General features: G+C 72.9%; 54 protein-coding genes and 1 tRNA gene (1 of these 55 cut by a window edge). 28 read left to right on the plus strand and 27 right to left on the minus strand.

Features of this window, described 5'->3' with window-relative positions:
• Window positions 1-42 precede the first annotated feature (42 nt).
• Window positions 43-693, minus strand: coding sequence for a hypothetical protein (locus DEJ51_RS06465; protein ID WP_150256721.1), 651 nt, complete (start codon window positions 691-693; stop codon window positions 43-45).
• Between the two features lie 47 nt (window positions 694-740).
• Between DEJ51_RS06465 and DEJ51_RS06470 the strand changes: the two genes are divergently transcribed.
• Entirely contained in the window at window positions 741-929 is a 189-nt protein-coding gene (locus DEJ51_RS06470; RefSeq protein WP_030009118.1) for a DUF5703 family protein, read from the plus strand.
• 39 nt (window positions 930-968) lie between these two features.
• Here the strand turns inward: DEJ51_RS06470 and DEJ51_RS35715 are convergent, their stop codons facing one another.
• From DEJ51_RS35715 to DEJ51_RS06485, 3 genes are all read right to left on the minus strand, one after another.
• Window positions 969-1,784, minus strand: a complete 816-nt coding sequence (locus DEJ51_RS35715) for a chaplin (RefSeq protein WP_223835689.1) — start codon at window positions 1,782-1,784, stop codon at window positions 969-971.
• A gap of 160 nt (window positions 1,785-1,944) precedes the next feature.
• On the minus strand, window positions 1,945-2,178 hold the full coding sequence (gene chpH / locus DEJ51_RS06480; RefSeq protein ID WP_150256723.1) for a chaplin ChpH: 234 nt from the start codon (window positions 2,176-2,178) through the stop codon (window positions 1,945-1,947).
• Between the two features lie 130 nt (window positions 2,179-2,308).
• Window positions 2,309-3,634 carry a M20/M25/M40 family metallo-hydrolase gene (locus DEJ51_RS06485; RefSeq protein WP_150256724.1) on the minus strand — a complete coding sequence of 442 codons (1,326 nt, stop codon included), beginning with the start codon at window positions 3,632-3,634 and terminating at the stop codon, window positions 2,309-2,311.
• Between the two features lie 165 nt (window positions 3,635-3,799).
• On the opposite strand from DEJ51_RS06485, the gene DEJ51_RS06490 reads away from it, so the two are divergent.
• Window positions 3,800-3,887 (plus strand) — tRNA-Leu (locus DEJ51_RS06490).
• Window positions 3,888-4,011: 124 nt separating this feature from the next.
• Here the strand turns inward: DEJ51_RS06490 and sigJ are convergent.
• Complete coding sequence (sigJ, locus tag DEJ51_RS06495) at window positions 4,012-4,959, minus strand: RNA polymerase sigma factor SigJ (protein WP_150256725.1); 948 nt, start codon at window positions 4,957-4,959, stop codon at window positions 4,012-4,014.
• A gap of 121 nt (window positions 4,960-5,080) precedes the next feature.
• Here sigJ and DEJ51_RS06500 point away from each other — a divergent pair, with 121 nt between their 5' ends.
• Window positions 5,081-5,464 carry a hypothetical protein gene (locus tag DEJ51_RS06500; protein ID WP_150256726.1) on the plus strand — a complete coding sequence of 128 codons (384 nt, stop codon included), beginning with the start codon at window positions 5,081-5,083 and terminating at the stop codon, window positions 5,462-5,464.
• Between the two features lie 83 nt (window positions 5,465-5,547).
• Here DEJ51_RS06500 and DEJ51_RS06505 read toward each other — a convergent pair whose 3' ends face one another.
• The 3 genes from DEJ51_RS06505 to DEJ51_RS06515 form a co-directional block, all read right to left on the minus strand.
• A complete protein-coding gene (locus DEJ51_RS06505; RefSeq protein WP_150261723.1) occupies window positions 5,548-6,987 on the minus strand; it encodes an amino acid permease in 1,440 nt (479 codons plus the stop codon).
• Window positions 6,988-7,196: 209 nt separating this feature from the next.
• Window positions 7,197-8,741, minus strand: a complete 1,545-nt coding sequence (locus DEJ51_RS06510) for an APC family permease (protein ID WP_150256727.1) — start codon at window positions 8,739-8,741, stop codon at window positions 7,197-7,199.
• A 106-nt stretch (window positions 8,742-8,847) separates the two neighbouring features.
• Window positions 8,848-9,795, minus strand: a complete 948-nt coding sequence (locus DEJ51_RS06515) for a hypothetical protein (protein ID WP_150256728.1) — start codon at window positions 9,793-9,795, stop codon at window positions 8,848-8,850.
• Window positions 9,796-10,170: 375 nt separating this feature from the next.
• Between DEJ51_RS06515 and DEJ51_RS06520 the strand changes: the two genes are divergently transcribed.
• On the plus strand, window positions 10,171-10,596 hold the full coding sequence (locus tag DEJ51_RS06520) for an ASCH domain-containing protein (RefSeq protein ID WP_150256729.1): 426 nt from the start codon (window positions 10,171-10,173) through the stop codon (window positions 10,594-10,596).
• A 137-nt stretch (window positions 10,597-10,733) separates the two neighbouring features.
• Here DEJ51_RS06520 and DEJ51_RS06525 read toward each other — a convergent pair whose 3' ends face one another.
• Complete coding sequence (locus DEJ51_RS06525; protein ID WP_150256730.1) at window positions 10,734-12,389, minus strand: FAD-binding dehydrogenase; 1,656 nt, start codon at window positions 12,387-12,389, stop codon at window positions 10,734-10,736.
• Window positions 12,390-12,474: 85 nt separating this feature from the next.
• On the opposite strand from DEJ51_RS06525, the gene DEJ51_RS06530 reads away from it, so the two are divergent.
• The 9 genes from DEJ51_RS06530 (at window position 12,475) to DEJ51_RS06570 (ending at window position 19,724) form a co-directional block, all read left to right on the plus strand.
• Window positions 12,475-12,996 carry an NUDIX domain-containing protein gene (locus DEJ51_RS06530; RefSeq protein WP_150256731.1) on the plus strand — a complete coding sequence of 174 codons (522 nt, stop codon included), beginning with the start codon at window positions 12,475-12,477 and terminating at the stop codon, window positions 12,994-12,996.
• Between the two features lie 9 nt (window positions 12,997-13,005).
• Window positions 13,006-13,404, plus strand: coding sequence for a YidH family protein (locus DEJ51_RS06535; RefSeq protein ID WP_150256732.1), 399 nt, complete (start codon window positions 13,006-13,008; stop codon window positions 13,402-13,404).
• Window positions 13,401-13,718, plus strand: coding sequence for a DUF202 domain-containing protein (locus DEJ51_RS06540; protein WP_150256733.1), 318 nt, complete (start codon window positions 13,401-13,403; stop codon window positions 13,716-13,718). The genes DEJ51_RS06535 and DEJ51_RS06540 overlap by 4 nt, the downstream gene beginning before the upstream one ends.
• Window positions 13,719-13,804: 86 nt before the next feature.
• Window positions 13,805-14,101 carry a hypothetical protein gene (locus DEJ51_RS06545; protein WP_150256734.1) on the plus strand — a complete coding sequence of 99 codons (297 nt, stop codon included), beginning with the start codon at window positions 13,805-13,807 and terminating at the stop codon, window positions 14,099-14,101.
• Window positions 14,102-14,249: 148 nt separating this feature from the next.
• Window positions 14,250-15,161, plus strand: coding sequence for an MBL fold metallo-hydrolase (locus tag DEJ51_RS06550; protein ID WP_150256735.1), 912 nt, complete (start codon window positions 14,250-14,252; stop codon window positions 15,159-15,161).
• Between the two features lie 193 nt (window positions 15,162-15,354).
• Window positions 15,355-16,422 (plus strand): phosphotransferase family protein, encoded by a 1,068-nt coding sequence (locus tag DEJ51_RS06555; protein WP_150256736.1) that lies wholly within the window; start codon window positions 15,355-15,357, stop codon window positions 16,420-16,422.
• Between the two features lie 11 nt (window positions 16,423-16,433).
• The gene (locus DEJ51_RS06560) at window positions 16,434-17,684 is read left to right on the plus strand and encodes an acyl-CoA dehydrogenase family protein (protein WP_150256737.1); all 1,251 of its coding nucleotides are present in this window, start codon (window positions 16,434-16,436) and stop codon (window positions 17,682-17,684) included.
• Between the two features lie 189 nt (window positions 17,685-17,873).
• Window positions 17,874-19,073 (plus strand): S8 family peptidase, encoded by a 1,200-nt coding sequence (locus tag DEJ51_RS06565; protein ID WP_150256738.1) that lies wholly within the window; start codon window positions 17,874-17,876, stop codon window positions 19,071-19,073.
• Window positions 19,074-19,190: 117 nt separating this feature from the next.
• Window positions 19,191-19,724: a hypothetical protein gene (locus DEJ51_RS06570; protein WP_150256739.1), complete on the plus strand. Its 534-nt coding sequence runs from the start codon at window positions 19,191-19,193 to the stop codon at window positions 19,722-19,724.
• Window positions 19,725-19,730: 6 nt separating this feature from the next.
• Here DEJ51_RS06570 and DEJ51_RS06575 read toward each other — a convergent pair whose 3' ends face one another.
• The 3 genes from DEJ51_RS06575 to DEJ51_RS06585 all read right to left on the minus strand — a co-directional run bounded on the left by DEJ51_RS06575 (window position 19,731) and on the right by DEJ51_RS06585 (window position 22,954).
• Window positions 19,731-20,336 carry a TetR/AcrR family transcriptional regulator gene (locus DEJ51_RS06575; RefSeq protein WP_150256740.1) on the minus strand — a complete coding sequence of 202 codons (606 nt, stop codon included), beginning with the start codon at window positions 20,334-20,336 and terminating at the stop codon, window positions 19,731-19,733.
• A gap of 69 nt (window positions 20,337-20,405) precedes the next feature.
• Window positions 20,406-22,205, minus strand: coding sequence for a class I adenylate-forming enzyme family protein (locus DEJ51_RS06580; protein WP_150256741.1), 1,800 nt, complete (start codon window positions 22,203-22,205; stop codon window positions 20,406-20,408).
• On the minus strand, window positions 22,190-22,954 hold the full coding sequence (locus DEJ51_RS06585; protein ID WP_150256742.1) for an SDR family oxidoreductase: 765 nt from the start codon (window positions 22,952-22,954) through the stop codon (window positions 22,190-22,192). Before DEJ51_RS06585 ends, DEJ51_RS06580 begins: the two co-directional genes overlap by 16 nt.
• A 95-nt stretch (window positions 22,955-23,049) precedes the next feature.
• On the opposite strand from DEJ51_RS06585, the gene DEJ51_RS06590 reads away from it, so the two are divergent.
• The 4 genes from DEJ51_RS06590 (at window position 23,050) to DEJ51_RS06610 (ending at window position 27,317) form a co-directional block, all read left to right on the plus strand.
• The gene (locus DEJ51_RS06590; RefSeq protein WP_150256743.1) at window positions 23,050-24,318 is read left to right on the plus strand and encodes an exo-beta-N-acetylmuramidase NamZ domain-containing protein; all 1,269 of its coding nucleotides are present in this window, start codon (window positions 23,050-23,052) and stop codon (window positions 24,316-24,318) included.
• Window positions 24,319-24,400: 82 nt separating this feature from the next.
• Window positions 24,401-25,855: a serine-threonine protein kinase gene (locus DEJ51_RS06600; protein WP_223835691.1), complete on the plus strand. Its 1,455-nt coding sequence runs from the start codon at window positions 24,401-24,403 to the stop codon at window positions 25,853-25,855.
• Between the two features lie 95 nt (window positions 25,856-25,950).
• On the plus strand, window positions 25,951-26,550 hold the full coding sequence (locus DEJ51_RS06605) for a hypothetical protein (RefSeq protein WP_150256744.1): 600 nt from the start codon (window positions 25,951-25,953) through the stop codon (window positions 26,548-26,550).
• Window positions 26,547-27,317, plus strand: a complete 771-nt coding sequence (locus tag DEJ51_RS06610) for a 3-keto-5-aminohexanoate cleavage protein (RefSeq protein ID WP_223835692.1) — start codon at window positions 26,547-26,549, stop codon at window positions 27,315-27,317. The genes DEJ51_RS06605 and DEJ51_RS06610 overlap by 4 nt, the downstream gene beginning before the upstream one ends.
• Here DEJ51_RS06610 and soxR read toward each other — a convergent pair.
• The gene (soxR, locus tag DEJ51_RS06615) at window positions 27,298-27,741 is read right to left on the minus strand and encodes a redox-sensitive transcriptional activator SoxR (protein ID WP_150256745.1); all 444 of its coding nucleotides are present in this window, start codon (window positions 27,739-27,741) and stop codon (window positions 27,298-27,300) included. The two genes, DEJ51_RS06610 and soxR, sit on opposite strands and share 20 nt — an antisense overlap.
• Window positions 27,742-27,855: 114 nt before the next feature.
• Between soxR and DEJ51_RS06620 the strand changes: the two genes are divergently transcribed.
• A complete protein-coding gene (locus DEJ51_RS06620; protein ID WP_150256746.1) occupies window positions 27,856-28,317 on the plus strand; it encodes a MaoC family dehydratase in 462 nt (153 codons plus the stop codon).
• A gap of 7 nt (window positions 28,318-28,324) precedes the next feature.
• On the opposite strand, the gene DEJ51_RS06625 is transcribed toward DEJ51_RS06620, so the two are convergent.
• Entirely contained in the window at window positions 28,325-28,960 is a 636-nt protein-coding gene (locus DEJ51_RS06625) for a TetR/AcrR family transcriptional regulator (protein WP_150256747.1), read from the minus strand.
• Window positions 28,961-29,006: 46 nt separating this feature from the next.
• Between DEJ51_RS06625 and DEJ51_RS35480 the strand changes: the two genes are divergently transcribed.
• Window positions 29,007-29,135, plus strand: coding sequence for a hypothetical protein (locus DEJ51_RS35480; protein WP_263411697.1), 129 nt, complete (start codon window positions 29,007-29,009; stop codon window positions 29,133-29,135).
• Here DEJ51_RS35480 and DEJ51_RS06630 read toward each other — a convergent pair.
• On the minus strand, window positions 29,111-29,398 hold the full coding sequence (locus tag DEJ51_RS06630) for a YiaA/YiaB family inner membrane protein (protein WP_150256748.1): 288 nt from the start codon (window positions 29,396-29,398) through the stop codon (window positions 29,111-29,113). The two genes, DEJ51_RS35480 and DEJ51_RS06630, sit on opposite strands and share 25 nt — an antisense overlap.
• Before the next feature lie 157 nt (window positions 29,399-29,555).
• On the minus strand, window positions 29,556-30,707 hold the full coding sequence (locus DEJ51_RS06635) for an acyl-CoA dehydrogenase family protein (RefSeq protein ID WP_150256749.1): 1,152 nt from the start codon (window positions 30,705-30,707) through the stop codon (window positions 29,556-29,558).
• A 77-nt stretch (window positions 30,708-30,784) separates the two neighbouring features.
• On the opposite strand from DEJ51_RS06635, the gene DEJ51_RS06640 reads away from it, so the two are divergent.
• Together DEJ51_RS06640 and DEJ51_RS06645 are read left to right on the plus strand one after the other, a co-directional pair.
• A complete protein-coding gene (locus tag DEJ51_RS06640; RefSeq protein ID WP_150256750.1) occupies window positions 30,785-31,426 on the plus strand; it encodes a TetR/AcrR family transcriptional regulator in 642 nt (213 codons plus the stop codon).
• 46 nt (window positions 31,427-31,472) lie between these two features.
• Window positions 31,473-32,801 (plus strand): HEAT repeat domain-containing protein, encoded by a 1,329-nt coding sequence (locus DEJ51_RS06645; protein ID WP_150256751.1) that lies wholly within the window; start codon window positions 31,473-31,475, stop codon window positions 32,799-32,801.
• 50 nt (window positions 32,802-32,851) lie between these two features.
• On the opposite strand, the gene DEJ51_RS06650 is transcribed toward DEJ51_RS06645, so the two are convergent.
• The 8 genes from DEJ51_RS06650 to DEJ51_RS06685 all read right to left on the minus strand — a co-directional run bounded on the left by DEJ51_RS06650 (window position 32,852) and on the right by DEJ51_RS06685 (window position 44,992).
• Window positions 32,852-33,931 (minus strand): Zn-dependent alcohol dehydrogenase, encoded by a 1,080-nt coding sequence (locus DEJ51_RS06650; protein WP_150261726.1) that lies wholly within the window; start codon window positions 33,929-33,931, stop codon window positions 32,852-32,854.
• A gap of 73 nt (window positions 33,932-34,004) precedes the next feature.
• The gene (locus tag DEJ51_RS06655; protein WP_150256752.1) at window positions 34,005-35,417 is read right to left on the minus strand and encodes an aldehyde dehydrogenase family protein; all 1,413 of its coding nucleotides are present in this window, start codon (window positions 35,415-35,417) and stop codon (window positions 34,005-34,007) included.
• A gap of 98 nt (window positions 35,418-35,515) precedes the next feature.
• Window positions 35,516-36,970 carry a CitMHS family transporter gene (locus DEJ51_RS06660; RefSeq protein ID WP_150256753.1) on the minus strand — a complete coding sequence of 485 codons (1,455 nt, stop codon included), beginning with the start codon at window positions 36,968-36,970 and terminating at the stop codon, window positions 35,516-35,518.
• A 73-nt stretch (window positions 36,971-37,043) separates the two neighbouring features.
• Entirely contained in the window at window positions 37,044-39,242 is a 2,199-nt protein-coding gene (locus tag DEJ51_RS06665) for a molybdopterin-dependent oxidoreductase (protein WP_150256754.1), read from the minus strand.
• A 274-nt stretch (window positions 39,243-39,516) separates the two neighbouring features.
• Complete coding sequence (locus DEJ51_RS06670; RefSeq protein ID WP_150261727.1) at window positions 39,517-40,137, minus strand: TetR/AcrR family transcriptional regulator; 621 nt, start codon at window positions 40,135-40,137, stop codon at window positions 39,517-39,519.
• A 35-nt stretch (window positions 40,138-40,172) separates the two neighbouring features.
• A complete protein-coding gene (locus tag DEJ51_RS06675; protein ID WP_150261728.1) occupies window positions 40,173-41,474 on the minus strand; it encodes a hypothetical protein in 1,302 nt (433 codons plus the stop codon).
• A gap of 427 nt (window positions 41,475-41,901) precedes the next feature.
• Window positions 41,902-42,717 carry a hypothetical protein gene (locus DEJ51_RS06680; protein WP_150261729.1) on the minus strand — a complete coding sequence of 272 codons (816 nt, stop codon included), beginning with the start codon at window positions 42,715-42,717 and terminating at the stop codon, window positions 41,902-41,904.
• 136 nt (window positions 42,718-42,853) lie between these two features.
• A complete protein-coding gene (locus DEJ51_RS06685) occupies window positions 42,854-44,992 on the minus strand; it encodes a right-handed parallel beta-helix repeat-containing protein (RefSeq protein ID WP_150256755.1) in 2,139 nt (712 codons plus the stop codon).
• A 218-nt stretch (window positions 44,993-45,210) separates the two neighbouring features.
• Between DEJ51_RS06685 and hmgA the strand changes: the two genes are divergently transcribed.
• Window positions 45,211-46,524 carry a homogentisate 1,2-dioxygenase gene (gene hmgA, locus DEJ51_RS06690; RefSeq protein WP_150256756.1) on the plus strand — a complete coding sequence of 438 codons (1,314 nt, stop codon included), beginning with the start codon at window positions 45,211-45,213 and terminating at the stop codon, window positions 46,522-46,524.
• 78 nt (window positions 46,525-46,602) lie between these two features.
• Window positions 46,603-47,352, plus strand: a complete 750-nt coding sequence (locus tag DEJ51_RS06695) for a GntR family transcriptional regulator (RefSeq protein WP_150256757.1) — start codon at window positions 46,603-46,605, stop codon at window positions 47,350-47,352.
• Between the two features lie 76 nt (window positions 47,353-47,428).
• On the opposite strand, the gene DEJ51_RS34425 is transcribed toward DEJ51_RS06695, so the two are convergent.
• Window positions 47,429-47,593 carry a hypothetical protein gene (locus tag DEJ51_RS34425; RefSeq protein WP_190620231.1) on the minus strand — a complete coding sequence of 55 codons (165 nt, stop codon included), beginning with the start codon at window positions 47,591-47,593 and terminating at the stop codon, window positions 47,429-47,431.
• Window positions 47,594-47,738: 145 nt separating this feature from the next.
• On the opposite strand from DEJ51_RS34425, the gene DEJ51_RS06700 reads away from it, so the two are divergent.
• The gene (locus tag DEJ51_RS06700) at window positions 47,739-48,863 is read left to right on the plus strand and encodes a type ISP restriction/modification enzyme (RefSeq protein ID WP_190620883.1); all 1,125 of its coding nucleotides are present in this window, start codon (window positions 47,739-47,741) and stop codon (window positions 48,861-48,863) included.
• A 130-nt stretch (window positions 48,864-48,993) separates the two neighbouring features.
• On the opposite strand, the gene DEJ51_RS06705 is transcribed toward DEJ51_RS06700, so the two are convergent.
• Window positions 48,994-49,719 (minus strand): TetR/AcrR family transcriptional regulator, encoded by a 726-nt coding sequence (locus DEJ51_RS06705; RefSeq protein WP_150256759.1) that lies wholly within the window; start codon window positions 49,717-49,719, stop codon window positions 48,994-48,996.
• Between the two features lie 73 nt (window positions 49,720-49,792).
• On the opposite strand from DEJ51_RS06705, the gene DEJ51_RS06710 reads away from it, so the two are divergent.
• The 3 genes from DEJ51_RS06710 to DEJ51_RS06720 are packed head-to-tail and all read left to right on the plus strand — an operon-like array spanning window position 49,793 to window position 52,823.
• Window positions 49,793-50,809, plus strand: a complete 1,017-nt coding sequence (locus DEJ51_RS06710) for an ATP-binding cassette domain-containing protein (RefSeq protein WP_150256760.1) — start codon at window positions 49,793-49,795, stop codon at window positions 50,807-50,809.
• Window positions 50,806-51,591, plus strand: coding sequence for an ABC transporter permease (locus tag DEJ51_RS06715; protein ID WP_150256761.1), 786 nt, complete (start codon window positions 50,806-50,808; stop codon window positions 51,589-51,591). The genes DEJ51_RS06710 and DEJ51_RS06715 overlap by 4 nt, the downstream gene beginning before the upstream one ends.
• A 35-nt stretch (window positions 51,592-51,626) precedes the next feature.
• Entirely contained in the window at window positions 51,627-52,823 is a 1,197-nt protein-coding gene (locus DEJ51_RS06720; RefSeq protein ID WP_150256762.1) for a CaiB/BaiF CoA transferase family protein, read from the plus strand.
• A gap of 50 nt (window positions 52,824-52,873) precedes the next feature.
• Here the strand turns inward: DEJ51_RS06720 and DEJ51_RS06725 are convergent, their stop codons facing one another.
• The gene (locus tag DEJ51_RS06725; protein WP_076046471.1) at window positions 52,874-53,143 is read right to left on the minus strand and encodes a hypothetical protein; all 270 of its coding nucleotides are present in this window, start codon (window positions 53,141-53,143) and stop codon (window positions 52,874-52,876) included.
• A gap of 279 nt (window positions 53,144-53,422) precedes the next feature.
• Here DEJ51_RS06725 and DEJ51_RS06730 point away from each other — a divergent pair, with 279 nt between their 5' ends.
• Window positions 53,423-54,970, plus strand: partial view of a serine/threonine-protein kinase gene (locus tag DEJ51_RS06730; RefSeq protein WP_190620233.1) — the 5' portion only. It continues 255 nt past the right edge of the window; the window shows 1,548 of its 1,803 coding nt (coding positions 1-1,548); the start codon lies at window positions 53,423-53,425; the stop codon falls past the right edge of the window.

The raw sequence follows: 54,970 nt of genomic DNA on the forward strand, positions 1-54,970 counted from the left end.
TCCAGCACGTGCGGGGCCCCGGCCGGGCCCCGGTCGACGGGGTCAGGCGGGGGTCAGCCCCGGTTCCGCGGCTTCGTCCTCGTCGAAGTCGTCGGCCTCCTCGTCGAAGACGGAGCTGACGTCGAACCGGTGCAGCACGTCCTGCGGATCGATGTGCCCGAAGGGCGAGCCCAGCCACTCCCCCGGTTCCGACACCTCGTCCGAGGCCGCGATCCAGAGCGTGGAGTCGCCTTCCTCCAGTCCGAAGTCCTTGTAGCGGGAGGCGATCTCGTCGGGCTCGTACTCCCCGAAGAGGACGCCCAGCGCGTCGGCGCTGCCGCCGTCGCCCACGAAACCGGCGTCGCGGTCGTGCGCGGCGACCCGCTCGGCCTGGGCGATCAGCCGGGCCGGTTCGACCACGGCGTAGTCGCGGCGGATGAGCACGCTGAAGGCGGCGGGCTCGGCGGGGCCGGTGTACGGGACGCCGTCCTCGGGTGTGGGGATCTCGAAGGGGGTGACCTCGTCGTAGCGGTCGTAGAGGAGTTCGTCGTACACCTCGGCAGCGGCGGCGAGTTCGTTGAACGCGGCGTAGACGTCCGGATCCTCGTCCCCGGCCCTGCGCTCGACCGCGGCGAGGTGACGGTCGAGCGCGGCCTTGACCGCCTCGGCGGCGGCGCGTACCTCGGCAACAGTGGGCAGATCGGCATCAGACATAGAGCAGACGCTATCCGTAGCAGGGCTCTGCCCGCACAATAGATTCGATGCCGGAATACGAATTTGTCGACGTGTACGTGCCCCGCGGTGTTCCTCGCAAGGAGGCGACCCGCCTGTTGACCGACCATGCCGAGTACGGGAACTGGGAACTCGACCGGCTGAGCCTGTACCGGGACGGCAGTCGCCGTGTGCGACTGCGCCGCCGGATCATCCGTCAGGTCCGCGCGACCTGGTGACGCGGGCCCCGGAGGCGGGGCCCGCGCCGTGACCGCCCGTCAGGCGGCGTTGCGGGCCCGCCGGTAGAGAACGGTGCCGGCGAGCAGCAGGCCGCCTGCGAGCGGCAGCCCGGCGGTGAGGACGTCACCGGTCCCGGTGGCGGCGAGACCGCCGGCCTGGCCGGGGTTGTTGCCGGTCCCCGGACCGGGGTTCGTACCGGGGGTGACGGAACCGCTGCCGGGGGTGTTCGGCGTACCCGGGTTTCCGGGGGTACCGGGGCCACCGGGGTTGCCGGGCGTACCCGGACCACCAGGGTTACCGGGCGTACCCGGCCCGCCGGGGTTGCCCGGGTTACCCGGCCCGCCGGGGTTACCGGGACCACCAGGGTTACCGGGACCACCGGGGTTGCCCGGACCGCCCGGGTTACCGGGACCACCGGGGTTACCGGGACCGCCCGGGTTACCCGGACCACCGGGGTTACCGGGACCGCCCGGGTTGCCCGGACCGCCCGGGTTACCGGGACCACCGGGGTTGCCCGGACCGCCCGGGTTGCCCGGGTGGTCGTCGCACGGCTCGTCGTCGCCCGGGTGCTCCGGCTTCGGCGGCTTCGGCTTGGCCTGGCCGGATCCGTTCGCGCAGTGGTTCCCGAAGGCCGGGTTGAGGGCTCCCACCACGTTGATCGTGTTCCCGCAGACGTTCACCGGCGCGTCCACGGGCGCCTGCAGGTTGTTCCCGGACAGCAGGCCCGGAGAGTTCGCGGTGTGCCCCGAGGCCACGGAGTCCGCGTGTGCGTAGCCCCCGCCCATCGCGAGGACACCCCCCGCGGCCGCCATGGTGATCAGGGTCTTCCTGGTGACCTGTGCCGGTCGTCGCATCTGTACTCGTCCCCTGGTGTGTACGTTTCGGCCGTCGTCCGACGGCCCGGCCCACCCGGCTCCCCTGCCTGGTACGCCGGAAGTGAGAAGAATCCGGTCCGGAAAGCCCGGTGGCCCCGGAGCGCTGGGATGCGCTCCGGGGCCGAAGACTTCAGACGCGTCAGGCGTTGACGCAGGTGTTGCCGAAGGCCGGGTTCAGCAGGCCGATGACGGAGATCGTGTTGCCGCAGACGTTCACGGGAACGTGGACGGGAACCTGCACGACGTTGCCGGACAGGACACCGGGCGAACCGATGGCCGCACCCTGCGCACCCGCATCGGCGTGGGCCAGACCCGCACCCGCGAGAACCAGGCCACCGGTGGCAGCCACTGCGGCGACAACCTTCTTGATCATTGTTCCTCCTAGTAGGCAATTGCGGTCCCAGCCGCGGACCGCAACACCTGTAACGAGGAGGGATCACCGGGGCTACGAGCGTATGAGTGCATTCACTCTTCTCAGTGGAATGCGCACACCTTCTCGAATCTCAGGCGTTGTCGATGAACCGGTCGAGCACCCGCACGCCGAACTTCAGTCCGTCGACCGGCACCCGCTCGTCCACACCGTGGAACATCCCGGCGAAGTCCAGCTCCGGCGGCAGCTGCAGCGGCGCGAAGCCGAAGCAGCGGATGCCGAGGTCGTCGAAGGACTTGGCGTCCGTACCGCCCGAGAGCATGTACGGGACCGCCCGCGCGATCGGGTCCTCGGCCTTCAGGGCGCCCTGCATGGCGTCCACCAGCCTGCCGTCGAAGTCCGTCTCCAGCGCCTTGTCGCCGTGCACGTCCTCGCGCTTCACGCGCGGGCCGAGGATCCGGTCCAGGTCGGCGAAGAACTCGTCCTCGTAGCCCGGCAGGAAACGGCCGTCGACGTGGGCCGTCGCCTGCCCGGGGATGACGTTGACCTTGTAGCCGGCGCCGAGCATCGTCGGGGCGGCCGAGTTGCGCAGCGTCGCGCCGACCATCTTGGCGATGCCGCCGAGCTTGGCGAGCGTCGCGTCCATGTCGTCCGGGTCCAGCGGGGTCCCGAGCGCGTCCGAGAGCTCGTCGAGGAAACTGCGCACCGTCTTGGTCACGCGGACCGGCCACTGGTGGCGGCCGAGCCTGCCCACGGCCTCGCACAGCTCCGTGATGGCGTTGTCGCTGTTGGTCATGGAGCCGTGACCCGCGGTGCCGTCCACCGTGAGCCGCATCCAGTGCATGCCCTTCTGGGCGGTCTCCACGAGGTAGAGCCGCAGGTTCTCGTTGACCGTGAAGGAGAAGCCGCCGACCTCGCCGATCGCCTCGGTGACTCCCTCGAACAGGCCCGGGTGCTTGTCGACGAGGTGCCGGGCCCCGTAGATGCCGCCCGCCTCCTCGTCGGCGAGGAAGGCCAGCACGATGTCCCGCGGGGGCTTGCGCCCGCTGCGCATCCGGTCGCGTACGACGGCCAGCGTCATCGCGTCCATGTCCTTCATGTCGACGGCGCCCCGGCCCCACACGCAGCCGTCGGCGATCTCGCCCGCGAAGGGGTCGTACGTCCAGTCGGCGGCGTTCGCCGGAACCACGTCGGTGTGCCCGTGGATCAGCAGCGCCGGCCGTGAGGGGTCCTCCCCCTCGATCCGCGCCACGGTCGAGGCGCGCCCCTTGTGCGATTCGAAGATCTGCGGCTCCAGCCCGACCTCGGCGAGCTTCTCGGCGACCCATTCCGCCGCCTTGCGCTCACCGGGACCCGAGTGGTCTCCGTAGTTGCTGGTGTCGATCCGGATGAGGTCCCGGCAGAGGTCGACCACCTCGTCCTCGCCGGAGACGGTCCTGCCCGTGCTCGACTCGCTCACGCTGCTTCCTCCCACTGATCAGTACCGAAGCTCCATCCTCCCGCTCCGGGCCGTTCTCCCCAAGGGCGATCCCCGGCCGTCGGGGGGTGTGATCGAGGACCCCGGAATGTTTGGTAATGTTTTCCACGTCGGAACGGCCCGCGAGGGACGCGAGACAGACACCTTGTCCGGGTGGCGGAATGGCAGACGCGCTAGCTTGAGGTGCTAGTGCCCTTTATCGGGCGTGGGGGTTCAAGTCCCCCCTCGGACACCATGGTCACACGACCAGGAAGAGCCGGTCAGAGCGACGCGAGTCGCTCTGACCGGCTCTTTCGTCGTCCCGTGGCGCGGGACGCGGGTGGGGCCGGCGGTTCCGGCCCCACTCCGGGCGCACCCGGTCAGCCCCGCCGGGCCTCTCCGTCCTGCCCCTCCGCGAACCAGGGGCGGAGCTTCTCCGGATTGCGGACCGCCCAGATACGGGTGACACGGTCGCCGTCGAGTCCGAACGCGGCCACGGTCACGGTGACCCCGGCGAGCTGGGCGACCAGACCGGGCCGGCCGTTGACCGAGCGTTCCAGGAGCTTCAGTCCGGGAGCCCTGTCGGCGATCTGGATCAGGTAATCGGCGATCCGCGCGGCGCCCTCGACCGGACGCAGGGTCGCACCGACCAGTCCGCCGCCGTCGGCGGTCATCGTGGCGTCGGGGGCCAGCAGACCGACGAGGGCCTTGATGTCCCTGGCTTCCCACGCCTCCTTGAAGTTCCGTACCAGAGGGGCCTGTCCGGCCGTGGGGGCCGTCGGAACCTGCGCGGCGCCCACCCGCCGGCGGGCCGACGTCGCCAGCTGCCGGCAGGCCGCCGGGGTCCGGCCGACGATCTGGGCTATCTCGGCGAAGGGGTAGCGGAAGACGTCGTGGAGGACGAACGCGACGCGTTCGGCCGGGGTCATCGACTCCAGCACGACGAGGAAGGCCATGTTGACCGACTCGTCGAGGGTGACCCGGTCGGCGGGGTCGACCGGTCCGGACCCGCCGCCGGCCGGCCCGCTGATCCACTCCGCGCGGTCGGGCAGCGGCTCGGGGACCCATTCGCCGACGTAGCGCTCGCGCCGTGCCCGCGCCGAGCCGAGCAGGTCCAGGCAGATGCGGCCGGCGACCGTGGTCAGCCAGGCACCGGGCGACTCGACGGCTTCCTGCTTCTGCCTGGGCATCGCGTACCAGCGCGCGTAGGTCTCCTGTACCGCGTCCTCGGCCTCGGCCAGCGAACCGAGCAGCCGGTAGGCGAGGTTGGTGAGGTGTCCCCGCTCTCCGACGATCACGTCCAGGTGAGGATCGGACGACGTACTCATGCTCACGACTGCTCCCCCTGGCCCGCCTCCCGGTGCCCCGCCTCACATTTCGCGGGGCCACGTCGTCGGACTACCGAGACCATATCGATCTACGCCGTGAGGCAGAAGAGGGGCCGCCACCATGGCCACACTGACGACGGAGAAGCCGCGTACCTTCACCTTCCTGCAGGTCACCGTCGGCTTGCAGACCCTGGCCATCTTCTTCCAGGCGGCCACCGCCGGGGTGCTGCTGTCCTCGGCCCACGGTGAGCTGCTGCACGGCATCGGAGCGCGCGTGATGTACGGGGCGACGATGCTGTACGTGATCGCCGCGGTGCTCGCGTGGCGGCCGGGCGGCGGGTCGCCGCGGCCGATCCTGTACTCGTCCGGGTTCCTCGTCCTCGCCTCGGTGCAGGTGGTCCTGGGGATCGCGCGCGTGCCGTCGGTCCACGTCCCCCTGGGTGTCCTGATGTTCGCCCTGAGCCTGCTGGCGCTGAGCCGCGGACCGCTCGCCCGGCGGTCCTGATCGGCGCTGGCGGGGGCGGAACGGTCGAGGCCCCCCGCCCGGAACGGATTCCGGTGCGGGGGGCCTCGTGGGCGGTCGCGGGATCAGCGGCGGCCGGTGGCGAGTTCGGCCACGCGGCCACGGACCAGGTACCAGCCGCCGACCAGGGCGGCGCCGATGACCGGGACGAACAGGACCGTGGTCCGGCCGACGCCGCCGTCGCACCACATCAGCACCAGCACGGCGAGCAGGAAGGCCAGGGTGACGATCTGGGTGTACGGCGCCCAGGGCAGGCGGTACGAGGGGCGCTCCACGAGGTCCCGCTGGGCGCGGCGCCAGAAGAACAGCGAGCAGATCATGACCATCGCCCAGGTGCCGAGGATGCCCAGCGAGGCGAAGTTCAGGACGAGCTCGAAGGCGTCCTTCGGCATGAGGGCGTTCAGGCCGACGCCCGCGAGGCCGAACGCGGCGGTGAAGAGGACGCCGCCGTAGGGGACCTTGCCCTTGTTCATGACGCCGGTGAACTTCGGGGCGGAGCCGGACAGGGACATCGAGCGCAGGATGCGGCCGGTGGAGTAGAGGCCGGAGTTCAGGCTGGAGAGGGCGGCCGTCAGGACGACGAGGTTCATGATGCCCGCAGCGCCGGGGACGCCGAGCTTGTCGAAGACGGTGACGAAGGGGCTCTGGTCGGAGCTGTACGCGGTGTAGGGCAGGAGGAGGGCGAGGAGGACGACCGAGCCGACGTAGAAGAGGCCCACGCGCCACATGATCGAGTTGATCGCCTTCGGCATGATCTTCTCGGGGTTCTCGGTCTCGCCGGCGGCGACGCCGCAGAGTTCGACTGAGGCGTACGCGAAGACGACGCCCTGGATGACCAGGAGCATCGGGAGGACGCCGGAGGGGAAGAGGCCGCCGTTGTCCGTGATGTTGGCGAGGCCGGGGGTGCTGCCGCCGATGTCGTGGCTGGTGGCGACGAGCCAGATGCCGACGATCAGGAAGATCACGAGGGCGGCGACCTTGACGAGCGAGAACCAGAACTCCATCTCGCCGAAGTACTTCACCGAGATCAGGTTGGCGGTGAGCACGATGGCGAGGGCGATGAAGGCGAGGACCCACTGGGGGACGTCGGTGAACAGCGACCAGAAGTGGGCGTAGGTCGCGGCGGCCGTGATGTCGGCCACGGTGGTCGTGGACCAGTTCAGGAAGTACAGCCAGCCGGCCGTGTAGGCGCCCTTCTCGCCCATGAACTCTCGGGCGTAGGAGACGAAGGCACCGGAGGACGGGCGGTAGAGGACGAGCTCGCCGAGGGCCCGGACGACGAAGAAGGCGAAGACTCCGCACACCGCGTAGGCGATCGCGAGGGAGGGGCCGGCGCCGGCGAGGCGGCCGCCCGCGCCGAGGAAGAGGCCGGTGCCTATGGCTCCGCCGATCGCGATCATGTTGATGTGGCGGGACTTGAGGTCCTTGCTGTAGCCCTCGTCACCGGCGTCGACATGGCGGGTCGGCGCCGGGGCGGGTGCCTCGGTCAAGGTGCGGTCACTCAGGTCACTCATGTGGAACTTCGCCTTCGTGGGTGGGACAAGGCCGCCGCGCAGGGGGCCGGGTGGTGTCCCCTGTGGCGCGATCCGGGTGGTTTGGTCGCAACAGGAGACCATGAGGCTCCGCTCCCCTCCAAAAGCACCCCCTGCACGCAGAAGCCCCCGACGACCTTGGAAACGGGTGTCGGGGGCTTCGCAGGAGCTGGAAAACGAGGTCAGTCGCTCGGGGTTCCCTCCGCTGCCTGGTCGAGGCGGAAGGCCTCGTTCCCGAGGCCGATCCGGGCGTGCACCTCGGGGCGGCTGCGGCGCAGCAGGGCTCCGTAGACCAGGCCGGTCACGACGGCGGCGCCGATGATGCCGGGCAGCACCCAGGTGAGTGCGGAGCCCTTCTCGGCGCCGACCAGGACTCCGAAGTCCTTGACGGTGTAGACGGCGATGGCGAGCAGGGCGAGGCCGGAGGTGCCGGCCGCGACGAGGCGCCAGATCTGGGCGCCGGCGGTGCCGCGGCGGACGAAGAAGGCGATGACGGCGAAGGAGGCGGCGGCCATGAGAAGGGTCACGCCGAGGGCCCCGACGCTGCCCATCCAGGTGAACAGGTGCAGGACGGGGGTGGTGGGGTCGCCGGCGGGATTGTCGTCGGTGAGTGCGAAGGCGATCACGACGAGGGCGGCGACGCCGGTCTGCAGCAGGGAGCCGGTGGCGGGGGCGCCGGTGCCGGCGTTGGTGCGGCCGAAGGTGGCCGGGAGCAGGCCCTCGCGGCCCATCGCGAAGGCGTAGCGGGCGACCACGTTGTGGAAGCTGAGCATGGCCGCGAACATGCCGGTGACGAAGAGGACGTGCAGGACGTCGGTGAAGGTGGTGCCGAGGCGGCTCTCGGTGAGCTGGAAGAGCAGGGTGGGGCCCGCCTCGGCGGAGGTCCTGACGACCTCGGAGGGGCCGGCGGCGACGGTGAGGGCCCAGGCGCTGACGGCGAAGAAGAGGGCGGCGAAGCCGACGGCGAGGAACATCACGCGGGAGACGACGATGTGCGGCTTGCTGGTCTCCTCGGCGTAGACCGGGGACTGCTCGAAGCCGACGAAGGCGGCGATGCAGAAGCAGAGCGCGGTGCCGAAGCCGGCTCCGCCGAGGGTCTCGGGGTTGAAGGCGTGGAGCGAGAGGCCTTCGGCGGCGGGCTTGGCGATGGCGGCGATGTCGAAGACGACGACGAGGACGCACTCGACGAGGAGGAGGACCCCGAGGACCTTGGCATTGAGGTCGATCTTGAGCCAGCCGAGTGCGCCGGTGACGGCGACGGCGAGCAGGGCCGGTATCCACCAGGAGACTTCGGTGTCCAGGTAGGTGGCGAAGAGGCCGGATATCTCGAAGCCGAGGATGCCGAAGACGCCGACCTGCATGGCGCTGTACGCGACGAGGGCGACGAGGGAGGCGCCCGCGCCGGCGGTGGGGCCGAGGCCGCGGGCGATGTACGCGTAGAAGGCGCCGGCGTTGTGGACGTGGCGGCTCATCTCGGCGTATCCGACGCTGAAGAGCGCGAGGACGGCGCCGAGGATGACGAAGAGCAGGGGCTGGCCGACGATGCCCATGACTCCGAAGGTCGTGGGCATGACACCGGCGACGACCATCAGGGGCGCACTGGCGGCGAGCACGGACAGCAGCAGGCCCGCGGTGCCGAGGCGGTTGGCGCGCAGGGCCCGGTCCTGGCCCTTGTACGTACGGATCTCGGCCGGGTCTTGGAGCGTGGAGGGTCTGCCCGTCGGCATGGCGGCGTCCTTTCGGGGGCGTGGTGCTCGGGGGAGGGGCGCTGGGGGTCTGCGGGGCCTTCGGGGCCCGCCCGGACGCCGTCGTGGCGTCCGTGTGCGGGGCGCGTCAGGCGGTGCCGAGAGCGACGCCGCGAGCGGCGAGGAAGGCCTTGTGGGGGTCCCGGTCCGGATAGGACCAGGGGGCGCGGGTGGCATGGCTGCCGATGCGGTGGAAGAGGGCGGCGGCCTCGGCGGGACGGCCCTCGCAGAGTTTGGCGTGGGCGAGGAAGTTGAGGTCGACGCGGTTGCGGGGGTGGTCCTCGCGCTCCCACTCCAGCCACCAGTCGAAGGCGGAGCGCAGGACCTGGCGGGCACGGCGGCCCGCCCAGTGGGCGGCGGCCGACTCGGGCGAGTGCCCGTGCAGGGCGGCCAGCACCCGGTACCGCTCGGCGTGCGCGACGACGGGGAGCACGGCCAGCGGGGAGTCGGCCGGGGACTCCTCGGCGGCCCAGGACGCGAAGTCGTAGACCTCGTGGAGCGGGTCCTGGCCGGAGGTGAGGGCGCGTTCGGCGAGTCTGGCGACCATCAGGTGATGGGCGTGGTGGTGCTCGCGGTGGCGGGCCCGGACCTGGTCGAAGTGGCGGCTGAACTCCTCCTCGCCGCCGAAGGCGCGGGACAGGAGGAGCAGCCCGAGCCAGGGGGTCGGGTCGGCCGGGTGCAGGGCGGCGGCCCGGCGGCAGGCCTCCTCGGCCGCGGCCGGGCTGCCCTTCTGGCGCAGGGCGGTGAAGACGGCGGCGCAGGCGAGGAGGGTGGCGGCGTCGGCGCTCTCCGGTTCGGCGAGCAGCCACTCACGGGCCCAGGCGGTGGCCGCCGGGGTCTGCGCGAGGACGACGACGCGGTGGCCGCGGCGGTCCCAGTCGTCGCCGGTGCCGACGAGCAGGGCCCGGGCCCGGGCCCACCGGCCCTGGGTGAACTGGGACCGTACGTCGACGAGTTCGGCGTCGCACAAGGCCGGGTCGAAGAGCTGGGCGTCCCGCTTGCGGGCGCGGCCGAGGGGCGGCGGAGGCGGGGACATCCGCGGGTTTCCCTCCAGGACGCGGGCGGACGGGGATCGGGGCGGCTGCGGCCTCCCCCGCGCGTGGGGCGCACGCGCGCGGTCGGGCCGCGAGATCCGGGGATCGTGCCGGTGGAGCCCCCGTGGGGGCTCCCGAGGACTGCGGGGGAACTGCGAGGAACGGTGGTGGTGCTGGTTCGGATCTCCGACGTGCGTGCGGAATCCGGTCGGAACTCCGTTGAGCACTCTGGTGATCACGCACAGCAAAGCGGTACGCGCAGCTCCGAGTCAAGGTCCAGTCCACTGCGTGGCGCGTTTCAACTGCTCTGAAGGTCGTGCCAGTTGGTGGTCGATATTCGTTCCGGCAGGCCGCGGGCGGCGCCGTAGGGTGGCTCCATGACCGCCTATGACGATCTTCCGCCGTACCTGCTGGGGTTCCCCGGCCCCCTGCGCGACCAGCTGGTCGCGGCCGTGCTGAGCGGGGCGAAGACCACTACGACCGGCCTGCTCGCGGAGTACGAGGCCGAGCAGGAGCCGCTGCCGGAGCCCGGCGCGCGGTCCCTGCTCGTCGACTCCGCCGAGCACGGGGTGGCAGTGGTGGAGGTCACGGCCGTGGAGGTGCTCAGGCTCGCCGATGTGGGACTGGGGCACGCGCTCGACGAGGGCGAGGGGTACGCGTCGGTGGCCGAATGGCGTACGGCACACGAGGAGTTCTGGCACAGCGAACCGGTGCGTACGGTGATCGGCGACCCGGGGTTCACGGTCGATGACGACACCCTCGTCATCGCGGAACGGTTCCGGGTCACCGAGCGGCTCGGCTGAGGCCCCGGCTCGCGACGGGCCCCGTACGCGCCGGCCGGGCCCTACGCCGGGCCGCGCGCGCCGGGCCGGCCGCGCGCCGCACGCGTCGGCCCTGGCTTCGGCTGCGGCCGGAGCCAGGGCCGGAGCCGGAGCCGGACTCAGCCGACGGCCCGCGCCGCCGCGCGGCCCGCCGCCCGGCCCGAGAAGATGCACCCGCCGAGGAAGGTGCCCTCCAGGGCCCGGTACCCGTGGACCCCGCCACCGCCGAATCCGGCCGCCTCGCCCGCCGCGTAGACGCCCGGCAGCGGTTCGCCGGACGCGGTCAGGACGCGTGAGGAGAGGTCGGTCTCCAGGCCGCCCAGGGACTTGCGGGTCAGGATCGAGAGGCGTACGGCGATCAGCGGTCCGGCCCCGGGGTCCAGGATCCGGTGCGGCGCGGCCGTACGGATCAGCTTGTCGCCGAGGTACCGGCGTGCCCCGTGGATGGCGGTGACCTGGAGGTCCTTGGTGAACGGGTTGGCGATCTCCCGGTCGCGGGCCACGATCTCGCCGCGGACGGTGGCCTCGTCGAGGAGGTCCTCCTTCGTGACCGCGTTCATCCCGCGGACCAGGGCGGACAGGTCCCGCTCGACGACGAAGTCGGCCCCGTTGTCCATGAAGGCCCGGACCGGGGCCGGTACGGCCTGGCGCGCGCGGGTGAACACGTCGCGGACCGACTTCCCCGTGAGGTCCGGGTTCTGCTCGGAGCCGGAGAGCGCGAACTCCTTGCCGATGATGCGCTCGTTGAGCACGAACCACGTGTGGTCGTGGCCGGTCTTCATGATGTGGTCGAGGGTGCCGAGGGTGTCGAAGCCCGGGAAGAGCGGCACGGGCAGCCGCTTGCCCGTCGCGTCCAGCCAGAGCGGGGAGGGGCCGGGCAGGATGCGGATGCCGTGCCGGGCCCAGATCGGGTCCCAGTTCTGGATGCCCTCGGTGTAGTGCCACATCCGGTCCTTGTTGATGTGGCTGGCACCCGCCCGCTCCGCGATGCCGAGCATCAGACCGTCGACGTGCGCCGGGACCCCGGAGAGCATCCGCTGCGGCGGGGTGCCGAGCCGGGCCGGCCACTGCGCGCGGACCAGGTCGTGGTTGCCGCCGATGCCACCGCTCGTGACGATCACGGCCTGCGCCCGCAGGGTGAAGGTGCCGGTGGCCTCACGGCTGCTGGCGGTGCCGCGTACGGCGTCGGAGGGTTCCAGGATCTCGCCCGTCACGGTGTCCACGGCGCCGGCCGTGGCGGAGAGCCCGGTGACGCGGTGGCGGAAGGCGAGCCGGACCAGGCCGCGGGCCACGCCGGCCCGTACCCGCCGCTCGAAGGGCTCCACCAGGCCGGGCCCGGTGCCCCAGGTGATGTGGAAGCGGGGTACGGAGTTCCCGTGGCCGTTGGCGTCGTAGCCGCCGCGCTCCGCCCAGCCGACCACCGGGAAGAAGCGGACGCCCTGGGCGTGCAGCCAGGAGCGCTTCTCACCGGCCGCGAAGTCGACGTAGGCCTCGGCCCAGCGACGCGGCCAGGCGTCCTCCTCGCGGTCGAAACCGGCGGTGCCCAGCCAGTCCTGGAGGGCGAGCGCGTGACTGTCCTTGATCCGCATCCGGCGCTGTTCGGGCGAGTCCACGAAGAACAGCCCGCCGAAGGACCAGTGCGCCTGGCCGCCGATGGACCGCTCCGGCTCCTGGTCGAGCAGGATGACCTTGCGGCCCGCGTCGACGAGCTCGGCGGTGGCCACGAGCCCCGCGAGCCCGGCTCCGATCACGATCACGTCTGCGTCGTACGTCATGCGGTTACCCGTCCTCCGTCGATGGTGGGGCAGATCCTTGGCTACGGAGCGGTAACCAGTCAACAGCGGTGATTGGATGACCTGTATGAGTGCCGCAGACGAAGTACTGGACGTGGTGGACCGGGACGACCAGGTCGTCGGGCAGGCCCCGAGGGGCGAGGTGTACGCCCGGGGTCTGCTCCACCGTTGTGTGTTCGTGCAGGCCAGGGACGCGGAGGGGCGGATCTTCGTACACCGGCGGACCGCCTCGAAGCTGGTCTTCCCGGCGCACTACGACATGTTCGTGGGCGGGGTGCTGGGCGCCGGCGAGAGCTACGCCGGGGCCGCGCTGCGCGAGGCCGAGGAGGAGCTGGGGGTGCGGGGGCTGGCGCAGCCGACGCCGCTGTTCAAGTTCCTGTACGAGGGTCCGGGCGGGGCCTGGTGGTCGTACGTGCACGAGGTGCGGTGCGAGCTGCCCGTGGACCCGCAGGTCTCGGAGGTCGACTGGCACGCGTACCTCACGCAGGAGGAGCTGGACCGGCGGGTGGACGGCGGCGAGTGGGCCTGGGTGCCGGACGGGCTGGAGGCGTACCGGCGGCTGCGCGCGCGTCCGGAATCCCGCTTGTAGATTTGTCGGGTGATCGACTTCGTCAAGGACGTGCGCCTCTGGTTCGCACCCTCGCGGCTGAGGGACGAGGGCGAGACCCCGGACTACCGCTTCTCGCTGGCCAACGAACGGACCTTCCTCGCCTGGATCCGGACCTCGCTGGCCCTGGTGGGCGGCGGTTTCGCCGTCGACCAGTTCCTGCCGGACCTGCGCTGGGGGGTACGGGTCGGGATGGCCCTCATGCTGCTCGCGGTGGGCGCGGCCTGTGCGCTGCGTGCGGTGAACCACTGGGTGCGGTGCGAGCGGGCCATGCGGCGGGGCGAGGACCTGCCGCTGTCGCGCTTCCCGGTGCTGCTGAGCCTGGGCGTCGGCCTGGTGGCGGTGTCGATGGTGGTGGTCGTGCTGCTGGGCTGGACGTCGGGGCGGTGAGCACCCCGGGCACGGACCGCGACGCCGGGCTGCAGCCCGAGCGGACCCGGCTCGCGTGGCGGCGTACCACGCTGGCCTCCTCGGTGGTGGCGGTCCTGGCGCTGCGGCAGGCGCTGCGCGGGACGGGCGCGCCGGTGGAGCTCGCCGGGGCGGCGGCCATCGCACTGATCTGGCTGGCGTTCCTGTGGGTGGCCCACCGGCGGATCCGGGCCCTGGCGGCCGCCCGGCCCCGGGAACTCGCGCCGCGGGCGGCCCTGGCGGTGGTGGCGTGCACCGTGGCACTGGCGGTCTTCGCGGTGACGGTGATTCTCTGAGCGGCCGGCCGGTGTGATGATCGCGCTTCGCCGCGCCACTGCGACAGAACGGGCGATACCCGGCAATTCACACTAACCTCGGCGCCATGACGACCCTGCACCACGAACACCCCACGCACCAGCACACGCACGGCACGGACTGCGGGCACCGGGCGGTCGAGCACGGCGACCACGTCGACTACGCCCACGACGGCCATCTGCACCGGGAGCACTCGGGGCACTGGGACGAGTGCGAGCCCAGCGGTCACACCACGCACGACGGCCACGCGCACGCGCACGGAACGGACTGCGGGCACGAGTCGGTCCGGCACGGCGATCACGTGGACTACCTGCACGACGGGCACCGGCACGCGGAGCACGACGGACACTACGACGACCACTGACCCGATGACGGGCCGGACTGCCGGCCGGACCGCAGGCCGGACCACCGGCTGAAGGTCCGGTCGGGAGCAGCGGCACCCGCCCTCCCCCGGTGCGGCAGCGGCTGGCAGGATGCCGACCGTCCGTCAGAACGACCCGGGGAGAGCGCAGATGTCCGTCGAAGAGCCCTACCTCGTCCAGCCCGCGCCGGGGGTGTACGCCTACGTCCAGCCGGACGGCGGCTGGTGCCTCAACAACGCCGGATTCGTGACCGGCGGGGGCCGCACCCTGCTCGTGGACACGGCCGCGACCGAGCGGCGGGCGCTGGCCCTGCGCGACGCGGTCGTGGCGGCCGGGGCGCCGCTTCCCCGCACCGTGGTCAACACCCACCACCACGGCGACCACACGTACGGGAACGGCGTCTTCGCCCCCGGCGCCGTGATCCTCGGGCACGACAACGCGCGCTCCGAGCAGCTCGCGGCCGGGCACCAGCTGGAGCTGATCTGGCCCGGCACGGACTTCGGCGCGATCGACATCGTCCCGCCCGACCTCACCTACAGCGACCGGGCGACCCTGCACATCGGCGACACGGAGGTCCGGGTCGTCCACCCGGGTGTCGCGCACACCACCGGGGACTCGGTCGTGTGGCTGCCCGAGCGGCGGGTGGTGTTCACCGGCGACCTCGTCTTCGCCGGGGGGACGCCGTTCCTGGCGATGGGCTCCCTCGCCGGCTCGCTGCGGGCGCTGGAGCTGCTGCGTTCACTGGACGCGGAGACGGTCGTACCGGGCCACGGGCCCCTGACCGACCCCTCGGCCTACGACTCCACCGAGCGCTACCTGCGGTACGTGGCCGAGCTCGCCCGGGAGGGGCGTGCGAAGGGCCTGTCCCCGCTGGAGGTGGCCCGGCAGGCCGATCTCGGCGAGTTCGGCTCCTGGCGGGAGAGCGAGCGGCTCGTGGCGAACGTGCACCGGGCGTACGCGGAACTGGCCGGGCGGCCGGAGGGTGCGCCGCTGGACATCCTGGCGGTCCTGAGGGACATGACCGTCATGAACGGCGGAACACCGATCCTCTGCCACGCCTGAGGTCACCCGGGGTCACGTGACGCCGTCCGGAGCGGTCCGCCGCCGCCTGACGGCACCGGACGCCGCCGGGCGGGGAGTTTTCCTTCGCCCGCACTCTGGACGACATACCGACTGGTCGGCATGATGGCTGGCGGCGGTGCGCCGAAGCACCGCCGTTCTTCCCCTCGACGACTCTCGCACGGAGGTGCGCACCATGACCTCAGCCCCGGCCGACCCGCGCGGCCTGGATCTGGAGCGGCTGCGCGGTCATCTCGACCGGGCCCGGCCGGGACTCGTGGCCGGGGCGCTGCGCGGCCGGCTCATCGAGGGCGGCCGGTCGAATCTCACGTACGAGATCACCGACGGGACCGCCCGCTGGGTGGTCCGCCGGCCGCCGCTGGGCCACGTACTGGCCACCGCGCACGACATGCGGCGCGAGCACCGGGTGATCGAGGCGCTGCACGGCACGGCCGTGCCGGTGCCCGAGCCGGTGCTGCTGTGCGAGGACGAGGCCGTCCTCGGGGCGCCGTTCTACGTCATGGAGTTCGTGGACGGGGTGCCGTACAGGACGGCCGAGCAGCTCGCCGCGATCGGCCCGGAGCGCACCCGGCGGGCGGTGCTGGGACTGGTCGACACCCTGGTCGACCTCCACGCGGTGGACCCGCAGGCGGTGGGCCTGGGCGACTTCGGCCGGCCCGAGGGCTTCCTGGACCGGCAGCTGCGCCGCTGGGGCAAGCAGCTCGCGGCCTCCCGGGGCCGCGAGCTCGCCGGGATCGACGAGCTGCACGGCGCGCTCGGCCGGACGCTGCCCGACTCCCCCGCCCCGACCGTGGTGCACGGGGACTTCCGGCTCGACAACGTCCTGATCGGCGGATCCCCGTCCGGCACCGACACCATCCGGGCGGTGCTGGACTGGGAGATGTCCACGCTCGGGGATCCGCTGACCGACCTCGGGCTGCTGGTGATGTACAGCTCGGACCTGGGCCTGACCGGATCGCCGGTCAGTACGACGAGCGGGGCGCCGGGCCATCCGACGCCGGCCGAACTCGTCGAGCGGTACGCCGCCCGCTCGGGCCGGGACACCGGGGCCATCGCCTGGTACACGGCCTTCGCCTGGTTCAAGCTCGCCGTGATCCTCGAAGGCATCCACTACCGCTACACGCTGGGACAGACCGTCGGGGCGGGCTTCGACCGGATCGGCGAGCTGGTCCCGGTCTTCATCGAGCACGGACTGACCACTCTCCAGGACCGCCAGGACCGCCAGGACCGCCAGGAAGGCTGAGGCACTCACCGATGGATTTCGCATTCGACACCCGGACCGAGGAACTCCGCGAGCGGCTGCTCGCGTTCATGGAGGAGTACGTCTACCCGGCGGAGCCCGTCGCCGCCGAGCAGCGCGCACGGCTGGCCTCGCCCTGGGACACCCCGGCCGTCTTCGGTGAGCTGAAGGCCGAGGCGCGCCGCCAGGGACTGTGGAACCTCTTCTTCGTGGACCAGCACGGCCTGCCGGACGCAGGGCACGGCGCGGGGCTGACCAACCTCCAGTACGCGCCGCTCGCCGAGATCACCGGCCGCAGCCCGCACCTGGCGCCCATGGCGACGAACTGCGCGGCCCCGGACACCGGGAACATGGAGCTGCTCGCGCAGTTCGGGAGCGAGGAGCAGAAGAAGCGGTGGCTGGAGCCGCTGCTGGCCGGCGAGATCCGCTCCGCGTTCGCGATGACGGAGCCCGAGGTGGCCTCCTCGGACGCGACGAACGTCGAGACGCGGATCGAACGCTCGGCGGACGGCGGGGAGTACGTGGTCACGGGCCGCAAGTGGTTCATCTCCGGGGCGATGAACCCGGACTGCGCGGTCTTCATCGTGATGGGCAAGACCGACCCGGAGGGCGCCGATCCGCGCCGCCAGCAGTCGATGATCCTGGTCCCCCGGGACACCCCGGGCGTCGAGGTGCGCCGGGCCATGACGGTGTACGGGTACGAGGACCACGACCACGGCGGCCACGCCGAGGTCGTGTTCGACGGCGCGCGGGTCCCGGCGGCGAACCTGATCGGCGAGGAGGGCGGCGGTTTCGCCATCGCGCAGGCGCGGCTCGGCCCGGGCCGCATCCACCACTGCATGCGGCTGATCGGGATGGCGGAGCGGGCCATCGAGCTGATGTGCCGGCGCGCGGTGGAACGTACCGCCTTCGGCAAGCCGCTGGCCGCCCAGGGCGTCGTGCAGAACTGGATTGCCGACGCCCGGGTGACGGTGGAGCAGCTACGGCTGCTGGTGCTGAAGACGGCCTGGCTGATGGACACGGTCGGCAACCGCGGCGCGCACACCGAGATCCAGGCCATCAAGATCGCGACCCCGCGGGCGGTGGTGCGGATCCTGGACGACGCGGTGCAGCTGCACGGCGCCGGCGGGGTCAGCCAGGACTTCCCGCTGGCCGGACTGTGGGCGGCGGCGCGGACCCTGCGCCTGGCCGACGGACCGGACGAGGTGCACCAGCGGTCCCTGGCGCGGCGGGAGTTGAAGCGGTTCGCGGCCGGTCGCCCGTGAACGTGTGGGAATCGTGCGGGAGTTCAAGCGAACCTGTGTACGAGGTGAAGGCGGCGCGGGGAACCCTTTAAGAAACCTTGTTGAACAACCCCATATCCCCAAAGTGTCCTTGATTTGCGCCTGTCAATCGGAACAGGGTTCTCCAGAAGGTCTGACGCCCCCAACGTCAACACGAGGAGAACCCTCCAGATGGCAACTCACAAGCGCTCGCGCGGTTTCCGGTACGCGGCAGTCGGCACGGGAGCGGCCACGGCGGCTGCCGTGGCCCTGCTCGCCACCCCCCTCGCGGGAGCGGCGACACCGCCCGAAGGCACGGTGTACGGCCTCGGCGCACCCGGCGCGATCAGCGGGAGTTACGTCGTCATACTCGACGCATCCGCGAACAAGGAACAGCTCGCCCGCAAGTACGGCGGCGAGCTGAAGCGCTCCTACGGCTCCGGGGTCAACGGTTTTTCGGCCGCCGGACTGAGCGAGACGGAGGCCAAGCGGCTCGCCGCGGACCCGGCCGTCGGCAAGGTCGTGCAGAACAAGAAGTTCACCATCAACACCACCCAGCCCAACCCGCCCTCGTGGGGGCTGGACCGGATCGACCAGACCGCACAGGCGGGCGACAAGAAGTACACCTACCCCGACGGCGGCGGTGAGGGCGTGACGGCGTACGTCATCGACACCGGCGTACGCACCACGCACAAGGACTTCGGCGGCCGCGCCACGTCCGGGTTCGACGCGGTGGACAACGACGACAGCGCCGACGACGGCAACGGCCACGGCACGCACGTGGCCGGCACCATCGCGGGGACCTCGCACGGGGTCGCCAAGAAGGCGAAGGTGGTCGCGGTGCGGGTGCTGGACGACAACGGCTCCGGCAGCACCGAGCAGGTCGTGGCCGGGATCGACTGGGTCACGCAGAACCACAAGGGGCCCTCGGTGGCCAACATGAGCCTGGGCGGCGGCGCCGACGAGGCCCTCGACGAGGCGGTGCGCCGGGCCGTGGCCTCGGGCGTCACCTTCACCGTGGCGGCGGGCAACGAGTCGGCCGACGCTGGCCAGGGCTCGCCGTCCCGGGTCACGGAGGCCATCACGGTGGCGTCGAGCACGATCGACGACGAGCAGTCCTCGTTCTCGAACTTCGGCTCCGTGGTGGACCTGTACGCGCCGGGCTCGGACATCACGTCCGCCTGGAACGACAGCGACACCGGGACGAAGACCATCTCGGGCACGTCCATGGCGGCTCCGCACGCGGCCGGTGCCGCGGCGCTCTACCTGGCGGGACACCCGTCCGCGACTCCGGCGCAGGCAGCCGCGGCACTGACGGGCGCGGCCACCTCGGGGGCGGTCACCAACCCGTCGGCGGGCACGGCGAACAAGCTCCTGAAGATCGCCGAGTAGCCGTGGCAGCCGTGGCTCCCTAGCCCGGTGAGAGGCCTTCCCGTCGTGCGGACCAGGGGGATCCGTACGACGGGAGGGCCTTGTTCGCGCTGCCGGCGGTGCCCCTACTCTTCCGCCATGAACATGCTCGGTGCGCGGCTGCTGCCGCTGGTCCTGCTGGCCGTGACGGCCCTGAACGGCTGCTCCCTGATCCCGCCCTACGCAAGCTGCGAGGGCACCGGCGCGGCCCTGGCCGAGCTCGACGCGCTGCCGGTCCTCGCTCTGCGCCCGGCGCGGGCCGTGCCCGTCGAAGGCGGGACGGCGACCACGGCGCACTGCGTCGACGACACGGCCGGCGCCTGGCTGGACGCCCGGCGGCTGTACGCGTACGACGGGAGCCGGGAGGAGGTGCTGGAGTACTACGCCCGGGAAGCACCCGCGGCCGGATGGCGCCCGCCGGGCCGGTTCGCAGAGGCCCGGACCCTCGGTTTTTCCGTCTTCTGCTTCGAGTCCCGCGAGCAGCCGAGCCTCACGCTCGCCTTCGAACGACCGGAACAACTGCGCGAACTCGACGGCCTGCAGCTGGACCCGGGGCCCGGCGGACCGGGCTCCCGGATCTGGTTCTCGCTGTCCGTCGAGGCGGAGACCGACGGCTCCCGGATGGACTGCTGACGAGACCTACGGGCGCAGCGCGCGCAGCAGCAGGTCGGCGAGGTGGTCGGCGACCTGCTGCGGGGTGAGCGGGCCGTCCGCCCGGTACCACGTGGACAGGTGGTGGACGGACCCGAAGTGGTAGTCCACCACCAGGTCGGCGGGGGTGGCGCTGGAGAACACACCCGTACTCTGGCCCTCCTCGACCAGTGCCCGGAAGCGCTCGTGGTAGCGCCGGCGCTCCGCCCGCACCTGCCTGGACTTCTCCGGGCTGAGCTGGTGCATCGACCGGAAGAAGATCATCGCGTCGTCGAGGTTCTCGATGGTCGTGACGACCACGTCGGCGGCCGCGGTGCGCAGCCGCTCCTCGACGGGGGCGTCGGAATCGGCCACCGCGTCCAGGCGCTGCTGCTGGAGCCGCAGCATCCGCGCGTACACCTCGTGGAGCAGGTCGTCCTTCGATCCGAAGTAGTGGTAGAGCGCGCCCTTCGTGACACCGGCCGCCTCGACGATCTCCTGGACCGAGGTGCGGTCGTAGCCGCGCTCGGCGAAGAGCCGGGTGGCGACGGCCAGCAGCCGCTGCGGTACCGGTGCCTCGTGCGTGCCTGCGGGTTCCGTGGTGCGTGCCGCCATGGCGCTGGCCTTCCCTTCCTCGTGCCTGCCCTGGTCGCTGCGACCAGCTGTACGACCGTCCGACTGTTTTCAGCCGCGATCGCGCAGTTCCCGTCGCAGGATCTTGCCACTGGTCGTCTTCGGAAGGACAGGCAGGATCTCGACCTGGCGCGGGTACTTGTACGCGGCGATGCGCTCGGCACAGTGGGCGGCGAGCTCCGCGGGCTCCACCGAGGTGCCGGGACGCAGGCTCACGTACGCCTTCACGCTCTCCCCGCGGTACGGGTCGGGGACGCCGACGACGGCGGCCTCCCGGACGGCGGGGTGGGTGTAGAGCACGTCCTCGACCTCCCGCGGCCAGACCTTGAAGCCGGAGGCGTTGATCATGTCCTTCTTGCGGTCGACGACGTAGAGCCAGCCGTCGGGGTCCATGAATCCGACGTCGCCGGTCCGCAGTTCGCCGCCGGGGAAGGCCTCGGCGGACTCCGCGGGCAGACCCCAGTAGCCGGGTACCACCTGGGGGCCGCGCACGGCGATCTCGCCGGTCTCTCCGAAGGGGACCTCGGCGCCCTGCTCGTCGAGGATGCGGACGACGGTGTCGGCGCCGGGCAGACCCACGGAGAGGGTGCCGGAGGCCGGGTCGACGGGGGCCTCCAGGTGCACGGGCACGCTGGCGCACGGGGCGGTGCACTCGGTGAGGCCGTAGCCGTTGCGCAGGTAGAAGCCGAAGGAGGTGCGCAGGCGCTCGACGAGCGCGGGCGGCAGCGGGGCACCGCCGGAGGAGATCACCTGGAAGGACGCGAAATGGTCCGGGGTGACCCCGGGGTGGGCGGCCAGGGCCATGAAGGCGGTGGCCGGGCCGACCGTGTAGGCCGGGCGGTGTTCGAGGAAGGCGTCGAGGACGACGCCGGCGTCGAAGCGGTGCGCGAGGACCAGGGTGCCGGCGTTGACCAGGCAGGCGGCGAGCTCGCAGACCATGCCGGTGATGTGGAAGAGGGGCGCGAGGGCGAAGTAGCCGGCGCCCTCGGCGAGGGGGTGGGAGGTCACCTGCCGGACGGCGTTGTAGGTGAGCGCGCCGTGCGGGTTCATCGCGCCCTTGGGGGTGCCGGTGGTGCCGGAGGTGTAGCTGATGAGGGCGGTGTCGGCGGCGGTCAGGGACGGGTCGTCCGGCGCGGGCCACCCGCCGTGGGCGACGGTGAGGAGGTCGGCGGTGCGCGGGCCGTCGGCGGGGCCGTCGCCGGTGTCCGGCTCGCTCGGCCGCTCCCGGCCCGGGGCCGCGGCCGGGGCGTCCGCCTGGGCGGGCACGAGAGGCCGGGAGGGGGCGGGGGCCGGGGTCGGCCCGGCCGCCGGGCCGAAGACCCGGGGGTCGTCACGCGTCTGGAAGTCCGGGGCCGAGGCGGTCAGCACGGCTCGTACGGCGGAATCCCGCACGGCCTCGCCCAGGTAGGCCGCCCAGGATCCGCCGTCGCAGACCAGCGCGGCGGCGCCGGAGTCGCGGAGGATGTGCCCGACCTCACCGGCCTTGTACATGGGGTTGAGCGGGACGACGACGGCCCCGGCCTTCCATGCCGCGAGGACGGCGAGCACGAAGTGCGGGGTGTTCTGCAGCATCACGGCGACCCGGTCCCCCCTGCGGATACCGCGCGCCGCGAGGTGGCCGGCGACGGAGTCGGAGAGCGCGTCGGCCTCCGCGTAGCGGATCCGGCCGTCGAAGTAGGCGAGGGCGGTCCGTTCGGGGGCCCGGGCGACGGCGTCCCGGAAGGCGTGCAGCACGGTGGGCGGCGGCGCTACGGGCGCCCGCTGGGCCGGGGCCAGCAGCCCGAGCCAGGGCCTGGCCTCGTACCGGGAGGTGCCGCAGGCGTACCGGGGGGCGGTCACCGGGTCTCCCATTTCTGCTGAAGGTGGTTCATACCGCTCAGCCAGCGGTCCGGCTCGGTGGCGCGGGCGGCGTAGAAATCGGCCACCTCGGGGTGCGGGAGGATCAAGAACCGGCCCTTCTCCATGCCGTCGAACAACGCGTCCGCGACCGCTTCCGGCTCGATCGCGGTCGGCGCGAGGACGAGTTCGCCCGCCGAGCCCGCGGCGGTCAGCATGTCGGTGCGCACCCCTTGCGGGCAGATGGCGTGGACCTGGACCCCGCGGTGGCGGTAGGTCAGCGAGAGCCATTCTGCGAAGGCGAGCGCACCGTGCTTGGTGACACTGTACGGGGCCGCTCCGATCATGGTCAGGAGCCCGGCGGCCGAGACGGTGGACACGAAGCGGCCGGTCCCCCGCTCCAGCCAGTCGGGCAGCAGCAGTCGGGCGGCGCGTACGTGGGCCATGACGTTGGTGTCCCAGGCCGCTTCCCAGACGGCCTCGTCGGCGAAGGCGCCGCCGCCCGAGGCGAGCCCGGCGTTGGCGCAGTAGACGTCGACCGTGCCACCGAGGGCCTCGCGGGCCTCGGACACGATCGCCGAGGCGTCACCCGGAACCGGGATCGCCCGGGGGCCGACGGCGGCCGCGACCGCGGCGGCCTTGGCCGGGTCGAGGTCGTTGACCACCACCGTGGCGCCCTCGGCCGCGAAGCGGTGTGCGAGGGCGGCGCCGATGCCGCCGCCCGCGCCGGTGACGACGACTCGCTGGTCCTGGTACGCGTTCACGGGGTCCACCTCTCGTGCGGCCGGATGCCGGATCGCGGGCAGACTAACCGGTCGGTATGTCAGGAGGAAAGGGGCGCGACACCTAGCGTGGCCCGATGACGCTGTCGCGACGCGGGATGCTGGGGCTGGCGGGGGCCATCGGATCGGCGGCCGCCGTGGGAGCGGCGGGGCCACGCGGGTCCGCCGGGGCGGACGGGGCCGCCGCGGCGGCCGGGCGGGTGTGCAACGGCTTCGAGCGGCTCGCCGCGGACGGGTACGCCGCACTGGCCGGACAGAAGGTCGGCGTGGTCACCAACCCCACCGGGATCACTGCCGACGCCCGCCACCTGGTCGACGTACTGCACGCGGACGAACGGGTCGACCTGGTGGCGGTGTTCGGGCCCGAGCACGGCTTCCGCGGCACCGCGCAGGCGGGCGGCTCGGAGGGCGCCTCCCGGGATCCGGCGACCGGACTGCCGGTGTACGACACGTACGGCAAGAGCGAACAGAAGCTCGCGGACGTGTTCACGGCGGCCGGGATCGACACCGTCGTCTTCGACATCCAGGACGTGGGGGCGCGCTTCTACACCTACATCTGGACCCTCTACGACTGCATGCGGGCGGCCGCGCTCGCCGGCAAGGCGATGGTGGTGCTCGACCGGCCCAACCCGGTGGGCGGCCGGCGGGCCGCGGGGCCCGTGCTGGAGCGGCCGTACGCGAGCTTCGTCGGCCGGGAGCCGATCGCCCTCGCGCACGGGATGACGGCGGCCGAGCTGGCCCGGCTCTTCAACGGCGAGTTCCTGGCGGACCGCCCGGTCAGGCTGCGGACGGTGGCGATGTCCGGGTGGCGGCGGGAGTCGTTCTTCGGGGAGACCGGGCTGCCGTGGGTGCCGCCGAGTCCGAACATGCCGACCGCGGACACGGCCCTCGCGTACGCGGGCACCTGCCTGTTCGAGGGGACGAACCTCTCCGAGGGGCGCGGGACGACCACGCCCTTCGAGGTGGTCGGCGCGGAGGGGATCGACCGGCGGTGGGCGGAGGCGGCGAACGCGCTCGGGCTGCCCGGGGTGTGGTTCCGGGAGGCGTACTTCACGCCGACGTTCTCCAAGCACGTGGGGAAGGTGTGCGGCGGGGTCCGGCTGATCGTGCACGACCGGGAGGCTTTCGACCCGGTCCGGTCCGGGATCGGGCTGCTGATCACGGCGCGGCGGGTGTGGAGCGGCTTCGGCTGGCGCGCGGACCACTGGATCGACCGGCTGACCGGCTCGGACCGGGTGCGGACGCTGGTGGACGCCGGGGCGGACGTGGACGAGGTCGTGGGTGACTGGGCGGCGGGGCTGGCACGTTTCGCGGCGGTGCGCGGGGAGTACCTGCTGTACCCGTGATCGGACCCGCCGGGGGGCTGGCCGGGCGGGCGCAGCAGCAGGATGCTGACTGCACCGGAGGCACGGCGTGAAGGGGGACGTCATGGCGGACGTCGGTGGCGGATTCGGGATCGGGGTCGGAGTCGGGGCCAGGGCCAGGATCGGAGCCGGGAACGGGGCCGGGACGGGAGCCGGGGCGAGGGCCACGGTCGGGGTCGGCGTCGGCGTCGGCGTCGGCGTCGGCGTCGGCGTCGGCGTCGGGGTACGGCCGTACGCGGAGCTCACCTTCGATTCCGAAGGGGACGTGGACCGGGCCACGCAGGGGGCCGTGTCCCGGATGGAGGCGACGGACCTGCTGGTGTTCGCGCACGGCTGGAACAGCGACCGGTCCACGGCGACGCGCCTCTACAACCGGTTCTTCGCGCCCTTCGAGGGGTTGGTGGGGTCGGGGGTACGCCTGGGGTACGTGGGTGTCGTATGGCCCGCGATGCGCTTCTCCGACGAGCCGATACCGGACTTCGACGCGCCGGGTGTCCTCGCGCCACCGGGCTCCGGCAGCGCCCTGGACCCGCTCACCCGACGGGCGCTCGGGGAGTTCTGGCCGGAGCGGCGCACGGAGCTGGACCGGGTGGCGGAACTGCTGGAGGAGCGGCCGGATTCGGCGGCCGCGTTCATCGAGTTCGGCGCCCTGGTGCGCGAGCTGGCGGGGGTGGACACGGTGCCCGCCCTGGTCGCCCCGGCGGTGCCCGCGATCTTCACGGACGACGTGCTGGAGGTGTGCCGGGCCCTTACCGTCGCCCTGGCCAGGGCCGGGGAGCCGGGCGCGGCGGCCGCGGCCGGCCCCGGCCCCGGCCCCGGCCCCGGCGACGGTCCGGGTCTCACGGTCGGCGCCGGGCTGCGCGGCCTGTGGGGCGGCGCCAAGGAACTGCTGCGACAGGCGACGTACTACAAGATGAAGAAGCGGGCGGGGGTGGTCGGCGAACGTGGCCTCGGCCCCGTGCTGGCCCAGCTGGCGGCCGCCCGGCCCGCTCTGCGTTTCCATCTGATCGGGCACAGTTTCGGGGCGCGCGTCGTCTCCTTCTCCCTGCGCGCGGTGCCGGACCGGTCCCGGTACGTCAAGTCCGTGACCCTGCTCCAGGGAGCCTTCTCGCACTACGCGTTCGCCGACCGGCTGCCGCACGACAAGGGCAGCGGAGGGGCCCTGCGCGGGCTCCAGCAAAGGGTCGACGGGCCGGTGGTCGCCTGCCATTCCCCGCACGACTCGGCCCTCAAGGTCTTCTACCCGCTGGCCTCCCGGATGGCAGGGGATTCGGCCGGACTGCTGGGTTTCGACGAGCGGTGGGGCGCCATCGGGCACGACGGGGTCCAGGCGGTACCGGGTGCGCCCCGGCTGAGCCTGGAGACCGCCCTGCGCGAGGGGGTGCCCGCGGCCGGCTGTGTCAGTGTGGACGCGGGCTCCGTGGTGCGGCGCGGCGGTGCCCCGTCGGGGGCGCACAGTGACATCTGCCACGAGGAACTGGCCCGGGTGGTGGTGGCCGCGGGGCGCATGGGGCGCTGACTTCTGGCCATGTGCCACCCGCACGCCTCGACCGCCCCCGCATGCGCCCGCCTCCGGCCGGGCATGTTGGGCACATCGACGGAGGTGATGGTGTGATGGCGGGATTCCGGAGTCTGGCCTACCAGGTGCGCGACGCGCGTAATGACCGGGCCTTGCGGCGCCATTCACTGCGCCGCTGCCTGGAGCGGTTCGCGCCGTACGGGCACCGGGCCACGTGGTGGCACCTGTGCGACCGGCACGGGATCGCCCCCGAGGACCGGGGGGCGGATCCGCTGCGGCTGGTCGCCGCGCTGGAGGAGCTGGAGGACGCGCGGGCGGTCTGGCTGGAGTACGAGAGGCAGTTCGCGGAACGGCGCCGGCGGGAGAAGCACGACGGGCTGCGCCGTCCGGAGTGGGCGTGGGGCGGGAGCGGGGACGCGGTGGTGCGGTGCGCCGATCCGGGGGTGCGGCCGGAGGGGGCGCTGGGCGAGGTGCTGCGCAGGCTGGTGCGGGCGCTGGAGTCGGCGCCGGGGACGGCGTGCCCGGTGTGCGGTGACAGCGAACTGCACTGGCCTGAGGTGGCTCCGGTCGGCCCCTGGGCAGGGGCGCTGGCCTGGGACGGGCCGGTGTGCGTGGGGTGCGGGATCGTGGTGCCCAGACCGGCCCTGGTGGACACCCCGACGCTGCTGGACGTTCCTGCGGCGGGAGCCGCGTGACCGCACCCGCGCCGATGCACGTCCCGATGCCGGTCCCGATGGCGGTGTCGTTGAACGGCTCGCGGAGTGCCGCGGACGGACCGGCCGTCCCGATGTCGCCGGAGGCGCTGGCGGAGTCGGCGCTCGCCGCCGTCGCCGCAGGGGCCGGGGAGGTGCTGGTGCATCCACGGACGCCGTGCGGGCGGGAGAGCCTCTCGCCGCGGGTGGTCGGGCCGGTGCTGGAAGTGCTGCGGCGTACGGGGGTCGGCGTGGCGCTGTCCGTGCCGGTGTCGGTCGCGGCCGAGCCCGATCCCGTGGGGCGGCTGGAGCGGGTGGCCTCGTGGACGGTGCTGCCGGACCGGGCGGTGGTGCGTTTCGGGCAGCCGGGCGCGGTGGAGCTGGCGCAGGCCCTGCTGGCCCGTGGGGTCGCGGTGGACGCGGTGGTGCCGCTGGGCGGTGCGGCCGGGCCGGAGCCGCTGGCCGCGTTCCTGGCCTGGCCGGTGCGCGAGCCGGGGCGGGTGCGGCTCTCGGCCGAGCTGGCCGCGGCGGATCCGGCCCTGGTCGCGGGGCTGCGCGGGCTGCCGCCGGTACCGGTGCTGCTGTACGGGCAGGACGCGGCCGCCTGGCCGGTGCTGCGGCTGGCCGCGCGCTGCGGCACCGGCGTACGGACCGGCGCGGGCGACGTGACGCGGCTGCCGGACGGGCGGCCGGCCCGCTCGAACGCCGAACTGGTGGCGGCGGCCCGGGACATGGTGGCGCGGGTGGTGGCTACAGCCGCGAGCCGGTGAGCCGCTCGCCGAAGACGTCGTCCGGGTTGGACAGCGCACAGGTCTCCATCGACAGGCAGCCACAGCCGATGCAGTCGGTCAGGTGGTCGCGCAACCGGCCGAGCCGGGTGATGCGTTCGTCGAGTTCGGCGCGCCAGGCCTCGGAGAGACGGGCCCAGTCCGCGCGGTTGGGGGTGCGTTCCTCGGGGAGCTGGGCCAGTGCCTCACGGATGCTGGCCAGCGGGATGCCCACGCGCTGGGCGGCGCGTACGAAGGCCACGCGGCGCAGCGCGTCACGCGTGTAGCGGCGCTGGTTGCCGGAGGTGCGGCGGCTGCTGATCAGGCCCTTGGCCTCGTAGAAGTGGAGCGCCGATACGGCCGCGCCACTGCGGGCGGACAGCTGGCCGACGGTGAGCTCGTGGATTTTCTCGTGAATCTGCGGCACCTGGCCGAGCGTAGTCGGAGCTCCGTTGACATAGGCATACGGCCCCCAGCATGCTGAGCAAGCGCTTATTCGTTCGTTCGTCCGTCAGTCGTCCGCGAGAGACAGGAACAGGGCATGGCCGAGCCGAGGGTCTTCACGTCCGCCGAGGAGCTGCACGCCGGGATCGGCGAACCGCTCGGCCCCAGCGAGTGGCTGGAGGTGGACCAGAAGCGGATCGACCTCTTCGCGGACGCCACCGGCGATCACCAGTGGATCCACGTGGACCCGGAGCGGGCAGCCGGCGGACCCTTCGGTTCCACCATCGCGCACGGCTATCTGACGCTGTCCCTGCTGCCGAGCCTGGTACCGCAGATCATGCGGGTCGAGGGCATGCGGATGGGCCTCAACTACGGGACGAACAAGGTCCGCTTCCCGGCGCCGGTGCCGGTCGGTTCGCGGCTGCGCGCCATCGCAGTGATCACGGAGGTCGCGGAGGCGGGCGGCGGCGTACAGGTCACGGCCACGGTCACGGTCGAGCGCGAGGGCGGCGACAAGCCGGTGTGCGTGGCGGAGTCGGTGTCGCGCTACTTCTTCTGAGGGCGGGCTACTTCTTCGGGCCCGGCCGCGCGGCGACCATCCGGAGCACGAGGTCGGCGTAGAGTCCGCCGACCTCGTCGGGCGTGCGCTGCCCGGCTGCGCTGAACCAGCGGGCCACGTCGATGCACAGCGACAGCACGGCGAGGGTGGTGCCCGGCACGTCGGGGACGTCGAACTCCCCCGCGGCCACCCCGTCGGCGATGATGCGGCGCACGGCCGCGTCGCTCTGCCGGCGCAGCGCCACGATCTCGGAGCGGTGCTCCGGAGCGAGAGCGTCGAGCTCGTACTGGACCACGCGCGCGGTGGTGTGGTGCGCCGCGTGCCAGCGCACGAAGGACCGCACGGCGGCGTCGAGCCGGTCGGCGGCGCCGCCGGGGCCGTCGGCGGCGGTGGTGAGGATCTCCAGCGCCTTGTCGTGGCCGATCCGGCTGATCCGGTGGAGCAGCTCTTCCTTGGTCTTGTAGTGGATGTAGAGCGCGGCCGGGCTCATGCCGGCGCGGCCCGCGATGTCACGCGTGGTGGTGGCGTGGTACCCGCGCTCCGCGAAGGCGTCGACGGCGGCGACGAGCAGCCGCCGTGCCGCGTCGGGGGTGACCTCGGACCACGGCCGGTAGCCGTCGACCGTATCCTCCGCGCTGCCCATCGCTCACTCACCCTTCACCGTGTGGAAGTGAACACCCTACCGGAGGGTGAGCAAGCGCTTAGCGAAGTCGGGCCCGGCGGCCGGGCCCGATGCGACTACTTCGGCCACCTCGGCTACTTCCGGCTACCTCGGCTACCTCGGCCGCTCCGGCTACTTCGGCGTGAAGGGATCGTAGTCGGCCATGATCTTCTCCATCCTGGCCTGATCCACCCGGCTCACGATCTGCGTGACCTCCTGGCGGTCACGGATCACCTTGGCGAGGGTGAAGGCCGAGGTGGTGAGGTAGAGGACCGCGATACCGAGGAAGGCCCGGACCCAGCCGTTCGCGTCCAGGTTGTAGATCCCCACGGCCACGGCGCCGATGGCGATGCCGAAGGAGGCGACGGCCTGGCCGTAGTACGCCCCCGTGCTCTGCTGCTTGACCGGTGTCTCGTTCATGGTCCGAGCATCGGGCCGGCCGCGGGAGAGCACATCCGCGCACGTACTCATACGGCTACTCAGTCGGCCCGGGAAATCCGCGAGGCAGGAGAAGGCGTCGGGATCCGCCGGGAGCCGCATGGAGCCGTTGGGCCCCGGGGAGGCACGGCCGCCGACCTCAGAAGGCGGAAACCCCGGTGCGGGCGCGGCCGATGAGCAGCTTCTGGATCTGGCTGGTGCCCTCGTACAGGGTCATCACACGGGCGTCGCGCAGCAGTTTGCCCGCCGGGTACTCGTCGATGTAGCCGTACCCGCCGTGCACCTGGAGGGCGTTGCTCGCGGCACGCACGGCGGCCTCGGAGGCGAAGAGCTTGGCCGTGGAGGACTCGGTGGCGAAGGGCTGTCCGCGGTCGATGAGGTCCGCCACCCGCCAGGTCAGCAGGCGGGCGGCGTCCACGTCGACCGAGATGTCGGCGATGAGCTCCTGGACCAGCTGGTGGTGGGCTATCGGCCGGCCGAACTGCTCGCGCCCGGCCGCGTACGAGACGGCCGCGTCCAGGGCCGCCTGCGCGATGCCGACACAGCCCGCGGCGACCGACATCCGGCCCTTGGCGAGGGCGGACATCGCGACCGAGAAGCCCTTGCCCTCGGGGCCGAGCATGGAGGAGGCGGGCACGCCGACACCGTCGAGGACGAGTTCGGCGGTGGCCTGGCCGCGCAGGCCGAGCTTGCCGTGGATCTCGCGGCGGGTCAGACCCGGGGTGTCGGTGGGAACGAGGAAGGCGGAGACGCCGCGGTGGCCGGGCTCGCCGCCGGTGCGGGCGAAGAGCAGCACCACGTCGGCCCAGGTGCCGTTGGTGATGAACATCTTGCTGCCGTCGAGGACGTACGCGTCGCCCGTGCGCACGGCGCGGGTGGTGAGGTTTCCGGCGTCGGAACCGGTGCCGGGCTCGGTCAGGCCGAAGCAGCCGAGCGCGTCGCCGGAGCACAGGCGGGGCAGCCAGGCGCGCTTCTGCTCCTCGGTGCCCCAGGCGGCGACGGTCTTGGCGACCAGGCCGAGGGAGACGGAGACGATCCCGCGTACGGCTGAGTCGCCGCGTCCGAGCTCCTCGGTGACCAGCGCGTAGGCGAGGTGGTCCCCGCCGGAGCCGCCGTACTCCTCGGGGACGGTCAGGCCGAGGAAGCCGAGGTCGCCCAGCTTCTTCACGATGGCCCGGTCCACGCTCTCGGCGCGGTCCCACTCGGCGGCGTACGGAACCACTTCGCGCTCGGTGAACTCGCGGGCGAGCCTGCGGACGGCGGCCTGCTCCTCGCTCAGCTCCAGATTCACCGGGCACCTCCGGGGCGCTCGTCCGGCACTTTAACTAGCACCGGTAGTTTATGGCGGGCAGGCCTACTATGTGGCGCATGGCCAGACCGCGCAAGCCCCTCCTCAGCCGGGACCGCATCGTCGAGGCGGCCGGCGCCCTGGTGGACGCGGAGGGGCTGGAGGCGGTCTCGACGCGGCGGCTGGCGGCCGCGCTGGGGGTCAGCGGGCCCTCGCTCTACAACCATTTCCGCACCAAGGACGAGATCCTGGACGCGGTGGCGGACGCGGTGAGCGCGCGGGTGGACCTGTCGATGTTCGACGGCGGCCAGGACTGGCGGGCGGCCCTGCACGCGTGGGCGCACTCCTACCGGGACGCGCTGGCGGACCACCCGAACATCGTGCCGGTCCTGGCGCGCGGGCCCGGCCGCCGGCCGGCCGGGCTGCGGCTGGCGGACGCGGTCTTCGGGGCGATGACGGCGGCGGGCTGGCCGGCGGCACAGGCGACCCGGATCGGCGCGCTGATGCGGTACTTCATCCTGGGCTCGGCGGTGGCGTCCTTCGCCGGGGGTTTCGTGGACGACCGCACGGCGTACGACCCGGCGGACTACCCGCACCTGGGCCAGGCCCACCTGCTGGCGGAGCGCGGGCGCGAGGTGGACGAGGGCGCCTTCGAGACGGGCCTGGCGGCGCTGCTCGACGGTCTGGCCTTGCAGTACGAGGCGTTGAAGGAGGGGGCATGACGCAGGGGACACCGGCCTGATCACCGCGGTACGGGCCGACGACGCGGTGCGGGTCCGCGCACTGCTGCGGGCGGCCGACGAGGCCGCCCGGGGCACAGTCGGCGCAGCCGCCCTCGGCGTGGACGCGCCCGGGGCGAACGGCCTGTCGGCGCTGGACATCGCGGCGGCCCGAGGCTCGTACCCGGTGGTCGAGGTGCTGAGCGGCTACGGCGCACGGCTGGACCGCGTGGGCCCCGACGGCCGGACCCCGCTGCTGCGAGCGGTCGATGCCGGCGCCTACGCGGTCGCCGTTCTCCTGCAGTCCGCCTCGGTACCGCTGTGGCCCAAGGGCCCCGACGGGCGGACCGCCCTGGAGCTGGCCCGCCACTGGCACGAGACGGGCGCCGAGAACGAGTTGCGCCGCCGAACGGGAGCCACGGAGTCCGCTGAGTCCTCGGAACCCCCGGACCCCCCGGAACCCTCGGGTCCCGCAGAGATCAGCCGGGTCATGGACGACGAGTACTCCTTCACCCGTCTGCTGCGACTGCCGGGCACCGACGCCCACGTACGCACCGGGCACACGGCCATCCTGTGCCGGCTGGAGGCCGTCCACGGGATACGCACCCCCTTCGCCGAACTCCTCGCCCGCGCCGAAGCGGAGGGCGACCTACGCGGCGTGACGCGCGACGCGGCCGTATCGGTCCTGTACGGCCGGGCCGACCCCGAGACGTGGGAGGCCGCCGCGGCACTGCGCACCCATCCGCGCCCCTCCGTACGGCACTTCGGCGCCGAGGTCGTGCGCTGCATCAGCCTCTTCGACGAGTGCGAGGAGGGCGGTGGGTGTATCGACGGGGCCGGATGCGTGGCGGAACCGGCCGCAGGCCTCTTCCTCGCGTGGGCGGCCGACGAACCGGATCCGGACGTTCTCGCCGTCCTGCTCACCGCACTGGCGGACTGCCCGGCGCTGCCCCGTGCCACCCTCGCCGAGGCCCTGCTCCCCCACGCGCGGCATCCGTCCGCCGTGGTCCGCCGTTCGGTGGCGAACGCGTTCGTCGCCTGTGCGGACGAGGAGGGCGTGCTCCCCCAGATCCTCGGGTACCTCCAGGACGGTGACGCCGAGGTGCGCCGCAGCAGCTGCTTCGCCGTGGCGCGGCAGAGGGACCGTTCCCGCGAGGTGCGCGACTGCCTGATACCGCTCCTGGCCGATCCGTCGATCGAGCTCCAGATCCAGGCGGTACGGGCACTGGTCCTGCTCGACGATCCGCGCGGCGAGGAGGCCCTGGACTGGCTCGGCCTCGGGTACACCGAGGACGAGCCCGGCTACTGGTTCCTGTACGAGGCCCACCGCCACCTGCGGCTGCGCAAGGAGGCGGGCGCGCCCGGCGGGCGGTCCTAGCACGCGACGAGGCCTCAGCACACGACGAGGGGTCAACACACGACCAGGGCTCAGAACACGACCAGGGAGCGACCTCCCTTGCCCGCCAGCATGGCGTCGAAGGCCACGGGGATGTCGTCGAGGGTGATCCGGTCGGTGACCAGGGCGCCGAGGTCGAGACGTCCCGCACGGACGTGCTCGGCGATCACCGGGAGGTCGCGGGCCGGGTCGCTGTTGCCGTAGACGCAGCCGGTGAGGGTGCGGGCGAAGTGGAAGATCTCCATGGAGTGGAAGGTGACCTGCTGCTCCTTGCCACCGATGCCGACGACGGTGGTACGGCCGCCGCGCCGGGTCGACTCCCAGGCGCCGCGGATGGTCTCGGACCGGCCGACGCACTCGACGGCGACGTCGGCTCCCTGCCCGCCGGTCAGTGCGCGGATCTGCTTGGCGGTGGTGTCGGAGGCCAGTACGAACTCGGTGGCTCCGGCCGCGCGGGCCAGCTCCTCCTTCGCCGGGGACACGTCGACGGCGATGACCGGACCCGCCTGGGCGATCCGGGCGGCCTGGAGGGCCACCAGACCGACGCCGCCGGCTCCGAAGACGGCCACCGACTCGCCGGGGCGGAGCTGGGCGCTGTGGTGGACGGCTCCGTAGCCTGTGAGGACGGCGCAGCCGAGCAGGGCGGCTTCGGCGAGCGGGATCCCGGCGGGGGCGGGCAGCACGCAGTTGGCCGCGACGACGGTCTCCTCGGCGAAGGCGGCCACGTTCAGCCCGGGGTGCAGTGCGGTGCCCTGCGCGTCGTGCGCGTAGACGGCCCCGACCCCGGTGAGCGCGGTGGCGCAGAGCCAGACCTCACCGATCGTGCAGTGGTGACACTCTCCGCAGGACGGCGCCCAGTTGAGCACCACGCCGTCACCGGGGGCCACGTGGGTGACGCCCTCCCCCACCGCGAGGACCGTGCCCGCGCCCTCGTGGCCGAGGACGGCGGGCACGGGAACCCGCATGGTGCCGTTGGTGAGGGAGAGGTCGGAGTGGCACACTCCGGCTGCGGCGAGCCGCACCCGGACCTGCCCGGGGCCGGGATCCGGCAGCACGATGTCCCGTATCTCCAGCGGGGCTCCGACGGCGGGCAGGACAGCGGCGCGGACCATGGTCGTCATCTCGTCTTTCCGGTGCGGTGCGGATGCCGTGGATACGGCGCGTGCGGCTGAACGGTCGGTGGGATCAGAACTGCAGGGACTTGGTCTGGAGGTACTCCGCCAGACCGTGCGCGCCCAGCTCGCGGCCGACACCCGACTGCTTGTAGCCGCCGAAGGGCGCGAGCACGTTGAAGCGGCCGCCGTTGATGTCCACTTGCCCGGTGTCCATCCGGCGTGCGAAGGCCACGGCCGTTTCGTCGTCGGCGGCCCAGACGGCGCCGCCGAGGCCGTAGACGGTGCCGTTGGCGATGCGGAGGGCCTCCTCCTCGTCCTCGTAGCGGAGGATCGACAGCACCGGGCCGAAGATCTCCTCCTGGGCGATGGTCATGTCGGGCGTGACGTCGGCGAACACCGTCGGCGCCACGAAGTACCCCTGCTCCAGGGGTGCGTCGGGCCCGCCTGCGACGAGGCGCGCGCCTTCCTCCAGGCCCTTGGCGATGAAGCCGCGGACGCGCTCGTGCTGCTTGGCGTTGACGACCGGGCCGATGCGGACACCGGCCTCGCGGGGATCACCGGTGGGGTAGTCGGCGACGGCGGCGGCCGCGAGCGAGACGGCCTCCTCGTAGTGGTCCCGGTGGACGAGCATCCGGGTGAGCGCGTTGCAGCTCTGGCCGCTGTTGTTCATCACGTGCCCGACGCCGGCCGCGACGGCCTTGACCAGGTCGGCCCCGGGCAGGATGACGTTGGCGGACTTGCCGCCCAGTTCGAGCGCGACCCGCTTGACCGCGGCGCCGGCCGTGGCGCCGATCTGCCTGCCGACCGCGGTCGAGCCGGTGAAGGAGACGAGGTCGACTCCCTCGTGCGCGGCGAGGGCCTGACCGGCGACCGGACCGGTACCGGTCACCAGGTTGAAGACTCCGGCCGGGATGCCCACCTCGTGCACGGCTTCGGCGAAGAGCTGTGCGGTCAGCGGGGTGTCCTCGGCCGGCTTGAGGACGAGGGTGCAGCCGGCGGCGAGAGCGGGTGCCACCTTTGCAACGACCTGGTGCAGGGGATAGTTCCACGGCGTGATGGCCGCGACCACCCCGATCGGCTCCAGCAGCACGGTGGAGTTCCCGACCCGCTCCTCGAAGGCGTACGAGGAGGCGAGTTCGGCGTAGGAGGAGGCCACGGCGATCGGTGCGCCGACGTGGACCGCCTTCGAGAAGCCGAGCGGGGATCCGAGCTCGGCGGTGATGGTCTCGGTCAGCTCGCCCGTGCGGGCGACCAGTGCGTCGCGGAGCGCGCCGATCAGGGCGGCCCGCTCGGCCGGTGCCGTGGCCGCCCAGCCGGGGAGGGCCGCACGGGCCGCGCGTACGGCGGCGTCGACGTCCTCTTCGGTACCGGCCGGGACCTGCGCGATGACCTTGCCGACGGCCGGGTTGACGACCTCGATCAGATCGCTGCCGGCGGCGGGCCGCCACGCGCCGTCGATGTACATCCCGTCGTGGGCCTTCATGGCATTCCTCCCGAGCACGCACGAGCGCGTAGATCCGACCTCGCGAACACCCTACAAACTAGCGTCGGTAGTTTTTGTCGGCCAGGGGGCGCCGGATCTCAGATGATGCCGAAAAGCATCCCTGCCCCGAGGACGACGAGCGAGGTCAGGGCCGCCCATTTCACGGTGAACCGGGTGTGGTCGCCGAACTCGACCTTGGCCATGCCGACGAGGACGTAGACGGCCGGAACCAGTGGGCTCGACATGTGCAGGGCCTGGCCGACGAGGGAGGCCCGGGCGATCTCCAGCGGGGAGACCCCGTGGGCGGCGCCCGCCTCGGCCAGGACCGGCAGGACGCCGAAGTAGAAGCCGTCGTTGGACATGAAGTAGGTGAGCGGCAGGCTGAGCAGGCCGGTGACCAGGGCCATGTGCGGGCCCATGCCTTCGGGGATGGCCCCGACGAGCCAGTCGGCCATGTGCTTGACCATGCCGGTGCCGGTGAGCACCCCGGTGAAGACGGCGGCGGCGAAGACCATGCCGGCGACGTTCAGGACGTTGTCGGCGTGGGCGGCGATCCGGGCCTTCTGGTCGGGCATGTGCGGGAAGTTGACGGTGAGGGCGAGCGCGGCGCCGAGCAGGAACAGCACCGGGATGGGCAGCATTTCCGTGATCATCGCGGTGAGCAGGGCCACGGTGAGGCCCGCGTTGAACCAGTAGAGCCGGGGTCGCAGGGTGGAGCGGTCGGGGTCGAGTCCCTGGAAGGCGTCCTCGGGGGTGGCGGCGTCACCGCTGCCGTGCGTGCCGGCCGCTGAACCGGCGGCGCCGCCTTCACCGGAAGCAAGGGCGGGGGCAGGAGCGGAACCGGAGGCGGAGAGGGAGGCGGTGCCCGGCGCACCGGGCGCGGCCGGGACCAGCTCCGCCTCGGCGGCCGCCGGACCCGCCTGACCGGGCAGCACCAGCGTGCCCACGCGGCGGCGCTCCTTCACACCGAGGACGTACGCCAGGACGAGGACGAAGAGCAGGCCTGCCGCGAGCGCCGGAATCATCGGGACGAAGATGTCGGCGGCGTCGAGCTTGAGGGCGGTGGCGGCGCGCGCCGTCGGACCGCCCCAGGGCAGGGTGTTCATGACGCCGTTGGCCGTGGCCGCGACGCCCGTCATCACCACCAGGCTCAGACCGAGCCGCTTGTAAAGCGGGTACATGGCCGAGACAGTGATCATGAAGGTGGTCGATCCGTCTCCGTCGAGCGAGACGATCGCGGCGAGGACGGCGGTGCCGACCACCACCCGCATCGGATCCGCCTTGCAGAAGCGCAGGATGCCGCGGACGATCGGGTCGAAGAGGCCGACGTCGATCATCACGCCGAAGTAGACGATGGCGAACATCAGCATGGCGGCGGTCGGGGCGAGCTTGCCGACGCCTTCGATGACGTAGTCGCCGAAGTGCGCGCCCTTCCCTGCGAACACGCAGAAGAGTGCGGGGATGAGGACGAGCGCCGCGATGGGCGACATTCTCTTCATCATGATCAGGACCAGGAACGTCGCGATCATGGCGAAGCCGAGGAAGGTCAGCATGTGGGGAAGGTAGGTGCCCCCTCCCTGCGCCAACAAGACGTCCACGCGTGAGCAATACGAGCAAAACCCCAGCTCAGAGCAGTGGCATGAGCTCAACGGGGAAGCCGTTGAGCACCGCCGTGCCGGACAGCCGGTCGATGTGGCTGCCGTCGAGCAGCTGGTTGACGTTCGCTCCGGGAGACGCGGCCGCCACCGACAGCCGCGAGCCGGACCGGTCGTGGCCCCAGCCGTGCGGAAGGCTCACCACGCCGCTGCGGACGGCGTCGGTGACCTCGACCGGCACCTCCAGGCTCCCGCCGTCGGCGGTGATCCTGGCGTGCCCGCCGTCGACGAGGCCGAGCCGGTCCGCGTCCCGCGGATGGACGTGAAGGGTGCAGCGGTTGGAACCTCCGGTGAGGGCCGGGACGTTGTGCAACCAGCTGTTGTTGGACCGCAGATGGCGGCGGCCCACGAGCACCAGGGCGGCGGGGCGGGCGGCGAGCGCCGTGCGCAGCCTGGGGAGTTCGGCCGCGATCGGGTCCGGAAGCAGCTCGATCCTGCCGCTGCGGGTCTTCAGCACACCCGGGAGCCGGGGGCGCAGCGGGCCCAGGTCGATGCCGTGCGGTGCCTGCCGCAGGTCGTCGAGCGTCAGGTCGTAGGGGCCCGTGCGCAGCATCAGGTCGAGGCGCCGCTCGGGTCCTGTGCGGCCGGAGAGCTGACGTGCCAGCTCCTGCGGGTCCCCGCCGTGGAGCGGCGAGTGGGGATCGGTGACGGCCCGGGCCAGGCTGTCGGCGATGACGCGCTCGTCCACCGCCTCCGGCGGCGCTCCGTGCAGCCCGGACACGGCGAGGATCAGGCGCGCGTGGATCTCGCACTCGTCCATGCGCCCGTCCGCCAGCGGGAGGGCGGCGGGCGAGTAGCGGGCTTGGTTGCGCACGGCGAACCCGTTGAACGCGAAGTCGAAGTGTGCGCTCTGCGAGGGCGGCGGCGGTGGCAGGACGACGTGGGCGTGGCGCGAGGTCTCGTTCAGGTAGGGGTCGACCGAGACCATGAAATCCAGCCCGGACAGCGCCCGGTCCAGCCGGTCGCCGTCGGGTGCGGACAGGACCGGGTTGGCGGCGATGGCCAGCAGGACCCGGATCCGCCCGTCACCCGGGGTCTCGATCTCCTCGGCGAGAGCGGCCATGGGCAGCTCGCCCTTGACCTCGGGGTGGCCGGCGACCCGGCTCGACCAGCGGCCGAGCGCGAACCCCCTGCCCGGGCCCGCGGGGCGGCCGGCGGGTGCAGTCGCGGAAAGCGGGAAGAGGGCTCCGCCCGGCCGGTCGAGGTTGCCGGTGAGGATGTTCAGTACGTCGACCAGCCAGCTCGCGAGCGTGCCGAACTCGACGGTGCAGCTGCCGATCCGGGCGTAGACGGCGGCGGTGGGTGCGGCCGCGAGCTCGCGGGCGAGGGTGCGTATCTCGGCGGCGGTGAGGTCGCATGCGGGTGCGACGGCCTCAGGAGTGAAACTCCCGAGTGCGGCGCCGAGTTCCCCGATGCCGTCGCAGTGTTCCTCCAGCGCGCCCGGGTCGGCGAGCTCCTCCTCGATCAGGGTCTGCGCGAGGGCGGCGAGCAGCAGCGCGTCACTGCCGGGTCGCGGCGCGAGGTGACGGTCGGCGAGCGCGGCGGTGCGCGTACGGCGCGGGTCGACGACGACCAGGGTGCCGCCGCGGGCGCGCAGGGCCTTGAGCCGGCCCGGGAAGTCGGGGGCGGTGCACAGGGAGCCGTTGGACTCGACCGGGTTCGCGCCCAGGAGCAGCAGGAAGTCGGTCCGGTCGAGGTCGGGTACCGGGATGGCGAAGGGGTCGCCGAAGAGCAGCCCGCTGGACACGTGTTTCGGCATCTGGTCGAGGGTGCTGGCGGTGAAGAGGTTGCGGGTGGCGAGGCTTTTGAGGAGCAGCGGTGGGTAGAGCGCGCCGGCCATGGTGTGGACGTTCGGGTTGCCCAGGACGACGCCGACGGACTGGGCCCCGTACTCCCGGACCAGGGCGGGGACGGCGGTCGCGATGGCTTCGAAGGCCTCCTCCCAGGTGGCCTCGCGCAGTCGGCCGTCACGCCGGACGAGCGGGCCCCGCAACCGGTCGGGGTCGGAGTCGAGCGCTCCGAACGCGGCTCCCTTGGGGCAGATGAAACCGCGGCTGAAGACGTCCTCGCGGTCACCACGGGCTCCGGTGACCACGCCGTCCGAGAGCGTGAGGGTGAGTCCGCAGGTGGCTTCGCAGAGGGGGCAGATACGCAGGGCGGTGCGGGGCATGGGCCCTCCAGGGGCGGCGGTCTGCGGTACGGGCGAGGTCGCGCGGAGTGCGTAGAGCATACCGACCGGTACGCATGGAGGGGAGGGGTGTGCGGGACGGAGTGGTACGGGCGCCGTCCCGCACACCCCTCCCGAGCCGGGACCGAGCTCCGGGACCTGGAGCTGGACCTGCGCGTGGGGCTGGACCTGCGCGTGGGGCTGGACCTGCACCTGGAGCTGGGCCTGCGCGTGGGGCCCGGACCCGGACCTGGACCCGGCTCGGAGCCGGAAGGGGTCAGTCCAGCACGCGGGCCAGGTACGCGTGCATCATCGCGCGGGTCTCGGTGACGATGCCGGGGTCCCCGGCCGGGTCGGCCCGGAAGGCGAGTTGTATCAGCGCGTCGGTGGCCTCGACCGCGACGAGGACGGACCGCTCCAGGGCGGCGTCGGGGGTCAGGGCGAGATGCGCGGCGAGGAGTTCCGTCAGCCGGGCGGCGACCTGGTGGTTGGGATCCGCCTCCGGCTCCCCGGCCGGAGGCGCGGGCACGCCGAAGTCGACGAGCGCGAAGCCGGGCACGCTCCGCTTCATGGCCAGGTACTCGTCGAGTACCGCGTCCACGACGGGCCGCCAGTGGGTGGCCGGGAGGTCGGTGAGCCGGTCCGCGATGCCGTCGACGTACTGGTCCAGGTTGCGGTGGGCGAGCGCGATGGCCATGGCCCGCTTGTTGCCGAAGAAGCGGTAGACGGAACCGATCGGCACGCCGGCGCGCGCGGCGACGGCACGGGTGCTGAGGTTCTCGTACCCGGTCTCGTCCAGCAGTTCGGCGCAGGCGTCGAGGATCCGGGCGAGCCGGTCGGCGCTGCGCTGCTGGACGGGCGTGCGGCGCAGGGAGTGGACGGGAGGCACGGGGTCCATCATGCCGCTCCTCGCTTCTCGGTTCCGCGGGGGTCTCAGTTCAGCAGAAGACTGAGCCCTCCGACCGTGTAGGTGATCATCAGCGCCAGCAGCGGCAGTTGTCCGGCCACCGCCTTCGCCGGGGGGAAGAGTCGCACGGACCGGTCGTGGGCCGCGACGACACCGAGGACGTGACCGGTGACGACGGCGACGACCTGGAGGGCGGCGAGGCCGCCGGGACCCAGTGGTGGCACGGGTTCGGGGGCGTTGTCAGTGCCGAGTGCCATGCTTACTGTGCGTGGTCCTTCGACTACCAGGAGGGAGAAGTAGTGGGCGATGAGATAGCCGAGCGCGATCGGTACGAGTGAGTGCGCGAAGGCGGTCAGCGGGCCGGGGTGCGGGCCGCTGACGAGGCGGGTGGCAGCGGCACAGAGGCAGTAGAGGGTCGTGACGAGGGCGATGGAACCGAGCAGTCCGATTGTGGCCGTGGGGATGCGGCCGAGGGGGGAGGTCTGGAGCGCGTTGATCCACGAGGGGTTGTCGGAGAAGCCGTCGTAGGCGGTGGAACCGAGCAGGACGCAGACGGTGGCGACGAGTCCGGGCCGCTCGGGTGTCGCGTCGAGTCCGTGGAAGGGGTTACGGAGAACGAGGCGGCCGTCGCTGCGACGGCCGAGGGGGGAGAGCCGCGCGAAGAGGCCGGAGTACGCCTCGAAGGCGTCGCCGTCGTCGAACCAGCGCTCGCCGAAGCGGGCGGCGAGCAGGAGTTGGGCGGTGGCGTAGACGGTGATGGCGACGAGGAGGGTGGTGGTGGATGCGGGATCAGGAGCGACGAGTTCGAGCCAGGTGAAGGCGAACAGTCCTGCGGCGGCCGGCCATTGACCGAGCCGGGCGGGAAGGGGGTGGCCGGGGCCGCGTCCGGGCAGGACGCGGCGGAGCAGGCGGTGCAGGGTGCGGAGCGGATTGAGCAGGCGCCAGACGGGGCCGAGGAGGAGGGAGGCGGGCACGAGTCCGACCCACAGGAGGACGTAGACGGCGCCGGGAGCGGGGTTGTGCGCGGGGTCGTCGGGACCGAGGAGGAGGTGCAGCAGGACGGCCACCGCGGCGGTGAGTCCCAGGCCTTGCAGGGTGGTTCGGGTGGCGGCCGCGTCGGCCGCGCGCTGGAGGGCGGCGGGCAGGGCGAGGCCCGAGTGCGCTCCGCGGAAGCGGGAGGTGGACCAGAGCAGGCCGAGCGCGAGGAAGGAGACGAAGAGCGCGGCGAAGGCACCGGCGAAGGCATAGAAGGGAGAGATGGGCAGGTCGTGCTGGGACCCGATCCCGTGCGCGAGCGAGGTGAGCGGATCGGCCGGGTGAAGGACCACGCCCTGGCCGTGGCCCGCCTCGCCGGTGCCCGGGAGGAGGTCGGGCACGGGCGGGTTCACCGTCGGCCTGCCCGGGGCGACGTCCCGTCGGCGACACGGCCCGGCCGCCCGGACTCCGGCCCGGGCCCGGTCGGCCGGGGCCGGACGCCGCCAGGAAACGCAGGCCGAACACTGGGCCGCACGGACCGGCGCCGCGCAGGGCCCCGTACGGGTCCAGGCCCGGCCACAAGCCTGGGTACGGGCCGACGCGTGAGGCCCGGTACGAGTCCAGGCCCGGCCGCGGAGTCCCGTGCGGGCCGACGCATGAGGCCCGGTACGGGTCCGGGCCCGGCCGCGGAGTCCTGTGCGGGCGCAGGGGTCGGCGGCGGCTGAGCCGGGAGCCCTGGGGCCGGTCCGAGTTCAGGGCCGGGGGCGGGGCTGGGCGGGGTCATCGGACGAGGAGTTGGGTCAGGACGAGGCCGGACTCGTGGGTCTCGACCTCGAACAGGCCCGTGCGGTCGGCCGTCAGGACCAGGGTGGCTTCCTGGCCTGCCGGCAGGGCGAGCTCCTTGTCGTAGCCGTGGACGTGCAGGGTGTCCGCGCGGTCGCTCGTGACGCGCAGGGCCACGCGCTCTCCGCGCCGCAGCTCGGTGCGGGCGGGGGCCGGGCTGACCTTGCCGTCCCGGACCGTGATGGTGACCGTACGGTCGGCCTGCTCCGGCGCCGGAATCCCGACCGGTGGCGGGGTGGCTCCGTGGCCGTGTCCGCCCGGCTGGCCCGGGGCGGCGGCGGTGAGCTGGGCCGTGCCCTCGACCGGCTTGCCCGAGACCGCCCAGGCGGTGTGGTCGTCCGCGTAGAGGCGGACGGTCAGGGTGTGCGTGCCTTCGGGGACCTGCGCCACGGGCAGGTGGAACCAGGGCCCGTACAGCCGGGCCAGCTTGCGTCCGTCGAGCTCCAGGTGGGCGTGGCCCGCGCCCGGGAGGGCGGCACCGCCGGTGCTGTCCGGGGTGAAGCGGTAGTTCGTCACCGCCAGTTGGAGGTTCCAGCCGTCTTCCGAGTCGGGGCGGACGGTCAGCTGGACCTCCGGTGCGCCCTGGGCCGGCACCTCGCGGAGCCGGTGGCCGGCGGCGTCGGTGGCCGTGAGCAGGGTGCCCACGCCGCCGGAGGCCTGCTCGTGGCTGGTGCCGGGCTTGTGGTGGGTGGTGGCCCGCCCGCCGCAGCCCGTCGCCGCGCCGCCCGCGAGGAGCAGGGCGAGGGCGAGCAGGGCCGTGGCGCGGGCGGTTCGGCGGAGCCCGCGGGCCTCCGTGCGGGGCGGCGTACCGCAGCCGTCGCACCGGTCGTCGTCGTCGGGCCGGTCGGTCACGGCTGGCCTCCGTTCGTCGGGGCGGCGTGGGCGGGGGTCACGGTGCGGGGTCCGGGGTCGCCGGGGGCTCGGGGGCCGCCGCGCTCAGCGCCGGGGCGGGGTCGCCGGGTACCGGGGCGCGGTCGCCCGCGGGATCTCCGCCCGGGCCTGCCGGGCGGGCCGGGACGCCCGGGCGGGCCGAGGCCACCACCGCCCACAGGACCCAGACCACCGCGACCAGGGCCCGCACCCAGGCGGGGCTGAGGGGGGTCCAGGGGATCATCAGGACGGCCTTGTCGAAGGCGTCCAGCACGGTGAGCCCGGCCAGCAGCAGGGTCAGGCGGGCCAGCCAGGGGCGTGTGGGGCGCATGACCAGGCCTGCGCCCGCCCACCACAGGCCGAGCAGGAGGAGGGCGAGCGCCGGAACGATGGTGGCGGTCAGGGGCATGGTGGAGCCCGCCACGTCCAGGACCAGACCCGCCAGCCCGGCCAGCGTGGCGGCCGTGCCCAGCCGGGAGCCGCGCAGGCGGCGCCACCACAGGACACCGCCGACGAGCAGCAGCACCGCGGCCACGGCCAGCGCGAGCTGGGTCTCCACCCGCTCCAGTCCGCGTGCGCCGTACCAGTCGCAGCCGGACGGGAGTTTGCGCGCCTGGACGTTGTAGTCCGCGCAGACGAGGAGCTGGGCCAGCTTGACCGGTTCGCCGACCAGGCGGGCGGACGCCCCGGAGACCTCGCCCCGGCGGTCACCGCACTGCGGGACCGTGCCGGGGGTGGAGCCGTCGGGTCCGTCCTGCCAGCAGTTGGCGCGCCCCTGGCCGTCCCACCACACGTCCATGCCGTTGGGCCGGGCGGCGCCGGACTTGTCCTTGCCCATGACGTTCCCGGCGTACCGGTTGTGGTGGGAGGTGTCGGTCTGCTTCGACCACGCTTCCTCACCGCGGATGAAGGCGGGGACCGCGCTCAGGAAGAAGCCGGCACGCCGGTGCCCGTACACCCAGTTGTTCTCGTAGAGGTTCCAGTTGCCGCCCGCGGTGATGATGCCGGTGCCCGGCGGCATGGAGATCTGCGGGCAGACCACGCCCCGCTCGTAGCCGCGCTCGATCGGCGGCTTGGCGCAGGTGCCGTCGGCGACGTACCCGTAGTAGTCCTGGTTGTTGTCGTGGATCAGGTTCCGCTCGAACTTGGCGTGGTTCTGCGGGAGTCCGGGGTGGCCGGGGAAGGCGCTGTCCATCGAGGCGCCGCCCATGTTCTGGTCGAACTCGTTGTCGTGCACCCACACCGAGTCGCCCGCGGTGCCGGAGTAGCCGACCATGTTGTGGTGGCTGCGGCAGCCGGTGATCTCGATGGAGTACCGGGGGACCTCGTAGCCGCGGCCGTCGTTGATGTTCGAGGCGCTGCCCGGGTAGATGCCGGAGTCGCCGTTCCCGTACGACTCGCAGTTCTTGTAGAGCCCGTGGTCGCTGGCGAAGGTCAGGAAACCGTATTCGTCGTTCCAGCGGGTCAGCACGTCGTCGATGACGAAGCCGTCGCCCGCGAGCACGTACAGCGAGTTGAAGGTGGTGCGCTGGGCGGTGAAGTTGCGGAAGTAGATGCCGTTGGACTTGTCGGCGCGGATGGCGTTCAGCTTCTGGTACTTGGCGTCGACGACCACGTCGAGCCGTGATGCGCCCGTGCCCTCGATCTGCAGGTTCGTCTTGCCCAGGATGGCGACGAGGTTCTGGTTGTGGCGGCACTGCACCTGCTGCTCGTAGGACAGGATCTGGTAGCCGAGCGAGGACTGGGGGGCCTTGAGCGCGGCGCACTCCCCCGTGGGCGTGGGGAGGGAGGGCTCCTCCTCGTACAGCCCGGGGAGGATCGCGATGTTCATCCCGGGCCGGTCGACGGCGTCGACGGCCTCCTGCAGGTGCCGGTAGCCGCTCTTCTCGCACCGCTCGTACAGGGCGAGGTTGCGCTGCCTGAGGTCTTCGGGGAAGGCGGATATCCGGCGCTCGAATCCGGGCCGGTCGGTCTTGCAGACGATCAGGTCGGGCTCCGCCGTTCGGTACTCGGGTACCGATCCGGAGCCGTCCGGGAGGGTGATCGGGCGCTCCTCGTGCGCGCTGGCGGCGGGCGCCGCGACGAGGAGGGACAGGAGGGCGAGGAGGGCGGCGAGGAGCGCCGCCGGCACGGCAGGGAACCTGCGGGTCCACGACATGCGCGTGAGAGTAGAGCAATGTTCATCTTTTGGGACCCCCTACGACCGGATCCGCGCGCACGCCCCCGTTCACATCCCCGTTCACATCCCGTCGACCCCTCCCCCATTTCCGGCCTTTCCCGCCGATCTCCGCACCGGGCACGGGCCCGCCGTTGACGTGCGAGCCGCGGAATCCTACTGTCGACCATAGGATTCCTTCGACGGAGCGGGAGCAGCACATGAGCGAGCAGGCCAGGAAGACGGCGGAGGCCCTGGAGTACCTCACCGGCTTCGGCAACGAGCACAGCTCGGAGGCCGTCCCCGGCGCGCTGCCGATCGGCCGGAACTCGCCCCAGCGCGCACCTCTCGGCCTCTACGCCGAGCAGCTCAGCGGCAGTGCCTTCACCGAACCCCGCACCCACAACCGGCGCTCCTGGCTCTACCGCATCCGCCCTTCGGCCGCGCACCCGCCCTTCGCCCGGATCGACAACGGCGGCCTGCGTTCCGCGCCCTTCACCGAGTCCGTGGCGGACCCGAACCGGCTCCGCTGGAACCCGCTGCCCGACCCGGCCCCCGGCACCGACTTCCTCTCCGGCCTGTGGACCCTCGGCGGCAACGGCGACGCCGCCCAGCGCGCCGGCATGGCCATCCACCTCTACTCCGCCAACGCCGACATGACCGACCGGGTGTTCAGCGACTCCGACGGCGAGCTGCTCATCGTCCCCGAGCGCGGCGGACTGCTCCTGCGCACCGAACTGGGACTGCTCGCCGCCCGCCCCGGCGAGATGGCCCTCATCCCCCGCGGCGTCCGCTTCCGCGTCGAGCTCCTCGACGCCGACGCCCGCGGCTACGTCTGCGAGAACTACGGCCAGCCCTTCGAGCTGCCGAACCTGGGCCCGATCGGTGCCAACGGCCTCGCCGCCGCGCGGGACTTCCAGGCCCCCGTCGCCGCGTACGAGGACAGCGAGCGCCCGACCGAGGTGATCAACAAGTTCTGCGGCAACCTCTGGTCCGCCACCTACGACCACTCCCCGCTCGACGTGGTCGCCTGGCACGGCAGCCACGTCCCGTACGTGTACGACATGCGCCGCTTCAACGTCCTCGGCTCGATCAGCTACGACCACCCCGACCCGTCGATCTTCACGGTCCTGACCTCGCCCTCCGACACCCCGGGGCTCGCGGGCGTGGACTTCGTGGTCTTCGCGCCGCGCTGGCTGGTCGGCGAGGACACCTTCCGCCCGCCCTACTTCCACCGCAACGTGATGAGCGAATACATGGGCCTCATCGAGGGGGCCTACGACGCCAAGGCCGAGGGCTTCGTCCCCGGCGGCGGCTCGCTCCACAACATGATGTCCGCGCACGGACCCGACCACGAGACCTTCGAGCGGGCGAGCGCGGCCGAGCTGAAGCCGCAGAAGATCGACGACGGCCTGGCCTTCATGTTCGAGACCCGCTGGCCGATCACCGCCACCGCGCAGGCGGCAGGCGCCGATCACCTCCAGCGCGGCTACGACGACGTGTGGCAGGGTCTGCAGCGCCACTTCCGCGCCTGACCTGCACTGCATACGCTGCATGCGCCGTACCCTGCATGCCCCGCACGTCATCCCTGTCCAGCCTTCGGAGATCCACCCGTGACCGCCTTCGCCCCCGACTCGCTGGTGCTGAACCGCAAGCTGCCGCTCTGGTACCAGGTGTCGCAGTCATTGCGCGCCTCGATACTGGGGCGCACCCCGGACGCCTCGCTGCGCCTGCCCACCGAGGAGCAGCTGGCCGGGCACTACGGGGTGAGCGTGCTGACCATGCGGCAGGCGCTCAAGGAGCTGGAGGGCGAGGGCCTGATCAGCCGGCACCGGCGGCGCGGCACCTTCATCGAGCCGGGCGCGCTGCGCAGCACCCCGGTCCGGCTGCTGGGCTCGGTCGACGCGATCGTGGCCCAGCAGTCGGGCGACCGCACGACGATCCTCGGGCACGGCCGCTCGGCCGTGTCCGGGGAGCTGCTGGAGCACTTCCCGGACACGGCCGAGGTGGTCACGTACCGCCGCCTGCGCCACGACCGGGAGAGCGGTGAGCCGACCAACTGGGCGGAGAACGCCGTCCTCCCGGAGTTCGCCGAGGCGGTGGATCTCGCCGATCTCGAACGCTGGCCGATGACGAAGGTCCTGCGGGACATCGTGGGGGTGCGCATCAGCCGGATCACGGACACGGTGGAGGCCCGGCTGGCCGATCCGGAGACGGCCGAGCTGCTCCAGGTGCCGCTGCTGAGCCCGATCCTGCACTACACGGGCGTCACGTACGACGAGGACGGCCGGGTGGTGGACGTGGCCCGGATCCGCTACCGGGGCGACCGGTTCTCCTTCACGGTGACGGTCGACGCGCACTGACCGTCCCCGTGACGGTCGGCGCGCACCGACCCTCCCCGTGACGGCCCGCCGCCCGCCTTCGGGCGGCGGCGCGCGCCTACTTCTCGTCGTCCTCCCTGGTGCGTTCGCCCTCCGCCTGGGAGGGCGTGGTCCGCATCGTGTGGGGGTGCTGCCGCTGCTTGCGCTGGGCCTCGTCCATGTCCTCGTCGAGGCGCTCGCCCTCTGCCTGTGACGGGGTCGTGTATTCGTCGTACTGGCTCATGACCGCCTCCTCAGCCTCCTCGGTCGAAACCGTACGAATGCCTATACAAGGAGCCTAGCTCTTCGGCCTGGACGCAGCCCGGCCATCGGATCCCGTCGCTACCATCGGCGGCGTGAGCGAAGACGTACCGCTGCTTGAGGATCTGATGCCCTGGTCCGTGGGCGGCCTGCGCCTGGGCCGGGACTGGGTGGCCGCACCCGATCCGGCGGCCCTGCGCGCCCGCTGGGCCGTCCTGGCCGGCTCCGAAGGCGCCGAGCGGGAGCGGCTGTTCCGCCCGAGCCGCAGCCGTCGGCCCGATGCCGGGGCGGCGGCACTGCCGGGTCAGCGCTCGGCGGCCACGGCCCGTTTCGCCGACGGCCCGGGCCCCTGCCCCGCCCCCGTACGGGTGCTCCTCGATCCCTTCGACGAGCAGTGGCTGCTGCCCGACCAGCGGCTCATCGACGCGGCCCGCCCCGAGCTGTGGCGGGTGCGGGACGAGCACCAGCTGTTCCTCGTCGAAGCCCCGGACCCGCTGGTCACCGCACACCTCCCGGCCGGCCGCCTCGGCCGGATCCGCCCCCTGCACCGGCGCCCCGGTGGCGCGGAGCCGAATCTCGCCCCCGGCCTGGCGGCCCTGCTCGGCGCGCGCCACGGCGGCCCGGTCACCCCCGAGGACGTCCTGTGCTGGATCCTCGTGGCGGGCCGTCCGGGCTCCCGCGGGTACGAGATCCCGCTCGCCGCCGATCCCGGGCGCTGGCGGGCGGGGCTGGAGCTGGGGCACCGGCTGCTGGGCGTGCAGCTGCGCGGCGCGCGCGGCGGTGAGCCGCCCCGGCTGCCCGGCGGGCGCCGCCCGTACGTCCGCTCGGCGGTCACGCAGTGGCCGCGCGAGCTCACGTACGACGCCGAGAGCGCGACGCTGGGCCTCGGGAGCGGGACCGTCTCCCCCGTACCGGCCGGGGCCTGGGAGTACGAGGCGCAGGGCGTGCGGGTGCTTCCGGCGTGGTTCGCCGCCCGCACCGCCCACCGGGGTCCGGACGCCGAGGGTCTGGCCGCGCTGGGGCCGTCGGACTGGCCGCAGGGCTGGACCTCGGAGCTGCTCGCCCTGGTGACCACGCTGGCGCTGCTGGCCGAACTGGCCGGGGAGCGGGCCGCGTTCGAGCCCGGCCCGGGGCTGTCGGCCGAGGAGTTGCGCACGGCCGGGGTGCTGCCGCCGCCGGCCTGGGCGCGGCGCCCGGCCTCGGTGCTCGACCACCAGGAGGAGGGCCCCGGCGGGCAGTTCGCCCTCCTCTGAACATCCGGGCAGACGCGGGCCCACACCGCACGGCAGCACGACCGGGCGACCAGGGGGACCGGGCGACCGGCGGACAGCCGGGCAGCCGGGCGGCCCGTGGGCGGCACATCAGCCAGCCGCACGGCCCGTCCTACGCTCCCCAGGCCCCCAGCAGCCGGGACACCGTGCGGTCGAACACCTCGTCCATGTCGAGCCCGGCACCCGGGACCGGCCCCCCGGCGACGAGGGCCGCCGCCAGCCGCGGATACTCCCCCGTGGCCAGCCGGGAGCCGAGCCAGGCCGTCCGTACGCGCTGCTCCTCGGCTTCGCCCCAGGGGAGCGACCGGGCCCGTTCGGCCATGGCCAGCTCGCTGGCCACGAAGGTCGCGACGGCGGCGTTGACGGCGGCGACGAGCTCCAGCTTCTCGCCGTCCGGCGCGTCCAGCGGAGCCAGGCAGTCCAGGCTGTACTCCAGGTACCGCAGGGCGTTCGGGCCGAACCCGTAGACGGGGCTGAGCAGGCGCGGCAGCCAGGGGTGGCGGCGCATCAGCGCCCGCGTCCGGCGGGCCAGAGCGAGCAGGTCGGCCCGCCAGTCACCGGTCGGCGGCGGAAGCTCGTACTCCCCGCTGACGGCGTCGACCATCAGCTCGTACAGGTCCTCCTTGCGCGGCACGTAGTTGTAGAGGGACATCGTCCCCGCGCCGATCCCGGCCGCCACGCGTCGCATGGAGACGGCATCGATCCCCTCCTCGTCGGCGATCCGCACCGCCTCGGACGCGATGGACTCACGGCTGTGCGCGGGCCTGGGACCGCGGCCGGCCCGCTGGGGGCGGGACCAGATCACTTCGGGTTCAGCGGGTCGCCCGCCGGCTGTCATGGCTCAGATCACCTCGTCGTCTCCCCACCATCTTAGTTACGTACAGCGTACGTAGTGAGGTACGGTGGCGCACATGACTACTACGTACGCTGTACTTAGTGAGGGTCTGGAGAAGAACTACGGAGAGGTCCACGCCCTGCGCGGCCTCGACCTCGCCGTCCCCGAGGGCACGGTCTGCGGCCTCCTCGGCCCCAACGGCGCGGGCAAGACCACCGCCGTCCGGATCCTCACCACCCTCACCGCACCCACCGGCGGCCGCGCCCTCGTCGCCGGTCACGACGTCAGCCGGGATCCCGCGGCCGTCCGCCGCGCCATCGGCGTCACCGGCCAGTACGCCTCCGTCGACGGGGACCTGACCGGCCGTGAGAACCTCCGGCTCTTCGCCCGGCTGGCCGGACTGCGCGGCCGCGCAGCCCGGGCCCGCGCGGACGAACTGCTGGAGCGCTTCGGTCTCACCGAGGCCGCCGACCGCACGGCCACCACCTGGTCCGGAGGCATGAAGCGGCGCCTGGACCTGGCCGCCGGCCTGGTCACCCGCCCCCGGGTGCTGTTCCTCGACGAGCCCACCACCGGCCTGGACCCGGCGGCCCGCGAGCAGATCTGGGCGGCGGTGCGGGAGCTCGTCGAGAAGGGCGGCGAGGGCACCACGGTGCTGCTCACCACGCAGTACCTGGAGGAGGCCGACCGGCTGGCCGACGACATCGTGGTCGTCGACCGCGGCCGGGCCGTCGCCACCGGCACTCCGGCCGGGCTGAAGGCCCGGATCGGCGCCCGCGCCGAGGTCACCGTCGCGGAGCGCGGGGCGCTCGGCCGCGCCGCCGCCGCGCTCGACCACCTCACCGGCGGCCGGCCCCTGCTCGACGAGGAGCGGCTGACCGTGGGCGTCACCGTCCTCGACGGCGCTCTCGCCGGCGGCGGGGGCGGTGGCCTCACCCTGCCGCGGATCATCCGGGAACTCGACGCCGCCGGCGTACCGGTCACGGACGCGACCCTGCGCCCGCCCACCCTGGACGAGGTCTTCCTGCGCCTGACCCAGCCCCACGGCACCGCCGTCGAGGCCGCCACCGCCGATCAGGAGTACGCCGCATGAGCACCCTGCTGTCCGACGGCGGCGCCGTCTTCACCCGCCAGCTCCAGAAGGCACGGCACGCCCCGGCGCTGCTGGTCCTCACCCAGACCATGCCGATCACCATGCTGCTGTTCTTCGGCTACGTCTTCGGCAGCGCGCTCGCCATGCCGGGCACGGAGTACCGGGAGTTCCTGGTCCCCGGGCTGCTGGCCGCCACCGCCGCGAACGGCCTGATGACCGGCATGTTCACGGCCGCGCAGGACGCCCACCGCGGCGTGATGGACCGTTTCCGGACCCTGCCGATGAGCCGCACCGCCGTACCGCTCGGGCAGACGGCCGCCGATCTGCTGACCACCGGTGTGTCGATGGTGCCGCTGATGCTCGTGGGACTGGCGATGGGCTGGCGCATCGAGAACGGCCTGCCCGGCGCGCTCGGCGCCCTGGGGGTGCTGCTGCTGTTCCGCTTCGCCACCGCGTGGGTGGGCACGTACCTCGGCCTGCTGAGCAGCAGCGAGGAGGCGGCCGGCCAGCTCGGCAGCGCCACCTTCGTCCTGCCGATGCTCTCCAGCGCGTACCTGCCGACGGCGGGGCTGCCCGGATGGCTGCGCACGGTCGCCGAGTGGAACCCGATCAGCGCGGTCGCCACCGCCGTGCGCGAGCTGTGCGGGAACGCCGGGGGCGCGGCCGGGGCCGGGGCCGCCTGGCCCGCCGCCCATCCGGTGGCCGGGGCGCTGCTGTGGTCGGGCGCGCTGCTCGCGCTGTTCGTACCGCTGGCCACGCGCAGGTTCGCGCGCGGCCGGTAGTGACAGCGGCCCGTCCGACCCGGTAGGCAGGGCCCATGACCACCGAACCGCTCCCCCTGGACGGCATCACCGTCGTCGCCGTCGAACAGGCCGTCTCGGCCCCCTTCGCCACCCGCCAGCTCGCCGACCTGGGCGCCAGGGTGATCAAGGTGGAGCGCCCCGACGGCGGCGACTTCGCCCGTGCGTACGACACGGCCGCGCACGGGCTCGCCTCGCACTTCGTCTGGGCCAACCGGGGCAAGGAGTCGATCGCGCTCGACCTGAAGGACCCGCGCGGCCGGGAGGTGCTGCACGGGCTGCTGGCCGGGGCCGACGTCTTCGTGCAGAACCTCGCGCAGGGCGCCGCGGCCCGGCTCGGCATCGACTCGGCCGCGCTGTGCGCGCGTTACCCCCGGCTGGTCGCCGTGGACGTCTCCGGCTACGGCGCCGAGGGCCCGTACGCCCACAAGCGGGCCTACGACATGCTCGTGCAGTGCGAGGCCGGTCTGGTCTCGGTGACCGGCACCCCCGAGCAGCCGGTCAAGGCGGGGATCCCGGCGGCGGACATCGCGGCGGCCATGTACGCCTTCTCGGGCGTGCTGGCCGCCCTGTTGCGCCGTGGGATCACCGGGCGCGGGGGCCGGGTGGAGGTGTCCATGCTGGACGCGCTCGCCGAGTGGATGGGCCATCCCCTGCACCACACGATGCACGGCGGGGAGCAGCCCGCGCGTACCGGCCTCGCGCACGCGGTGATCGCGCCCTACGACGCCTACGCGACGGCCGACGGGGACCGGGTGCTGTTGTCCGTGCAGAACGACCGCGAGTGGCGGCGGCTGGCCGAGCAGGTCCTGGAGCGGCCGGAGTTGGCGGACGATCCGGCGTACGCGACGAACGCGGCGCGCACGGTGAACCGGGAGAAGACCGACGCGGTGGTGGCCGGGGCGCTGGGCGGGCTCGGCGCGGACGAGGCGATCGGACGGCTGGAGGCGGCGGGCATCGCGTGCGCGCGGCTGAACTCGGTGGCCCAGCTGGCCGGGCATCCGCAGCTCGCGGCCCGGGACCGCTGGCGGGAGGTGGATTCACCGGCCGGTCCGCTGCGGGCCCTGCTGCCGCCGATCGGACTGCCGGGCGGCGCGGCACCGCACATGGGTGCGGTGCCCGCGCTGGGCGAGCACACCGGGTCCCTGCTGCGCGCCCTGGGGATGGCGGACGCACAGATCTCGGATCTGCGCCGGGACGGTGTGGTCGGGTAGGGCCGGGGAGCCGGAGGCCGAGGGGCCGACGGCTGCGGTACGGGGGACGGTTACGAGCGGCGGCTGCCGAAGAGCGTGCGACGCAGACGGCGCAGCGGCGCGAAGAGCGAGACGCGCGCGCTCCGGCTCCGCAGACGGTGCGTGTGGTCGCGGGAGGTGAGCTCGCGCATCAGCAGCGTCGCCTCGGCGGTCTCCCGGTGCGGGACGGCGGGACCGCCCAGCACGGCGAGATGGCGGTCGAGGCGCGAGCTGGTCGCACTGCTGCCGCAGGTGATGGCAGGCACGCGGGGCGGCCTGCTGCGCATTGCTATCTGTTCCATGATCTCTCCCCACCCGTACGAGGGCACCCGGCCCGGGCAGGTTAACCCTATCGCCCCCGCGTCGCCCCCGGGTATCCCGGTGGTGTGAATTACCCCTGCGGCGACGGGGAGTTGACGATTACTCAACGGAGTCGCCGGTTACTCTCCGCACAGACGTCACGCTGTGGAAGGTCTCTGCGCCGGTCCCGTCACGACAGGAGCCACACGGCTCGCACTGCGCTAACTTGGAGTGATCGCCCGATGACGTGCGGGCGCACGGGAGCACACACGGGGGCGCGCGTGAGTGACCAATCGAACTCCGATCGTGTCATCTCCGGCCGTTACCGACTGCTCGAACCCATCGGCCGGGGCGGGATGGGCGTCGTGTGGCGGGCCCGGGACGAGGTACTCGCCCGCGAGGTCGCCGTCAAGGAGGTACGGGCACCGGCCGGACTCGAACCCACCGAACTGGAGCGGCTGTACAGGCGACTGGAGCGCGAGGCCTGGGCCGCGGCCCGGGTCTCGCACCGCGGGGTCGTCACCGTCTACGACGTGGCCTCCGAGGACGGGCGCCCCTGGATCGTGATGGAGCTGGTGCGCGGGCTCTCGATGGCGGACGTCCTGGAAGCCGAGGGGCCGATGTCCCCTCAGCGGGCCGCGCACATCGGGGAACAGGTGCTCGCCGCGCTGCGCTCCGCCCACGACTCGGGGGTGCTGCACCGGGACGTGAAGCCGGGCAACGTCCTGATCGCCAACGACGGCCGGGTGGTGCTCGGCGACTTCGGGATCGCGACCCTGGAGGGCTCCTCGGCGATCACCATGACGGGCGAGGTGGTCGGCTCGCCCGAATTCCTGGCGCCGGAGCGGGCGTTGGGCCGCGATCCGGGACCCGCGTCGGACCTGTGGGCGCTCGGGGTCATGCTGTACGCCGCCGTCGAGGGGGTTTCGCCCTTCCGGCAGGCCACCGCGCTGGACACCCTGCGGGCGGTGGTGGACGCGGAGTTCCCGCCGCCGCGCCGGGCCGGGGCTCTGGCGCCCGTACTGGAGGGACTGCTGCGCAAGGACCCGGCCGGGCGGCTGTCCGCGGCCGAGGCGGCCCGGATGCTGCGCGTGGTGGGCGCGGGCGGGACCGTACGGACTCCCGGCGGCCCGGTGTCGGGCCCGGACACGCCGACGACGACGGCGGCTTCGACTGCGGCTGCGGCTGCGGCTTCGGCTGCGGTGCACCACGGGCACGGCGGGAACGAACCGCACACGACGCCGTACGGAACGCCGCCGCCGGCCACGGCCGGGCCCGGGCCGCGCGAGAGCCGGGCCGGGCTGGTGCTGACGGCCGGGATCGTGCTGATGCTGCTGGCCCTGGTCGCGGTGGGGTGGCTGCTGCTCAGGGACCGCGAGAACACGGGCGGGCGCGGCGGCGGGAACGGCGGCGCGCCGACCGGCTCGGCGACCACCGCCCAGAGCGTCACCACGGCCCCGTCGGCGGCTCCGTCGGCCTCGGCGTCGGCATCCACCCCGGCCGCACCCGGGCAGCACGTCTCGGTGTACGTGGACACGGTGCGCTCCTCCTACACCGGCAGCTGCCCGCCGCCCGCCGGGTACGCGCCCGCCTTCACGGCCACCGTCGAGGTGGAGCGCACCCCGGTCGTGCTGGAGTACCGCTGGGCCACGCGCAGCGGCCGGACGTCCGGCCCCGACTGGCGCTCCGTCACGTACGAGGAGGGCGGGCCGCGGAGCCGGCGGCTGGAGCACACGGAACTCACGCACGAACCGGACGCGGTCTTCGAGGACGCGGTCCGGCTGGAGGTGCGGGGACCGGCCGAGGTGGCGACCCAGTGGGTGGCCACC

Source organism: Streptomyces venezuelae (assembly GCF_008642275.1).
Taxonomy (GTDB): Bacteria; Actinomycetota; Actinomycetes; order Streptomycetales; family Streptomycetaceae; genus Streptomyces; species Streptomyces venezuelae_E.

Bases quoted from the DNA above. Each gene is read 5' to 3' on its own strand.
- DEJ51_RS06565 (WP_150256738.1), top strand. From the start codon at position 17,874: ATGGCAACTCACAAGCGCTCGCGCGGTTTCCGGTACGCGGCAGTCGGC.
- chpH (WP_150256723.1), bottom strand. From the start codon at position 2,178: ATGATCAAGAAGGTTGTCGCCGCAGTGGCTGCCACCGGTGGCCTGGTT.
- DEJ51_RS34425 (WP_190620231.1), bottom strand. From the start codon at position 47,593: ATGAGCCAGTACGACGAATACACGACCCCGTCACAGGCAGAGGGCGAG.
- DEJ51_RS06650 (WP_150261726.1), bottom strand. From the start codon at position 33,931: ATGGTCCGCGCCGCTGTCCTGCCCGCCGTCGGAGCCCCGCTGGAGATA.
- DEJ51_RS06500 (WP_150256726.1), top strand. From the start codon at position 5,081: ATGGCCACACTGACGACGGAGAAGCCGCGTACCTTCACCTTCCTGCAG.
- DEJ51_RS06625 (WP_150256747.1), bottom strand. From the start codon at position 28,960: ATGGGCAGCGCGGAGGATACGGTCGACGGCTACCGGCCGTGGTCCGAG.
- DEJ51_RS06525 (WP_150256730.1), bottom strand. From the start codon at position 12,389: ATGACGTACGACGCAGACGTGATCGTGATCGGAGCCGGGCTCGCGGGG.
- DEJ51_RS06660 (WP_150256753.1), bottom strand. From the start codon at position 36,970: ATGCTGACCTTCCTCGGCTTCGCCATGATCGCGACGTTCCTGGTCCTG.
- DEJ51_RS06470 (WP_030009118.1), top strand. From the start codon at position 741: ATGCCGGAATACGAATTTGTCGACGTGTACGTGCCCCGCGGTGTTCCT.
- DEJ51_RS06685 (WP_150256755.1), bottom strand. From the start codon at position 44,992: ATGTCGTGGACCCGCAGGTTCCCTGCCGTGCCGGCGGCGCTCCTCGCC.
- DEJ51_RS06580 (WP_150256741.1), bottom strand. From the start codon at position 22,205: ATGGGAGACCCGGTGACCGCCCCCCGGTACGCCTGCGGCACCTCCCGG.
- DEJ51_RS06620 (WP_150256746.1), top strand. From the start codon at position 27,856: ATGGCCGAGCCGAGGGTCTTCACGTCCGCCGAGGAGCTGCACGCCGGG.
- DEJ51_RS06705 (WP_150256759.1), bottom strand. From the start codon at position 49,719: ATGACAGCCGGCGGGCGACCCGCTGAACCCGAAGTGATCTGGTCCCGC.
- DEJ51_RS35715 (WP_223835689.1), bottom strand. From the start codon at position 1,784: ATGCGACGACCGGCACAGGTCACCAGGAAGACCCTGATCACCATGGCG.
- DEJ51_RS06550 (WP_150256735.1), top strand. From the start codon at position 14,250: ATGTCCGTCGAAGAGCCCTACCTCGTCCAGCCCGCGCCGGGGGTGTAC.
- DEJ51_RS06605 (WP_150256744.1), top strand. From the start codon at position 25,951: ATGGCGGGATTCCGGAGTCTGGCCTACCAGGTGCGCGACGCGCGTAAT.
- sigJ (WP_150256725.1), bottom strand. From the start codon at position 4,959: ATGAGTACGTCGTCCGATCCTCACCTGGACGTGATCGTCGGAGAGCGG.
- DEJ51_RS06510 (WP_150256727.1), bottom strand. From the start codon at position 8,741: ATGCCGACGGGCAGACCCTCCACGCTCCAAGACCCGGCCGAGATCCGT.
- DEJ51_RS06465 (WP_150256721.1), bottom strand. From the start codon at position 693: ATGTCTGATGCCGATCTGCCCACTGTTGCCGAGGTACGCGCCGCCGCC.
- DEJ51_RS06720 (WP_150256762.1), top strand. From the start codon at position 51,627: ATGACCACCGAACCGCTCCCCCTGGACGGCATCACCGTCGTCGCCGTC.
- DEJ51_RS06560 (WP_150256737.1), top strand. From the start codon at position 16,434: ATGGATTTCGCATTCGACACCCGGACCGAGGAACTCCGCGAGCGGCTG.
- DEJ51_RS06600 (WP_223835691.1), top strand. From the start codon at position 24,401: ATGGCGGACGTCGGTGGCGGATTCGGGATCGGGGTCGGAGTCGGGGCC.
- DEJ51_RS06555 (WP_150256736.1), top strand. From the start codon at position 15,355: ATGACCTCAGCCCCGGCCGACCCGCGCGGCCTGGATCTGGAGCGGCTG.
- DEJ51_RS06530 (WP_150256731.1), top strand. From the start codon at position 12,475: ATGAGTGCCGCAGACGAAGTACTGGACGTGGTGGACCGGGACGACCAG.
- DEJ51_RS06700 (WP_190620883.1), top strand. From the start codon at position 47,739: ATGCCCTGGTCCGTGGGCGGCCTGCGCCTGGGCCGGGACTGGGTGGCC.
- DEJ51_RS06670 (WP_150261727.1), bottom strand. From the start codon at position 40,137: ATGGACCCCGTGCCTCCCGTCCACTCCCTGCGCCGCACGCCCGTCCAG.
- DEJ51_RS06545 (WP_150256734.1), top strand. From the start codon at position 13,805: ATGACGACCCTGCACCACGAACACCCCACGCACCAGCACACGCACGGC.
- DEJ51_RS06715 (WP_150256761.1), top strand. From the start codon at position 50,806: ATGAGCACCCTGCTGTCCGACGGCGGCGCCGTCTTCACCCGCCAGCTC.
- DEJ51_RS06710 (WP_150256760.1), top strand. From the start codon at position 49,793: ATGACTACTACGTACGCTGTACTTAGTGAGGGTCTGGAGAAGAACTAC.
- DEJ51_RS06575 (WP_150256740.1), bottom strand. From the start codon at position 20,336: ATGGCGGCACGCACCACGGAACCCGCAGGCACGCACGAGGCACCGGTA.
- DEJ51_RS06515 (WP_150256728.1), bottom strand. From the start codon at position 9,795: ATGTCCCCGCCTCCGCCGCCCCTCGGCCGCGCCCGCAAGCGGGACGCC.
- DEJ51_RS06630 (WP_150256748.1), bottom strand. From the start codon at position 29,398: ATGAACGAGACACCGGTCAAGCAGCAGAGCACGGGGGCGTACTACGGC.
- DEJ51_RS06590 (WP_150256743.1), top strand. From the start codon at position 23,050: ATGACGCTGTCGCGACGCGGGATGCTGGGGCTGGCGGGGGCCATCGGA.
- DEJ51_RS06725 (WP_076046471.1), bottom strand. From the start codon at position 53,143: ATGGAACAGATAGCAATGCGCAGCAGGCCGCCCCGCGTGCCTGCCATC.
- DEJ51_RS06665 (WP_150256754.1), bottom strand. From the start codon at position 39,242: ATGCCCCGCACCGCCCTGCGTATCTGCCCCCTCTGCGAAGCCACCTGC.
- DEJ51_RS06655 (WP_150256752.1), bottom strand. From the start codon at position 35,417: ATGAAGGCCCACGACGGGATGTACATCGACGGCGCGTGGCGGCCCGCC.
- DEJ51_RS06570 (WP_150256739.1), top strand. From the start codon at position 19,191: ATGAACATGCTCGGTGCGCGGCTGCTGCCGCTGGTCCTGCTGGCCGTG.
- DEJ51_RS06520 (WP_150256729.1), top strand. From the start codon at position 10,171: ATGACCGCCTATGACGATCTTCCGCCGTACCTGCTGGGGTTCCCCGGC.
- hmgA (WP_150256756.1), top strand. From the start codon at position 45,211: ATGAGCGAGCAGGCCAGGAAGACGGCGGAGGCCCTGGAGTACCTCACC.
- DEJ51_RS06640 (WP_150256750.1), top strand. From the start codon at position 30,785: ATGGCCAGACCGCGCAAGCCCCTCCTCAGCCGGGACCGCATCGTCGAG.